55 protein-coding genes (1 of these 55 cut by a window edge) are annotated in these 56,223 nt (G+C 64.0%); 28 read left to right on the top strand and 27 right to left on the bottom strand.

Features of this window, described 5'->3' with window-relative positions; translation table 11 throughout:
* The 7 genes from PLD_RS30945 to PLD_RS15575 form a co-directional block, all read right to left on the bottom strand.
* Positions 1–494, bottom strand: partial view of a PAAR domain-containing protein gene (locus tag PLD_RS30945; RefSeq protein WP_159894199.1) — the 5' portion only. 718 nt of this gene lie to the left of the window's left edge; 494 of the gene's 1,212 nt are visible here — the first part of the coding sequence; it begins with the start codon at positions 492–494; its stop codon lies off the left edge, out of view.
* A 23-nt stretch (positions 495–517) separates the two neighbouring features.
* Positions 518–952, bottom strand: coding sequence for a DcrB-related protein (locus tag PLD_RS15600; RefSeq protein WP_159894197.1), 435 nt, complete (start codon positions 950–952; stop codon positions 518–520).
* Positions 953–1,081: 129 nt separating this feature from the next.
* The gene (locus PLD_RS15595; protein ID WP_159894195.1) at positions 1,082–1,453 is read right to left on the bottom strand and encodes a hypothetical protein; all 372 of its coding nucleotides are present in this window, start codon (positions 1,451–1,453) and stop codon (positions 1,082–1,084) included.
* Complete coding sequence (locus tag PLD_RS15590) at positions 1,441–1,935, bottom strand: hypothetical protein (RefSeq protein ID WP_256674649.1); 495 nt, start codon at positions 1,933–1,935, stop codon at positions 1,441–1,443. The genes PLD_RS15595 and PLD_RS15590 overlap by 13 nt, the downstream gene beginning before the upstream one ends.
* Before the next feature lie 193 nt (positions 1,936–2,128).
* Positions 2,129–2,404: an HU family DNA-binding protein gene (locus PLD_RS15585; protein WP_068577601.1), complete on the bottom strand. Its 276-nt coding sequence runs from the start codon at positions 2,402–2,404 to the stop codon at positions 2,129–2,131.
* Positions 2,405–2,593: 189 nt separating this feature from the next.
* On the bottom strand, positions 2,594–3,742 hold the full coding sequence (locus PLD_RS15580) for an NAD(P)/FAD-dependent oxidoreductase (protein WP_159894193.1): 1,149 nt from the start codon (positions 3,740–3,742) through the stop codon (positions 2,594–2,596).
* A 42-nt stretch (positions 3,743–3,784) separates the two neighbouring features.
* Complete coding sequence (locus PLD_RS15575; protein ID WP_025130776.1) at positions 3,785–3,952, bottom strand: rubredoxin; 168 nt, start codon at positions 3,950–3,952, stop codon at positions 3,785–3,787.
* A 202-nt stretch (positions 3,953–4,154) separates the two neighbouring features.
* Here PLD_RS15575 and PLD_RS15570 point away from each other — a divergent pair, with 202 nt between their 5' ends.
* On the top strand, positions 4,155–4,718 hold the full coding sequence (locus PLD_RS15570) for a chorismate lyase (RefSeq protein ID WP_159894191.1): 564 nt from the start codon (positions 4,155–4,157) through the stop codon (positions 4,716–4,718).
* Positions 4,718–5,608 (top strand): 4-hydroxybenzoate octaprenyltransferase, encoded by an 891-nt coding sequence (gene ubiA, locus PLD_RS15565; protein ID WP_159894189.1) that lies wholly within the window; start codon positions 4,718–4,720, stop codon positions 5,606–5,608. Before PLD_RS15570 ends, ubiA begins: the two co-directional genes overlap by 1 nt.
* Before the next feature lie 219 nt (positions 5,609–5,827).
* On the opposite strand, the gene PLD_RS15560 is transcribed toward ubiA, so the two are convergent.
* Positions 5,828–6,211, bottom strand: a complete 384-nt coding sequence (locus PLD_RS15560; RefSeq protein WP_159894187.1) for a hypothetical protein — start codon at positions 6,209–6,211, stop codon at positions 5,828–5,830.
* A 151-nt stretch (positions 6,212–6,362) separates the two neighbouring features.
* Here PLD_RS15560 and phoB point away from each other — a divergent pair, with 151 nt between their 5' ends.
* From phoB to PLD_RS15545, 3 genes are all read left to right on the top strand, one after another.
* Positions 6,363–7,052, top strand: a complete 690-nt coding sequence (gene phoB / locus PLD_RS15555) for a phosphate regulon transcriptional regulator PhoB (RefSeq protein ID WP_003177195.1) — start codon at positions 6,363–6,365, stop codon at positions 7,050–7,052.
* Between the two features lie 107 nt (positions 7,053–7,159).
* Positions 7,160–8,488 carry a phosphate regulon sensor histidine kinase PhoR gene (phoR, locus tag PLD_RS15550; RefSeq protein WP_159894185.1) on the top strand — a complete coding sequence of 443 codons (1,329 nt, stop codon included), beginning with the start codon at positions 7,160–7,162 and terminating at the stop codon, positions 8,486–8,488.
* A 117-nt stretch (positions 8,489–8,605) separates the two neighbouring features.
* Entirely contained in the window at positions 8,606–9,946 is a 1,341-nt protein-coding gene (locus PLD_RS15545; protein ID WP_159894183.1) for a hemolysin family protein, read from the top strand.
* Between the two features lie 96 nt (positions 9,947–10,042).
* Here the strand turns inward: PLD_RS15545 and PLD_RS15540 are convergent, their stop codons facing one another.
* The 10 genes from PLD_RS15540 to PLD_RS15495 all read right to left on the bottom strand — a co-directional run bounded on the left by PLD_RS15540 (position 10,043) and on the right by PLD_RS15495 (position 21,843).
* Positions 10,043–10,942, bottom strand: a complete 900-nt coding sequence (locus PLD_RS15540; RefSeq protein ID WP_159894181.1) for a peptidoglycan DD-metalloendopeptidase family protein — start codon at positions 10,940–10,942, stop codon at positions 10,043–10,045.
* A gap of 61 nt (positions 10,943–11,003) precedes the next feature.
* Positions 11,004–11,318, bottom strand: a complete 315-nt coding sequence (locus tag PLD_RS15535; protein WP_159894179.1) for a helix-turn-helix domain-containing protein — start codon at positions 11,316–11,318, stop codon at positions 11,004–11,006.
* Complete coding sequence (locus PLD_RS15530) at positions 11,311–11,646, bottom strand: type II toxin-antitoxin system RelE/ParE family toxin (protein ID WP_159894177.1); 336 nt, start codon at positions 11,644–11,646, stop codon at positions 11,311–11,313. The genes PLD_RS15535 and PLD_RS15530 overlap by 8 nt, the downstream gene beginning before the upstream one ends.
* A gap of 433 nt (positions 11,647–12,079) precedes the next feature.
* Positions 12,080–13,030: a response regulator gene (locus PLD_RS15525; protein WP_159894175.1), complete on the bottom strand. Its 951-nt coding sequence runs from the start codon at positions 13,028–13,030 to the stop codon at positions 12,080–12,082.
* A 166-nt stretch (positions 13,031–13,196) separates the two neighbouring features.
* Positions 13,197–13,958, bottom strand: a complete 762-nt coding sequence (gene phoU / locus PLD_RS15520) for a phosphate signaling complex protein PhoU (RefSeq protein ID WP_159894173.1) — start codon at positions 13,956–13,958, stop codon at positions 13,197–13,199.
* Between the two features lie 114 nt (positions 13,959–14,072).
* Entirely contained in the window at positions 14,073–14,906 is an 834-nt protein-coding gene (gene pstB, locus PLD_RS15515; protein WP_159894171.1) for a phosphate ABC transporter ATP-binding protein PstB, read from the bottom strand.
* A gap of 180 nt (positions 14,907–15,086) precedes the next feature.
* Positions 15,087–16,757: a phosphate ABC transporter permease PstA gene (pstA, locus tag PLD_RS15510; protein WP_159894169.1), complete on the bottom strand. Its 1,671-nt coding sequence runs from the start codon at positions 16,755–16,757 to the stop codon at positions 15,087–15,089.
* Between the two features lie 15 nt (positions 16,758–16,772).
* Positions 16,773–19,058 carry an ABC transporter permease subunit gene (locus PLD_RS15505; protein ID WP_159894167.1) on the bottom strand — a complete coding sequence of 762 codons (2,286 nt, stop codon included), beginning with the start codon at positions 19,056–19,058 and terminating at the stop codon, positions 16,773–16,775.
* Between the two features lie 236 nt (positions 19,059–19,294).
* A complete protein-coding gene (locus PLD_RS15500; protein WP_159894165.1) occupies positions 19,295–20,278 on the bottom strand; it encodes a phosphate ABC transporter substrate-binding protein PstS in 984 nt (327 codons plus the stop codon).
* A gap of 266 nt (positions 20,279–20,544) precedes the next feature.
* Positions 20,545–21,843 (bottom strand): MFS transporter, encoded by a 1,299-nt coding sequence (locus PLD_RS15495; RefSeq protein ID WP_159894163.1) that lies wholly within the window; start codon positions 21,841–21,843, stop codon positions 20,545–20,547.
* Between the two features lie 536 nt (positions 21,844–22,379).
* On the opposite strand from PLD_RS15495, the gene PLD_RS15490 reads away from it, so the two are divergent.
* Complete coding sequence (locus PLD_RS15490; RefSeq protein WP_003229628.1) at positions 22,380–22,784, top strand: acyl-CoA thioesterase; 405 nt, start codon at positions 22,380–22,382, stop codon at positions 22,782–22,784.
* 58 nt (positions 22,785–22,842) lie between these two features.
* Positions 22,843–23,742, top strand: a complete 900-nt coding sequence (locus PLD_RS15485; protein ID WP_159894161.1) for a D-hexose-6-phosphate mutarotase — start codon at positions 22,843–22,845, stop codon at positions 23,740–23,742.
* An 85-nt stretch (positions 23,743–23,827) separates the two neighbouring features.
* Here the strand turns inward: PLD_RS15485 and PLD_RS15480 are convergent, their stop codons facing one another.
* The 5 genes from PLD_RS15480 to PLD_RS15460 form a co-directional block, all read right to left on the bottom strand.
* On the bottom strand, positions 23,828–24,364 hold the full coding sequence (locus PLD_RS15480; protein WP_159894159.1) for a DUF3299 domain-containing protein: 537 nt from the start codon (positions 24,362–24,364) through the stop codon (positions 23,828–23,830).
* A gap of 138 nt (positions 24,365–24,502) precedes the next feature.
* Positions 24,503–24,748 (bottom strand): GlsB/YeaQ/YmgE family stress response membrane protein, encoded by a 246-nt coding sequence (locus tag PLD_RS15475; RefSeq protein WP_159894157.1) that lies wholly within the window; start codon positions 24,746–24,748, stop codon positions 24,503–24,505.
* 107 nt (positions 24,749–24,855) lie between these two features.
* Positions 24,856–25,938, bottom strand: a complete 1,083-nt coding sequence (locus PLD_RS15470; RefSeq protein WP_159894155.1) for a 5-(carboxyamino)imidazole ribonucleotide synthase — start codon at positions 25,936–25,938, stop codon at positions 24,856–24,858.
* 11 nt (positions 25,939–25,949) lie between these two features.
* Complete coding sequence (gene purE, locus PLD_RS15465; protein ID WP_016967060.1) at positions 25,950–26,441, bottom strand: 5-(carboxyamino)imidazole ribonucleotide mutase; 492 nt, start codon at positions 26,439–26,441, stop codon at positions 25,950–25,952.
* A gap of 446 nt (positions 26,442–26,887) precedes the next feature.
* Positions 26,888–27,805, bottom strand: a complete 918-nt coding sequence (locus PLD_RS15460; protein ID WP_159894153.1) for a LysR substrate-binding domain-containing protein — start codon at positions 27,803–27,805, stop codon at positions 26,888–26,890.
* Positions 27,806–27,986: 181 nt separating this feature from the next.
* Between PLD_RS15460 and aspA the strand changes: the two genes are divergently transcribed.
* Positions 27,987–29,411 carry an aspartate ammonia-lyase gene (gene aspA, locus PLD_RS15455; protein WP_159894151.1) on the top strand — a complete coding sequence of 475 codons (1,425 nt, stop codon included), beginning with the start codon at positions 27,987–27,989 and terminating at the stop codon, positions 29,409–29,411.
* A 100-nt stretch (positions 29,412–29,511) separates the two neighbouring features.
* Here the strand turns inward: aspA and PLD_RS15450 are convergent, their stop codons facing one another.
* Positions 29,512–29,715: a prevent-host-death protein gene (locus tag PLD_RS15450; RefSeq protein WP_159894149.1), complete on the bottom strand. Its 204-nt coding sequence runs from the start codon at positions 29,713–29,715 to the stop codon at positions 29,512–29,514.
* 632 nt (positions 29,716–30,347) lie between these two features.
* Here PLD_RS15450 and PLD_RS15445 point away from each other — a divergent pair.
* The 12 genes from PLD_RS15445 to PLD_RS15390 all read left to right on the top strand — a co-directional run bounded on the left by PLD_RS15445 (position 30,348) and on the right by PLD_RS15390 (position 42,929).
* Positions 30,348–30,701, top strand: coding sequence for a DUF6124 family protein (locus tag PLD_RS15445; RefSeq protein ID WP_159894147.1), 354 nt, complete (start codon positions 30,348–30,350; stop codon positions 30,699–30,701).
* Between the two features lie 158 nt (positions 30,702–30,859).
* The gene (locus tag PLD_RS15440; RefSeq protein WP_256674647.1) at positions 30,860–31,639 is read left to right on the top strand and encodes a hypothetical protein; all 780 of its coding nucleotides are present in this window, start codon (positions 30,860–30,862) and stop codon (positions 31,637–31,639) included.
* Between the two features lie 98 nt (positions 31,640–31,737).
* Positions 31,738–32,385, top strand: a complete 648-nt coding sequence (locus tag PLD_RS15435) for a hypothetical protein (protein WP_159894145.1) — start codon at positions 31,738–31,740, stop codon at positions 32,383–32,385.
* Between the two features lie 33 nt (positions 32,386–32,418).
* Positions 32,419–33,438, top strand: coding sequence for a beta-ketoacyl-ACP synthase 3 (locus tag PLD_RS15430; protein ID WP_159894143.1), 1,020 nt, complete (start codon positions 32,419–32,421; stop codon positions 33,436–33,438).
* Positions 33,438–34,445 carry an NAD(P)-dependent oxidoreductase gene (locus tag PLD_RS15425; RefSeq protein ID WP_159894141.1) on the top strand — a complete coding sequence of 336 codons (1,008 nt, stop codon included), beginning with the start codon at positions 33,438–33,440 and terminating at the stop codon, positions 34,443–34,445. The genes PLD_RS15430 and PLD_RS15425 overlap by 1 nt, the downstream gene beginning before the upstream one ends.
* Positions 34,442–35,296: an MBL fold metallo-hydrolase gene (locus PLD_RS15420; RefSeq protein WP_159894139.1), complete on the top strand. Its 855-nt coding sequence runs from the start codon at positions 34,442–34,444 to the stop codon at positions 35,294–35,296. Before PLD_RS15425 ends, PLD_RS15420 begins: the two co-directional genes overlap by 4 nt.
* Entirely contained in the window at positions 35,286–36,644 is a 1,359-nt protein-coding gene (locus tag PLD_RS15415; RefSeq protein WP_159894137.1) for a F390 synthetase-related protein, read from the top strand. The genes PLD_RS15420 and PLD_RS15415 overlap by 11 nt, the downstream gene beginning before the upstream one ends.
* Positions 36,632–37,786 carry an ATP-grasp domain-containing protein gene (locus PLD_RS15410; RefSeq protein ID WP_159894135.1) on the top strand — a complete coding sequence of 385 codons (1,155 nt, stop codon included), beginning with the start codon at positions 36,632–36,634 and terminating at the stop codon, positions 37,784–37,786. The genes PLD_RS15415 and PLD_RS15410 overlap by 13 nt, the downstream gene beginning before the upstream one ends.
* The gene (locus tag PLD_RS15405) at positions 37,783–38,922 is read left to right on the top strand and encodes a hypothetical protein (RefSeq protein WP_159894133.1); all 1,140 of its coding nucleotides are present in this window, start codon (positions 37,783–37,785) and stop codon (positions 38,920–38,922) included. The genes PLD_RS15410 and PLD_RS15405 overlap by 4 nt, the downstream gene beginning before the upstream one ends.
* Complete coding sequence (locus tag PLD_RS15400; RefSeq protein WP_159894131.1) at positions 38,919–39,935, top strand: aromatic ring-hydroxylating dioxygenase subunit alpha; 1,017 nt, start codon at positions 38,919–38,921, stop codon at positions 39,933–39,935. Before PLD_RS15405 ends, PLD_RS15400 begins: the two co-directional genes overlap by 4 nt.
* 427 nt (positions 39,936–40,362) lie before the next feature.
* Positions 40,363–41,829, top strand: coding sequence for a sodium:alanine symporter family protein (locus tag PLD_RS15395; RefSeq protein WP_256674646.1), 1,467 nt, complete (start codon positions 40,363–40,365; stop codon positions 41,827–41,829).
* Positions 41,830–41,927: 98 nt separating this feature from the next.
* Positions 41,928–42,929, top strand: coding sequence for an asparaginase (locus tag PLD_RS15390; RefSeq protein ID WP_159894129.1), 1,002 nt, complete (start codon positions 41,928–41,930; stop codon positions 42,927–42,929).
* Positions 42,930–43,001: 72 nt separating this feature from the next.
* Here PLD_RS15390 and PLD_RS15385 read toward each other — a convergent pair whose 3' ends face one another.
* Positions 43,002–43,547 carry a hypothetical protein gene (locus PLD_RS15385; RefSeq protein WP_159894127.1) on the bottom strand — a complete coding sequence of 182 codons (546 nt, stop codon included), beginning with the start codon at positions 43,545–43,547 and terminating at the stop codon, positions 43,002–43,004.
* Between the two features lie 198 nt (positions 43,548–43,745).
* Here PLD_RS15385 and PLD_RS15380 point away from each other — a divergent pair, with 198 nt between their 5' ends.
* The 5 genes from PLD_RS15380 (at position 43,746) to PLD_RS15360 (ending at position 51,232) form a co-directional block, all read left to right on the top strand.
* A complete protein-coding gene (locus tag PLD_RS15380; protein ID WP_159894124.1) occupies positions 43,746–44,738 on the top strand; it encodes an AraC family transcriptional regulator in 993 nt (330 codons plus the stop codon).
* A gap of 243 nt (positions 44,739–44,981) precedes the next feature.
* Positions 44,982–46,901: an ankyrin repeat domain-containing protein gene (locus PLD_RS15375; RefSeq protein ID WP_371929039.1), complete on the top strand. Its 1,920-nt coding sequence runs from the start codon at positions 44,982–44,984 to the stop codon at positions 46,899–46,901.
* A 100-nt stretch (positions 46,902–47,001) separates the two neighbouring features.
* Positions 47,002–48,924 (top strand): ankyrin repeat domain-containing protein, encoded by a 1,923-nt coding sequence (locus tag PLD_RS15370; protein WP_159894122.1) that lies wholly within the window; start codon positions 47,002–47,004, stop codon positions 48,922–48,924.
* Positions 48,925–49,087: 163 nt separating this feature from the next.
* The gene (locus tag PLD_RS15365; protein WP_159894120.1) at positions 49,088–50,119 is read left to right on the top strand and encodes a histone deacetylase family protein; all 1,032 of its coding nucleotides are present in this window, start codon (positions 49,088–49,090) and stop codon (positions 50,117–50,119) included.
* Between the two features lie 12 nt (positions 50,120–50,131).
* Positions 50,132–51,232, top strand: a complete 1,101-nt coding sequence (locus tag PLD_RS15360) for a polyamine ABC transporter substrate-binding protein (RefSeq protein ID WP_159894118.1) — start codon at positions 50,132–50,134, stop codon at positions 51,230–51,232.
* A 127-nt stretch (positions 51,233–51,359) separates the two neighbouring features.
* Here the strand turns inward: PLD_RS15360 and PLD_RS15355 are convergent, their stop codons facing one another.
* The gene (locus tag PLD_RS15355; protein WP_159894116.1) at positions 51,360–52,571 is read right to left on the bottom strand and encodes a YeeE/YedE family protein; all 1,212 of its coding nucleotides are present in this window, start codon (positions 52,569–52,571) and stop codon (positions 51,360–51,362) included.
* Between the two features lie 40 nt (positions 52,572–52,611).
* Complete coding sequence (locus tag PLD_RS15350; protein WP_159894114.1) at positions 52,612–54,162, bottom strand: PLP-dependent aminotransferase family protein; 1,551 nt, start codon at positions 54,160–54,162, stop codon at positions 52,612–52,614.
* 104 nt (positions 54,163–54,266) lie between these two features.
* On the opposite strand from PLD_RS15350, the gene PLD_RS15345 reads away from it, so the two are divergent.
* The 3 genes from PLD_RS15345 to PLD_RS15335 are packed head-to-tail and all read left to right on the top strand — an operon-like array spanning position 54,267 to position 56,074.
* On the top strand, positions 54,267–54,890 hold the full coding sequence (locus PLD_RS15345) for an FMN-binding negative transcriptional regulator (protein WP_159894112.1): 624 nt from the start codon (positions 54,267–54,269) through the stop codon (positions 54,888–54,890).
* 46 nt (positions 54,891–54,936) lie between these two features.
* Positions 54,937–55,383, top strand: a complete 447-nt coding sequence (locus PLD_RS15340) for a GNAT family N-acetyltransferase (protein ID WP_159894110.1) — start codon at positions 54,937–54,939, stop codon at positions 55,381–55,383.
* A 19-nt stretch (positions 55,384–55,402) separates the two neighbouring features.
* A complete protein-coding gene (locus PLD_RS15335) occupies positions 55,403–56,074 on the top strand; it encodes a GNAT family N-acetyltransferase (protein ID WP_159894108.1) in 672 nt (223 codons plus the stop codon).
* Positions 56,075–56,223: the final 149 nt, after the last annotated feature.

The following is a 56,223-nucleotide window of genomic DNA, read 5'->3' as shown; positions in this document are numbered from 1 at the left end:
ACCGTGGGCCCGCCAATGAAGGTGTTTTCGCTGCCGGTCTTGATGTGGGCGCCGCAGACCATCTTGCTTTGCAGGCGCGCCGCGGGCTTGCCATTGATGGTGACCTTGGCGCTGCCCTCGGCGATCAGTACCGGGAACGGCCAGATCGGGTGGTTCATGGGCAGGCCGCTGCATGAGGATGAGTGGTCCTGCCCCGCGCGCATGGCATTGCGCAGGTTGATGTAGACGTTGAAGCTGCCCTCCACCAGCACCCCCGTGCTGGGTTCGGGCAGGTTGAAGATCGTGCTCAGGCCCTTGGCGATCTGGAACATCGACAGGCCACCGGCCGCGACCGAACCGGCGATGATGGCGATCGCCACCCCACCGGTGGCCACGGTCGCCGCCACCACCGCAGCACCAATCAGGGCACCGACAACGGCCCCCGCCACCATCGCCGCCACGCCAAAACCGTGGGCGATCTCATCCCCCAGGCGCGCTGCTGCCAACATATCCATGGTTCGTTACTCGGCCTGGAGGATCAGACCACCGATGGCTGGGGCTTGAGGCTTTGCATGGCCTGTTTCCAGGCGGGTTCGTGGTGCACCAGATCATTGACCGTGGTGGTCAGGGTGGTGATCAGCACCGCCGGCTTACGCTCGATGAACACCTGGCGCAGCATCAGCTCGCGACCTTCGCGTTTCCAGCTGTAGTCCAGCAGGACCGAGGCGTGGCCGTGCATGTCGAAGTCCCAGCGTTTGATCAGGGTGAAGCCCGGCAGTTGCTGCTCGGCACCGCTCAGTTGCCGGGCCACGTAATCGGCGAATGAGGCGTCGCCCTGGCTCGGGTCGCGGCTGATGACGAAGCTGGCTTCCTGGGCGCCGCCCACGGCCGGCAGCTTGAAAATGTTGATGCTCTGGTCCTGCCAGGCGTCGGGGATGTCGAGGTCGGCTTCTTGAATGCGGTAAGAGGACAAGAGGTTTGCGTTCCATGCTGAGGAGGGTCGGACGGCGAAGGATTTTCAAGCAATGACCGGCAACAATCAAGGAACCCGTCGGCAACTCTGAACAATCGTTTTCGCCCCGCTGGGGCATCGGAATCGGGCTCAGCGCGCCTTGAGGCAGGACGCATAGGCCTGGGCAAGACGCCGGTCGAACTGGAGGGCCTGAGGCTCCTCAGGGTCGATGCTGACATTCCACAGGGCCTGCTGCGGCACGTCGTAGCGAACCCAGCCGATGATCCCGCTACCGGTGGTTTGGTAAAACAGCTGCAGGCTCAACTGGTCGCCGTCATCGCGGTCGATCAGCAGCTTGAGGCGCTCCGGGGTGGTGAAGTCGCGGTAGGGAAAATCACTGCTCCTGACCATTGCGGTGAGGTAGCTGTAGCAGCCCTGGCCCGGGTTGGCATCATCGGCCAGGGCCGGCAGGCTGCAAGCGCTGAGCAGCAGGCTCAGGCCCACCCGGTTCAAGTACCGCATGATTGCCCTTTGAGGGTGAGGGTTTCGACCCGGTCGTTCATCTCGATCTTCGCCAGCACCTGGCGGTCGTGGGACTCCTGATATTCGCTGAAATTGTTGCGCTTGAGGATGTTCAGGGTCACGTGGATGTGGGCACCGGCATTCTGGTACTCGCTGCGCTCAGGGCCCTGGGCGCCACCGGTCAGTTCCAGCAGTTGCCCGCCGCTCTTGAGGTACAGATAGCGCTCGTCCACTTCCACCAGCAGCCGCGGAGCCTTGGGCGCCACGCTGTAGTCCTCGCGGGCCAGGGAATAGCCGCAAAGCCAGACGCCGGTGCTGTCGTATTGCTGGCTGTGGAACCAGTTGAGGGCTTCGCGATAGCCGATCTGGTCGAGGCGCGAATCGCCGGCGGCCCAGGCCGATGGCAGGTTCAGAGCGAGGATCGAGCCCAGCACCATGGCGGCTGCGCCGGAGCGCCCCAGGCGGCGAAGGGCGGCTGCCAATGCTGGGGTTCTGTCAGGGGTGCGGGTCATCCTTGGCCTTGGGTCGCGAGGGAATAATCGCGCATCCTAGCCACGCCACTACAGCTGCGCAAGGGGCCCCGCCGACCAGCGGCGGGCAAAAAAATAGGCACCCGATGCGCTCGGCGTGCCTATTTTCCTCTGCGCGCTCCCGCTGTGGGAGCCCGCTCAATGCTTATGGGTTGACGCTGTCTTTCAGCGACTTGCCCGGTTTGAATGCCACGGTATTGCTGGCCTTGATCTTTACCGGCTCGCCGGTTTGCGGGTTCTTGCCGGTGCGGGCGCCACGGTGACGTTGAAGGAAAGTACCAAAACCAACCAGGGTGACGCTGTCTTTACGGTGCAGAGCCCCGGTGATTTCTTCAAGAATGGCGTTGAGCACGCGACTGGCCTGCTCTTTGGTCAGGTCCGCTTTTTCAGCAATGGCTGCGGCGAGTTCTGGTTTACGCATAGTGTGAAGCCTCATTGACGGTTTTTTGTTGTTATGTCCGTGCTGTTCACGGGAACAGCGCCCAAGGCGCCGCAGGCTCTACGCTGCGGCAGACGGGTGTGAGGATGGCACGCGCTTGAGAGTGGCGCCAGTCTTGCCACGACCTTTGTAGGGACAAAAACCCGGTTATTCCGACAGAACGACCGGTATTTAAGCCAGCAAGGGTGGGAGCTCCTTGTTCAGTGCCAGTTTTTCCATGACCGCCGCTCCGGTCAGGGCGTACCCCAGCAACCGGCCGCTGGCATCGCGGCACAGCACCTTGATATCGGCACCCTGCCCTTCGGCGGTCCAGACACCTTCGGCTCCGCGTGGCGGCGGCGACACCACCAAGGGACAGACCGGGGTCTTCACGGTGATTGGCATTGGCCCATATCTGACTGCCGTCGGCTTACCGGCCAGGGTCTGCGCCAGGGCCCGGGCGCAGCTCATCAGCGGCATCACGTACAGCAGGTTGAGGCCGTCGACTTCGGCGCAGTCGCCCAGGGCGTAGATGTTGGCGTGGGACGTTTTCAGCTCGCGGTCCACCACCACGCCGCGATTGACCGACAACCCAGCAGCAGAGGCCAGGTCGACGCGTGGCCGCAGGCCAATGGCCGAGACCACCAGATCACAAGCGATCACCTGACCATCGGACAAATGCGCTTCCAGGCCATCGGCACTGTGCTGCAGGCGGTTGAGCACCGGCCCCAGGTGGAAACGCGCGCCGAGGCTTTCCAACCCGGCCTGAACCGCCGCCGCCGCGGCCGGGTGCAACAGGGTCGGCATCACCTGCTCACACGGCGCCACCAGGTCCACCTCATAGCCACCGAGGATCAGGTCATTGGCGAATTCGCAGCCGATCAGGCCCGCGCCCAGCAACAGCACGCGACGCTTGCCCGCCGCGGCCGCGCGAAAGCGCGCGTAATCTTCCAGGTCGTTGATAGGGAAGATCAACCCGGATGCGTCGCCCTGCACCGGTACACGCACGGTTTCCGCGCCCCAGGCCAGGATCAGGTCGCGATAGGCCACCGCCTCCTCACCGATCCACAGGCGCTTGTGGCCCGGGTCGATGCCGCTGATGCGGGTGTGGGTGCGGACCTCGGCCTTGAGCTGTTCGGCCATGGCGCCGGGCTCGGCCATGCTCAGGCCGTCGGCGTCTTTGTTCTTGGCAAAGCCGGTGGACAGCATCGGCTTGGAGTAGGAACGACCGTCATCGGCGGTGATCAGCAACAGCGGCGTTGCGCCGTCGAGCTTGCGAAATTCCCGGGCCAGGTTGTAACCCGCCAGGCCCGTTCCCACGATCACTACCGGTGCGCTCATTGCCTGCTCCTTGTTATTGGTTGTACTTGCCACAACAGTCGATCAAGCAATCTCGATCATTTCGAAATCCATCTTGCCCACGCCGCAGTCCGGGCATAGCCAGTCTTCGGGCACATCTTCCCAACGGGTACCCGGCAAAATACCGTCGTCCGGCCAGCCTTCCGCTTCGTTATAAATCAGGCCGCAGACCACACATTGCCACTTTTTCATTGGTGCATTTCCTCAGGGATTCAGGCTCGGTCGATGAATCGACTCTAAAGGCCACGCTGATCAGCGTTCGGCACTGGGGTTTTTTACTGATCACTACCGGCAGATGCAAGCAGGTTCGTGCCGCCGGACGTCCTGGGTCAATCAAAATCGCCGGTCGTCATGCTAAGCTCGCCGCCTCATTTGCTGCCAACACTGACCCACTGTGCCGCACTCAATGCCCCCCGCGCCGACCCCGACCTGGCTGGCGCAAAGCCGTCTGTCCCCCTTCCCCGACGCGCCGGTTGCGCACTGGTTGTTCGATGAAGGATCGCTGACCCGGCGTCTGACCCGTCTCTCCCACAACGCCTTCAGCGTCACCCCGCTGGTGGAGGAGTGGCAAACCCTGCGCAGCGACGAATGCGCCGCGCTGGAACTGCCGGAACACAGCCAGGGCTGGGTCCGCGAGGTGTACCTGCGGGGCCACGGCCAGGCCTGGGTCTTCGCCCGCAGCGTCGCCGCTCGCAGCGCCTTGCAGGAAGGCGGCTTGAATATCGACGAATTGGGCAGCCGCTCCCTTGGCGAACTGCTGTTTTGCGATGAGGCCTTCAGCCGGCGGCCGATCGAAGTCTGCCGCTATCCTGATGAATGGTTGCCCACGGCGGTCGCCGGCAGCGGACTCTGGGGCCGTCGTTCACGCTTTGATCGCGGTCCGCTGAGCCTGCTGGTGGCCGAAGTTTTCCTGCCCGGCCTGTGGGCCGCCATCCACGCCGAACCCGAGGCCTGCTGATGTACCTGAGTCTGCTCAAATCCCTGAACCGTCTGCACCCGCGGGCCTGGGACTTCCTGCAACTGACCCGCATGGACAAGCCCATCGGCATCTACCTGCTGTTGTGGCCGACCCTAGTGGCCCTATGGATCGCCGCCGAAGGCCAGCCATCGATCGGCCATGTGCTGATTTTCACCTTCGGTGTGATTCTGACCCGAGCCGGTGGCTGCGCCATCAACGACTTTGCCGATCGCAAGGTCGACGGTCAGGTCAAACGCACCGAGCAACGGCCCCTGGCCACCGGCAAAGTCAGTGCCAAGGAAGCCCTGGCGCTGTTCGCAAGCCTCATGGGGGTGGCCTTCCTGCTGGTGCTGTGCACCAACGCCACCACGGTCTGGCTGTCGTTCGGCGCCCTGGCTCTGGCTGCTTGCTACCCCTTCATGAAGCGCTACACCTATTACCCCCAGGTGGTCCTGGGGGCGGCCTATTCCTGGGGCATTCTGATGACCTTCACCGCGCAAGACGGTGAACTGCCGGCCACGGCATGGCTGCTGTACATCGCCAACCTGCTGTGGACCGTGGGCTACGACACCTACTACGCCATGACCGACCGCGACGACGACCTGAAGATCGGGGTCAAGTCCACGGCGATCCTGTTCGGCGATGCCGACCGGGTGATCATTCTCACCTTGCAGGGCCTGTCCCTGGGCTGCCTCCTGTTGGCCGGGGCACGGTTCAACCTTGGGGGCTGGTTCCACCTCGGGTTGGCAGTGGCGGCGGTGTGTTTCGCCTGGGAGTTCTGGTACACCCGCGATCGTGACCGCCTGAAGTGTTTCAAAGCTTTCCTGCACAACCACTGGGCGGGCATGGCGATCTTTGTGGGGGTGGTGCTCGATTACGCGCTGCGTTAAGGCCAGACCTACGCTCGTTGTAGCCGCTGCCGCAGGCTGCGAACGGCCCGAAGGGGCGCAAGGACTTAAAATCGCCGGAGGTCGGGACTTGAGATCGCCGGAGGTGTGGCCGGGAGAAGGTCTGGGCCTTTTCGCAGCTTCGCCATGGCTCAGCAGCGGCTACAAAGATCGGTATAGCCGCTGCCGCAGGCTGCGAACGGCCCGAAGGGCGGCGGGAGGTCAGTCGGGCTTGGCCACCTTCCAGGCGCCATCCATCTTGCCCTCGCCGGTCATGTCACCGGCTTTCTTGTCCATCACGAAGGTGTACAGCGGCTTGCCGTCGTAGGCCCATTGCATCGTGCCGTCATCACGCTTGATCACCATCCACTTGCCCATCGCCTTATCGCTGCCCTCGGCCATCAGCGGCGGCCAGTTGGCGGCGCATTTGTCGTTGCACATGGACTTGCCGTCAGCGTCCTTGGCAAAGGTGTAGAGGGTCATGCCCTGGTGATTCACCAGCACGCCGTCCTTGCTCATCGCCGGGTCGGCGGCCAAGGCGAATGTCGGCAGGACCAGCACAGCGCCCACCAGCAGGACTTTCATTGATTGCTTGAACAGAGTCATGGAAACCTTCTTTTGTGGTTGTCAGGAATCGGACCCAAAGCGTAGTCGACGAAGCTGCACCCCGCTCCGAGAGCTGAAATACTGTCACACGACTGCAATAATTCCGTTATCTAATGCGGCGCAAGACAGTTAAATGACAAGGGGTTCCAGCATGGTTGGCAGAAGCATTCTGATCGTTGACGACGAAGCGCCGATTCGCGAAATGATCGCCGTTGCGTTGGAAATGGCCGGCTATGACTGCATGGAGGCAGAGAACTCTCAGCAGGCCCATGCCATCATCGTCGACCGCAAACCGGACCTGATCCTGCTGGACTGGATGCTGCCCGGCACCTCAGGCATCGAGTTGGCGCGACGCCTCAAGCGCGACGAACTGACCGGGGATATCCCGATCATCATGCTCACCGCCAAGGGCGAAGAGGACAACAAGATCCAGGGCCTGGAAGTCGGCGCCGACGACTACATCACCAAGCCGTTTTCACCGCGCGAACTGGTGGCCCGCCTCAAGGCCGTGCTGCGCCGTGCCGGCCCCACCGACGGCGAAGCACCGATCGAAGTCGGCGGCCTGCTGCTGGACCCCATCAGCCACCGGGTAACCATCGACGGCAAGCCGGCGGAAATGGGCCCCACCGAATACCGCCTGTTGCAGTTCTTCATGACCCACCAGGAACGCGCCTACACTCGCGGCCAACTGCTGGATCAGGTCTGGGGCGGCAACGTGTACGTCGAGGAACGCACCGTGGACGTGCACATCCGCCGACTGCGCAAAGCCCTGGGTGACGCTTACGAGAATCTGGTACAAACCGTGCGCGGCACCGGCTATCGTTTTTCCACCAAGGCCTAGAAAGCAGCGATAAGCTTCGAGCGGCAAGCGACAAGGACAAACCGCCGCAGACTTGTAGCTGGATACTTGCAGCTTGGAGCTGCCCTCCTCCCATGGATGTGTTTTAAGTGAACCAGAACTGGCATGGCACCCTGATTCGCCACCTGTTGCTGTTGATCACCGGCTGCCTGCTGGTGGGCCTGATCAGCGGCTACTACGGCTGGAGCCTGGCCGCCGGCCTGGGCCTCTATCTGGCCTGGACCCTCAAGCAGCTGCTGCGCCTGCACGAATGGCTGCGCCTGCATCAACCCGACGAAGCACCGCCCGATGGCTATGGCCTGTGGGGCGAAGTGTTCGACAGCATCTATCACCTGCAACGCCGCGACCAGCGGGTGCGCGGGCGCCTGCAAGCGGTGATCGACCGAGTCCAGGAGTCCACCGCGGCCCTGAAAGACGCGGTGATCATGCTCGACAGCGACGGCAACCTGGAGTGGTGGAACCGCGCCGCGGAAACCCTGCTGGGCCTCAAGACCCCCCAAGACAGCGGCCAACCGGTGACCAACCTGGTGCGCCACCCGCGCTTCAAGGAATACTTCGAACAAGACAACTACGCCGAACCGCTGGAGATCCCCTCCCCGGCCAACGACCGGGTGCGTATCCAGCTGTACATCACCCGCTACGGCAACAACGAACACCTGATGCTGGTGCGCGATGTCACCCGCATCCACCAGCTGGAACAGATGCGCAAGGACTTCATCGCCAACGTGTCCCACGAGTTGCGCACCCCACTGACGGTGATCTGCGGCTATCTTGAAACCCTGCTGGACAACGTCGAGGAAGTGAACCCGCGCTGGAGCCGCGCCCTGCAGCAGATGCAACAGCAAGGCGGGCGCATGCAGACCCTGCTCAACGACCTGTTGCTGCTGGCCAAGCTGGAAGCCACCGACTACCCGTCGGACAACCATCCGGTGCCCATCGATGGGCTGCTGCAATCGATCAAGAGCGATGCCCAAGCGCTGTCCGGGGAGCGTAACCAGCACATCACCCTGGAAGCCGACGCCTCGGTGCAGCTCAAGGGCAGCGAGGCGGAACTGCGTAGCGCCTTCTCCAACCTGGTGTTCAACGCGGTGAAGTACACCCCGGCCGAAGGCAATATCCGCATTCGCTGGTGGGGCGATGAACAGGGCGCGCACCTGAGCGTGCAGGACTCCGGGATCGGCATCGATAACAAACACCTGCCGCGCCTCACCGAGCGTTTCTACCGGGTGGACTCCAGCCGCAACTCCAACACCGGCGGCACCGGCCTGGGCCTGGCCATCGTCAAGCACGTGCTGCTGCGCCACCGAGCGCGCCTGGAAATCAGCAGCGTGCTGGGCCACGGCAGCACCTTTACCTGCCATTTCGCCCCGGCTCAGGTCAAAAAATTCAGCGCGGACTGCCTGACCGAACAGCGCTGAGCGCGGCCTGCCCCTAGGCAATCGCCCTGTCAGCCGCTACATTGCGTAGCCTGTGCCTGCTACGCGGGCGCAGCATTTCCCTCTTTTTCGAATACACGGAACCCGCAAAACTCCATCATGGACCCTTCCCCTGGTTTTACCCTCGCGTCTTTGTTCGCCGATTTCGGCATGATTCTTTTTGCTTTGATCCTGGTCCTGCTCAACGGCTTTTTCGTTGCTGCCGAGTTCGCCATGGTCAAACTACGCTCGACCCGGGTCGAGTCCATCGCCCACAAGAACGGCTGGCGTGGACAGATCCTGCGCACCGTACACAGTCAACTGGACGCCTACCTCTCGGCCTGCCAATTGGGCATCACCCTGGCCTCCCTGGGCCTGGGCTGGGTCGGTGAACCGGCCTTCGCCCACCTGCTGGAGCCGCTGCTGGGCGCCCTGGGCGTGAGCTCCCCGGAGGTGATCCGTGGCGTGTCGTTCTTCACCGCGTTCTTCATCATTTCCTACCTGCACATCGTGGTCGGCGAGCTGGCGCCCAAGTCCTGGGCAATCCGCAAACCCGAGCTGCTGTCGCTGTGGACGGCGGTGCCGCTGTACCTGTTCTATTGGCTGATGTACCCGGCCATCTACCTGCTCAACGCCAGCGCCAACACCATCTTGCGCATTGCCGGCCAAGGCGAGCCCGGCCCGCACCACGAACATCACTACAGCCGCGAAGAGCTCAAGCTGATCTTGCATTCCAGCCGTGGCCAGGACCCCAGCGACCAGGGCATGCGTGTATTGGCCTCGGCCGTTGAAATGGGCGAACTGGAAGTGGTGGACTGGGCCAACTCCCGGGAAGACCTGGTGAGCGTCGAATTCAACGCGCCGCTCAAGGAAATCCTCGCCCTGTTCCGCCGCCACAAGTTCAGCCGCTACCCGGTCTACGACAGCGAGCGCAACGAGTTTGTCGGCCTGCTGCACATCAAGGACCTGCTGCTGGAACTGGCGGCCCTGGACCACATTCCAGAATCGTTCAACCTGGCCGAGCTGACCCGCCCGCTGGAGCGTGTGTCTCGGCACATGCCGCTGTCGCAATTGCTGGAGCAGTTCCGCAAGGGCGGCTCGCACTTCGCCCTGGTGGAAGAAGCCGACGGCAAGGTCATCGGTTACCTGACCATGGAAGACGTGCTGGAAGTGCTGGTGGGCGATATCCAGGACGAACACCGCAAGACCGAGCGCGGTATCCTCGCCTACCAGCCGGGCAAACTGCTGGTGCGTGGTGACACCCCGCTGTTCAAGGTGGAACGCCTGCTGGGCATCGACCTGGACCATATCGAAGCCGAAACCCTCGCCGGCCTGGTGTACGAAACCCTGAAACGGGTGCCGGAAGAGGAAGAAGTGCTGGAAGTCGAAGGCCTGCGCATCATCATCAAGAAGATGAAAGGGCCGAAGATCATCCTGGCCAAGGTGCTAATGCTCGACTGACCGCGGCCCCAGCACCGCCACCTCGAGCGACCAACCTTGCGGTAGCCGCCCCTTGCAACGCAAGGCTACCGCAAGCAGCCTCGGCCCTGGGAGTTGCTAGGGTTTGCCGAGGGCGAAATTGGGCAATGGCCCCAGCGGCCGATCGAACTGATAGGGAATCGACACCAACCCCAGCCCGGTGTTGCGCTGCACCACAAAATGCAGGTGCGGCCCGCTGCTGTTGCCGGTATTGCCCGACAACCCCAGCGGGCTGCCCGGCACCACCCGCTGACCTTCGCGCACACTCACCGAACCTTGCTTGAGGTGCAGGTACACCCCCATGGTGCCGTCGTTGTGCAGCACCCGGACAAAGTTGCCCGCCGGGTTACTACCGCGCCCGTCCTGGGCATTCTCGGTCTTCACCACCACTCCGCCACGCGCCGCGATGATCGGCGTGCCCACCGGCATGGCGATGTCCATGGCGTAGCGATTCTTGGCACCGAAATGGCTGTATCGGCCATTGGCGCCCTGGCTCAGGCGAAACGACCCGCCGCGCCACGGCCACCGGTAACGATAGGTGTGAACGGCCCCCGCCGGGTCCCCCAGGGAGTAACGGAACCTGGGGACATAGCTCAAGGGTTGGTCGACCCGAATGGCCCTGAGCAGCGCCAAGCGCTGCCTGCTGCGGGCCGGCAGCACCTGACGGATCGGCCGAGCGGGCGCCCCGCTGACGTTGTGCACGCCGGTAAAAGCCAACTCGATCTCCACCGGAGCATAGAGATCGTTGCGCACATACACCGCCTCCACCCCCTGGTGCTGGTGGATATCCAGGCGCACCTGACGCTCCAGGTGCTCGACCATGCGCTCGCGAAACACGAACGCCTGGGCCCCCGGCGCCGGCCGGTCGCTGTAGGACACCACGCCATTGGCGTCGATGGACTTGTAAACAGTCATCGCCGCCAGCGACGTTGCGAAAAAAGACCATCCACACAACAACAGCAGCAGGCGCACAAACATGGGGCAGCTTCTTGGCAGGGTGAGACATCACGCTAGCAGCCAGACATGCAACTTGTGTGAATCAGACTGGGGCCAAGGGGTCGATACCACGGGCATCGAAGTGGAGATCCACCCCCAGATGAGCAGCCTCGGACAGGTTGACCAAGGCATCGAGGGAAAACTTGTTGATCTTGCCGCTGAGCACGTCGTTGAGCCGCGGCTGGGAGATATTGAGGCGCCTGGCGGCCTCCTTCTGCGATACCCCCCAGGCGTGTACGGTCTTGCCCAGCTCCAGCATCAGCTTGGCCCGCAGGCGCATGTTGGCGGCGTCCTGGGGAGTGGCCTCAAGGGCGTCCCAGACACTGGCAAAGCGTTGAGTAAGCGGTGAATCAGTCATGGCGTAACCCCGTGTCCTGAAATCTGGCGCGAGCCAGTTCGATATCCCGCGCTTCGGTCTTGCGGGTGGTCTTGCGCACCGCGTACAGCACATAAATGGCTGCGGGCCGCCTGACCACATAGAACACCCGAAACGCCCCTGAATCCTCATGGACCCTGATCTCGAAAACGCCCGGACCGATGGTGTTCACCGACCTGCAGTCGTAGGGCTGTTCACCCTGCTGCAGCAGATCCAACTGGAAACCGGCGGCCCGACGAGCATCTTCAGGAAACACCCTGAGATCCCGCAGCGCGCTCCCGACAAACACCACATCCTTGTGCCTGGGCATCGAACTTCTCCTGTGACTGACCAGGAGCAAGGCTAATCAAGACGGCCGAGGCTGGCCGCACCGGGTTGTTTCAAGGCATGGCCGCAAGGGGTGAATCAGGTAGAGCGCTCCATGCAACTTATATCCAAACAGATATAAATCAAGCGCAAGACCATTAATCAGACGTACGGAGCAACGTCTCGGGAGGAGCGGCCTAGGCCCTGTGCCCTGCGGGTTACGGCCGATGTGGCGTGCCGTTGGCGGATTCGATGGATAGCGCAACAGCCTACCTGGGCGGCAGGCAAACAACCGGTGTGGAAAGTGTTTTCAGCAGATGTCCGCGGCGGCCCGCATCAGCGTCGGCACTGGCTTGCCGGCAAACAGCAACGTACACCTTGCGGCGCCCTATCGGGCGCCTTCGCTGGCCAGCCAGCAGCTACGCGGCGGATGAAGATCAGGCGCCGGGAACGAAGTGCTTCTGAGCGGTGCCGCGGGCGATCAGGCGGGAGATGTAGTCGAGCTTCTGAGCGTCCTGGTCGACAAAGCGGAAGGTCAGTTGCAGCCAGTCACTATCAGGCTTGGGCTCCACCGCCACCACCGCATGCAGGTAGCCGTTGAGCCGTGCCACTTCGGCGTTATCGCCCTGCTCCAGATCCAGCACTGCGCTTTCCAGCACCTGAGGCAAGCTGTCGGTGCGCTTAACCACCAACAGCGCTTCCTTGATGCTCAGGGCTTTGATCACGCACGGCTGGTTGCCGCTGGACAAGCGCAGTTGCCCCTGGCCACGACCAGCGCTGGAGGCGGCAGCAGGTGCCGGCGCCTTGACCGGTGGGCTGTTGATCAAGCCACGAGCCGGCGCTGCGGCACTCGGCGCGGACGCTGGAGCCGTGGGCCTGGCAAACGGGTTGACCGGCGCCGAAGCCCCCACCACCGCCGGCTTGCCGCCGGTCAGGGCGCTCAGGGAGTCGTTGCCGAACGCTGAGTTCATCTTGGTCGGCGCACTGTTCATCAAGGTGTCGAGCTTGCCGACCTTGTTCAGGGCCTGCTTGACCTTGGTCAGCAGCTGTTCGTTGGTGAAGGGCTTGCTGACATAACCGGAAACCCCGGCCTGGATCGCCTGCACCACGTTTTCCTTGTCGCCGCGGCTGGTGACCATGACGAACGGCATGGTTTTCATCGCCTCTTGGCCACGGCACCAGGTGAGCAATTCAAGCCCGGACATTTCTGGCATTTCCCAATCACACAGGACCAGGTCGAAGGTTTCGCGGGCGAGCATCGCCTGAGCCTTCTTGCCGTTGACCGCGTCTTCGATCTTGATACCAGGGAAGTAGTTGCGCAGGCACTTCTTCACCAAGTCACGAATGAACGAAGCGTCATCCACCACCAACACACTTACCTTACTCATCGACCACCCCTTTAAAAATCCCGGCAAGCATAACGCTGGCTGATGGCACTTTGCCAAAACTCTTCAGTCACGCCGGGACTTTTCGTTCGCGGGTGCTGCTTTTCGAATTAGAGGGCCACAAACAAAAACGCCCGGCCAAGCGGCCGGGCGCTCTTCTCGGGCACTCTTATTTATCGTCAGCCTGACCCGGAACATTAGCGGATTCGCTACTGGTACCTTCAACTTCTTCCTTCATGCGCTTGAGTCCGAGATGGCGCACATCGGTGCCACGCACCAGATAAATCACCAGTTCGGAAATGTTGCGCGCGTGATCGCCGATCCGTTCCAGCGAGCGCAGCACCCAGATAATGCTCAGAACCCGCGAGATAGAGCGCGGGTCTTCCATCATGTAGGTGGCCAGCTCACGCAGCGCGGTCTTGTACTCGCGGTCGATGGTCTTGTCGTACTGGGCCACGGAAAGTGCCAGGTCGGCATCGAAGCGGGCAAAAGCGTCCAGCGCATCGCGAACCATGTTGCGTACCTGGTCGCCAATGTGACGCACTTCCACGTAGCCACGCGGTGCCTCGCCCTCTTCGCACAACTGGATCGCCCGACGAGCGATCTTGGTGGATTCGTCACCAATGCGCTCCAGGTCGATCACCGACTTGGAGATGCTGATGATCAACCGCAGGTCCGACGCCGCCGGCTGGCGACGGGCCAGAATGCGCAGGCACTCCTCGTCGATGTTGCGTTCCATCTGGTTGATCTGGTCGTCGATCTCACGCACCTGCTGGGCCAGGCCGGAGTCGGCCTCGATCAGCGCGGTAACCGCGTCATTGACTTGCTTCTCCACCAACCCGCCCATGGCCAGCAGGTGGCTGCGCACCTCTTCGAGCTCGGCATTGAACTGCTGGGAGATGTGGTGAGTAAGGCCTTCCTTCGAAATCATCGTGTTCGCTCCGCGAAAGTTGCAAGCTTCAAGCCGCAAGCTTCAAGCAGTTAAATATTGATCCGGATACCGCCGCTGTCTTGCCGCTTGAAGCCTGCGGCTGCAGTTGCCTCTCTAGCCGTAACGCCCGGTGATGTAGTCTTCGGTCTGCTTTTTCGCCGGATTGGTGAACAGGGTATCGGTATCGCCAAATTCCACCAGCTTGCCCATGTACATGAACGCGGTGTAATCAGAGACCCGCGCCGCCTGCTGCATGTTGTGGGTCACGATGACGATGGTGAACTTGGACTTGAGCTCGTAGATCAGCTCTTCGACTTTCAGCGTCGAGATCGGGTCCAGGGCCGAGCAGGGTTCGTCCAGCAGCAGCACTTCCGGCTCAACGGCGATGGTCCGGGCAATCACCAGGCGTTGCTGCTGACCGCCGGACAGGCCCAGGGCCGAGTCGTGCAGACGGTCTTTGACCTCGTCCCACAGCGCCGCGCCCTTGAGCGCCCACTCCACGGCTTCGTCGAGAATGCGCTTTTTGTTGATGCCCTGGATGCGCAAGCCGTAGACCACGTTTTCGTAGATGGTCTTGGGGAACGGGTTGGGCTTCTGGAACACCATGCCGACCCGGCGACGCAGCTCGGCCACGTCCTCGCCCTTGCGGTAGATGTTGTTGCCATAAAGGTTGATGGCGCCTTCCACACGGCAGCCGTCCACCAGGTCGTTCATGCGGTTGAAGGTCCGCAGCAGGGTCGACTTGCCGCAACCGGACGGGCCGATGAAGGCCGTCACGCGCTGCTTGGGAATGTTCATGCTGACGTCGAACAGTGCCTGCTTCTCGCCGTAGAACAGGCTCAGGCCGGGCACTTCGATGGCCACGGTTTCCTGTTCCAGGCTCAGGCTCTGCTTGTCGCGGCCCAGGGCGGACATGTTGATGCCATGGGAATGGGTTTCGTGCTGCATGGTCTCACTCCGTTCGTAGCCGCAAGTTGCAAGCTACAAGCTTCAAGTTGTGCGCAAGCGGCTTGTCGCGGCTTGCAGCTTTGGGCTCGCTACGCTCGTAGCGGCAAGTTGCACGCTACGAGCTTCAAGTTACACGCAGGCGGCTTGCCGCTAGAGGCTTGCCGCCTGCCACTGTTCTTCTTAGCTATCCAGCGCCTTGTACTTCTCGCGCAGGTGGTTGCGAATCCACACCGCCGACAGGTTGAGCGTGGCAATCACCAGCACCAGCAGCAGCGCAGTGGCGTACACCAGCGGCCGCGCCGCCTCGACGTTGGGACTCTGGAAGCCGACGTCATAGATGTGGAAGCCCAGGTGCATGATCTTCTGATCCAGGTGCAGGTACGGGTAGTTGCCGTCCACCGGCAGCGACGGCGCCAGTTTCACCACACCCACCAGCATCAGCGGCGCCACTTCACCGGCGGCACGGGCCACGGCGAGGATCATGCCAGTCATCATCGCCGGGCTGGCCATGGGCAGAACGATCTTCCACAGGGTTTCGGCCTTGGTCGCGCCGAGGGCCAGGGAGCCTTCGCGCACGGTCCGGGGGATCCGCGCCAGGCCTTCTTCGGTGGCCACGATCACCACTGGCACCGCCAGCAGCGCCAGGGTCAGCGAGGCCCAGAGCAGGCCCGGGGTACCGAAGGTCGGTGCCGGCAGGGCTTCGGGGAAGAACAGTCGGTCCAGGGAGCCGCCCAGTACATAGACGAAGAAGCCCAGGCCGAACACGCCGTAGACGATGGCCGGAACCCCCGCCAGGTTGTTCACGGCGATGCGGATCACCCGGGTCAGGGCATTCTGCTTGGCGTATTCACGCAGGTAGACCGCCGCTAGCACGCCGAACGGGGTGACGATCATGGCCATGATCAGGGTCATCATCACGGTGCCGAAGATCGCCGGGAAGATCCCGCCTTCAGTGTTGGCTTCACGGGGGTCGTCGCTGAGGAACTCCCAGACCTTGTTGAAGTAGAAGCCGATCTTGGCAAAAGTGCCCATGGCGTTCGGCTGATAGGCGTGGACCACCTTGCCCAGGCCGATTTCGAGCTCTTTACCGTTGGCATCGCGAGCGGTCAGGCTGTCGCGATTGAACTGCGCGTGCAAATCGCTCAGACGGGCTTCGATGTCCTGGTAGCGGGCATTGAGCTCGGCGCGCTCGGCGTCCATGTCGGCTTGGGCGGCGGGGCTCAACTTGCCCTCCAGCTCCAGCTTGCGACCGTGCAGGCGGATGCGCTCAAGGCCGGCGTTGATTGCACCGATGTCGGACTTTTCCAGGGACTTGAGCTGGGCAGCCAGCTTGTTCACTCGCTCGATCCGCGCTTGCAGCTCAGGCCAGGCGGCTTCGCCTTCGGCGATTACCTTGCCGTTTTCTTTGACGTTGACCAGATAACCGTAGAAGTTGCCCCACTCACGGCGCTCGATGGCCATCAGCTCCTTGGGGTAGCTCTGGTTGGTCAGCCACTCGCCGACGATCCAGGTGAAGTCGTTGCCGTTCAGGTCACGGTTGCCGACCTTGATCAGCTCCCGAGTCATGAACTCCGGCCCCTGGTCAGGCACCGGCAGGCCGGCACTCTTCAACCGTGCACGGGGCACCTCTTCCTTTTGCACCACTTCACCGACAACCAGGTGGTTGGCCTGACCCGGGACATCGTAATTGGCGTGCACCAGGTCCGCCGGCCAGAAGTGACCGAGGCCACGCACGGCGATCACCGCCAGCAGGCCGATGGTCATGATGACCGCGATGGACACCGCGCCACCGCTGATCCAGACGCCGGGGGCGCCGCTCTTGAACCAGTCTTTTAGGGAGTTCTGTTTCACAGACTTCTACCTTTCTTAAAGCGACGAGTATTTCTTGCGCAGACGCTGACGGATCAGCTCGGCGAGGGTGTTCATGACGAAGGTGAACAACAGCAGCACCAATGCCGAGAGGAACAACACGCGGTAGTGGCTGCCGCCGACTTCCGATTCGGGCATTTCCACCGCGACGTTGGCCGCCAGGGTGCGCAGGCCTTCGAACAGGTTCAGCTCCATGACCGGGGTGTTACCGGTGGCCATCAGCACGATCATGGTCTCGCCCACGGCGCGGCCCATGCCGATCATCAGTGCCGAGAAAATCCCCGGGCTGGCGGTGAGGATCACCACCCGCGTCATGGTCTGCCACGGCGTGGCGCCCAAGGCCAGCGAGCCCAGGGTCAGGCCACGGGGCACGCTGAACACGGCGTCTTCGGCGATCGAGTAGATGTTCGGGATCACCGCGAACCCCATGGCCAGGCCAACCACCAGAGCGTTGCGCTGGTCGTAGGTGATCCCCAGGTCGTGGGAGATCCACATGCGCATGTCACCGCCGAAGAACCAGTTCTCCATGAACGGGCTCATGTACAGCGAGAGGAAGCCGACGAAGATGATCACCGGGATCAGCAGCGCACTTTCCCAGCCATCCGGCACTTTCAGGCGGATCGACTCAGGCAGGCGGCTGAAGGTGAAACCGGCCACCAGAATACCGATCGGCAGCAGCATCAACAGGCTGAAGATGCCCGGTAGATGGCCTTCGACATAGGGCGCCAGGAACAGACCGGCGAAGAAACCGAGGATCACCGTCGGCATCGCCTCCATCAGCTCGATCACCGGCTTGACCTTGCGGCGCATGCCCGGAGCCATGAAGTAGGCGGTGTAGATCGCCGCGGCCACGGCCAATGGCGCCGCCAGCAGCATGGCGTAGAACGCCGCCTTCAGGGTGCCAAAGGTCAGCGGTGCCAGGCTCAGCTTGGGTTCGAAGTCGGTGTTGGCCGCGGTGGATTGCCAGACGTATTTAGGCGCGTCGTAGTTTTCGTACCAGACCTTGCTCCACAGCGCGCTCCAGGACACTTCCGGGTGCGGGTTGTCCAGCAGCAACGGTTGCAGCTTGCCGTTGGCTTCGACGATCACCCGGTTGGCCCGTGGCGACAGACCGAACACACCCGGGCCATCCACCACCTGGTCCACCAGCAAGGTGCGGTGAGCGGTGCTGTGGAACACCCCGAGTTTGCCGGCTGCATCCAGGGCGACAAAGCCCTTGCGACGCTCTTCGGCAGTGATCTCGATGATCGGCGCGGTGCCCATCTGGAAGGTACGGATCTGCTTCAGGCGCTGCTCGCCGTCCGGGTCACGGGCCATGAACCACTGGGCCAGGCCACCCTTGGAGGTACCGATGATCAGCGAGATCCCCCCCACCAACTGAGTGCTGGCGGTGACTTCGCTGTCGGCGTCTTCCAGCAGTTTGTAGCGACCGTTGAGGCTCTTGTCGCGCAGGCTGAACACGTCGGCCTGGGCCCGGCCATTGATCACGTACAGCCATTGCTGGCGTGGATCGATGTACATCGCCTTGACCGGTTCAGTCATCTGCGGCAGCTCGACGCGGCTCTGCTCGCTGGTGACTTCACCGGTCATCATGTTTTCTTCGCGGGTCAGCTTCAGCACCTGCAGTTGCGCACCGGTGGAAGCGGCGATGATCAGCGATGAATCCGTGGCGTTGAGGTTGACGTGCTCCAACGCACCGCCCTGCTCATTCAGGGTGATCGGGGCTTCGCCGTAGGGGTACTCGATGGCCGGCGAGATGGTCTTCTTACCATCCGGGTAGCTGACTTTATAGGTATGACGGAACACCAGGGCCTGGCCGTTGGACAGCCCCACCACCACCAGCGGGTTGCCAGGCTGGTCCTTGCCGATGGAAACAACGCTGGCGCCCGCCGGGATCGGCAGGTCGACCTTGCGCAGTTCGGCGCCGCTGTGAATATCGAAGAACAACGCCTGCCCCTGGTCGGATACCCGCATGGCCACCTGATTCTGCTCTTCGAGGGAGAACATCAGCGGCTTGCCGGCGTCCTGCATCCAAGCGGGCGTCAGAGGGTCCTTGGCGGTCAGGTCGGCGCCCTGGAACAGCGGCGCAACGACGTAGGCGAGAAAGAAAAAGATCAGGGTGATAGCACCCAGCACCGCCAGCCCACCCACCAGGACGTACCAGCGGGTCAGGTGATCTTTCAGCGCTCGGATGCGGCGCTTGCGTTGCAGCTCAGGCGTATTGAAGTCAATGCGCTTGGGGGGAGATGTCGTAGTCATGGGGGAGTTGGCCAGATCATTCATGCGCACACCCTAGCGATCCTGTATGACAGAAAGATGACAATGCAGTGACGCAGCAAATCCGCCGCGTGACAGCGTCGGCAGCGGACAGAAAATGAGGTTGCAGGAGCCGGCTGGCCGACGAACCGGCCTTGAGCCTGAGTCGCCCTTGCGGGCGCTTGCGCTGGCCAGCGGAACGCCGGCCGGCCAGCTCCTACGAAAACGAGAAGGTCCGGGGAGCCCGGACCTTCTAAGGCGGCTTATGCGCCTTCTTTCAGGCCCAGGTCAGCCAGGGCCTTGGCGGCCACCTTGGCTGGCAGCGGGATGTAGCCGTCCTTGACCACCACTTCCTGACCCTGCTTGGACAGGACCAGTTTCACGAACTCGGCTTCCAGCGGGGCCAGAGGCTTGTTCGGGGCTTTGTTGACATAAACGTAGAGGAAGCGCGACAGCGGATACTTGCCGTTCAGGGCGTTCTCTTCACTGTCTTCGATGAACTCGCCGCCACCTTTCTTGGCCAGGGCCACGGTCTTCACGCTTGCGGTTTTGTAACCGATGCCCGAGTAACCGATGCCGTTCAGCGAAGAACTGATGGACTGCACCACCGACGCCGAACCGGGTTGTTCGTTGACGTTAGGCTTGTAGTCACCTTTGCACAGGGCTTCTTCCTTGAAGTAGCCGTAGGTGCCGGACACCGAGTTACGACCGAACAGCTGCACTGGCTTGTTGGCCAGGTCGCCCTTCACGCCCAGATCGCCCCAGGTTTTCACCTCGGCTTTGGCGCCACACAGACGGGTGGAGGAGAAGATCGCATCGACCTGTTCCATGGTCAGGTGCTGGATCGGGTTGTCCTTGTGCACGAACACCGCCAGGGCGTCCACGGCCACCGGGATCGCGGTTGGCTTGTAGCCGTACTTCTGTTCGAAGGCCGCCAGCTCAGTGTCCTTCATCTTGCGGCTCATAGGGCCCAGGTTGGAGGTGCCTTCAGTCAACGCCGGTGGCGCGGTGGCGGAACCAGCGGCCTGAATCTGGATGTTGACGTTCGGGTATTCCTTTTTGTAGTTCTCGGCCCACAAAGTCATCAGGTTCGCCAAAGTATCGGAACCGACGCTGGACAGATTGCCCGACACACCAGTGGTCTTGGTGTAGCTCGGGATAGCAGGGTCAACAGCGGCAACCGCGTGGGCAGTCGCAACGCCAGCAGCGACAAAAGTCATTGCCGCCATCAAACGCTTCAGTTTCATGCCTTACTCCTAGCAGATAGGGTGTGTTAAGTCGGGGCCAAGTATCTGTAGGCCGTGTGAACACTCTATGTCCGGAATATGACAATTAGATGAAAGGCCAGCACTCCTGAACGGAGCTGGCCTTTCTTTCATGGGGGAATGAAAGCTTCTTGTAGCCGCTGCCGAAGGCTGCGATCGACCCGCAGGGTCGCGATGCCCTTCAGCGCTCAGCAGGTGCGGCTGCGGCTGCGGCTGCGGCTGCGGCTGCGGCTACAGGATGGCGCAGGTCAGCGGCCCTTGGCCCACAGGTACAGGCCCACCAGCAGGCCGATGCCGCAAATAATCGCGACATAATAAGCCGGCCCCATCGGGCTCTCTTTGAGCAGCCAGGTCACCACCATCGGCGTCAGGCCACCGAAGATCGCGTACGCCAGGTTGTAGGAAAACGACAGACCGCTGAAACGCACCGCCGCCGGGAACGCCTTGACCATCACATAAGGCACCGCGCCAATGGTGCCGACGAACAGGCCGGTCAGGGCATACATCGGGAACAACCATTGTGGGTTATCCAGCAGGCCGTGATAGAAGGTCCAGGACGTGGCCAGCAGCAAGACGCTGCCGATGACAAAGACCTTGCCGGCGCCGAAGCGGTCCGCCAGGACCCCAGAGATCACGCAACCCAGGCTCAGGAACACGATCGCCAGGCTGTTGGCTTCAAGAGCGGTGATGGCCGGGAATTTGTAGACAGTCTGCAACACGGTGGGGGTCATCAGGATCACCACGATGATCCCGGCGGACAGCAGCCAGGTCAGCAGCATGGAAATGATGATCGCACCTCGGTGATCGCGCAGCACGGTACGCAGCGGCAACTCTTCGGCCAGGGCCTTGCGCAGCTGCAACTCGGCGAACACCGGGGTCTCGTGCAGCAGGCGGCGCAGGTACACCGAGAACAGGCCGAACACCCCACCCAGCAGGAACGGGATACGCCAGGCGTAGTCCGCCACTTCCACCGGGGTGTAGATGCTGTTGATGGCGGTGGCCACCAGCGAGCCCAGGAGGATCCCGGCGGTCAGCCCCGAAGTCAGGGTGCCGCACGCGTAGCCGATATGCCGCTGGGGCACATGTTCGGAAACGAAGACCCAGGCGCCGGGCACTTCACCACCGATGGCCGCGCCCTGGATCACCCGCATCAGCAACAGCAGAATCGGCGCCCACAGGCCGATCTGCTCATAGGTGGGCAGCAAGCCCATGATCAAGGTCGGCACCGCCATCATGAAGATGCTCAAGGTGAACATCTTCTTGCGCCCCAGCAGGTCGCCAAAGTGCGCCATCACAATCCCGCCCAGGGGTCGGGCCAGGTAACCGGCAGCGAAGATGCCGAAGGTCTGCATCAGGCGCAGCCACTCGGGCATGTCCGCCGGGAAGAACAATTTACCGACCACCGTGGCGAAAAATACAAAGATGATGAAGTCGTAGAACTCCAGCGCACCGCCCAGGGCGGACAGGGACAAGGTCTTGTAGTCACTACGGGTCAGCGGACGGGCAGGTTGCGCAGATTGCGCGGCGCTCGCGGGCACAGTGGTCATGGCAAGGGCTTCTCTTATTAGTCGGTTCTGGAAGCCGCAACAGCGCTGGTTGGGGCCTGGCAGGTTCGGCACGATAGCAAATTGTTCGATTGCGTACACAGCGACGCACAAATGACTCACAAATTTGCGAACTGAGTGGGTCGTCGTGGAGTCTATCGACCGATATACTCGCAAACCTCGGAGCGCAAAGCCGCTCCTGGCAAGGGTTGCTGTGCGAAAACCCGTTGTCCTCATGCGCAGTGAGAACGTAGCGAGCGAAAGCAAGATAAGGCAAAAACCGGTACGAATGCGGAGTCTACGTGTTGTAAATGAGCAATCCGTGCCTGTTTCTAACGCAGTATTGCCTGCGTAGCGCCGGAGGTGCCCAGCGTGCAGTCGTTCTCACCGTGCATGAGCAGCCGATTTCGCAGAGTTTCCCTATAGCACGCCTTAGAAAGAACGTGACGAACGCAGTGTGTTCGGGCTGAATCGTTTTTCCTGAAGACGGCTATTCACCTGAAGTACCCACGAAGCGTCACGGGTCAGAGGCCCCTCGCATGATAGAGCTCGAACAAGAAGATCCAATCCCGCAAGGCGACCTGGCCCTGCAAATCACCGCCTTGCCCCGTGAAACCAACGGTTTTGGCGATATTTTCGGCGGCTGGCTGGTGGCGCAGATGGACCTGGCGGGCACCGCCATGGCCAGCCGCGTCGCCGGTGGCCGGGTGGCCACGGTGGCCATCGACCGCATGGCGTTCCTGGTGCCGGTGGCCGTGGGCGCGCAGCTGTCCTTCTACACCCAGACCCTGGAGATCGGCCGCAGCTCGATCCAGATGATGGTCGAGGTGTGGAGCGACGATCCGCTGTCCAGCGAATGGCGCAAGGTCACCGAAGCGGTGTTCGTGTTCGTCGCCATCGACGGCAGCGGCCGCACCCGCTCGGTTCCGCCCCGAGCGCGTTAAACCTGGAGGCGGTCATGCATGCCATGACCGCCCAAGCCTTGCGAACGAGAACCGCAGCATGCCTACGCCCCACGTCGAAACAGTGAAACTGGATGAACTGAACTGCTGGCGTATTCGCCACGGTGAAGCCGAACTGCTGGTGGCCCAACAAGGCGCGCACATCCTCAGTTATCAGGTGGCCGGGCAGCCGCCGCTGATCTGGCTCAACGATGAGGCCGCGTTCAAAAGCGGCAAGAGCATCCGCGCCGGGGTGCCGGTGTGCTGGCCCTGGTTCGGCAACCTTGCACGCAACCCGCTAAGCGTGCAGGCCATGCGCCAAAGCAGTGAGCCAGCGCCTGCCCATGGCCTGGTGCGGGCCAGCGAGTGGGAACTGCAAGGCATCGAAAGCGACGGCGACAGCTTGCTCATACGCCTGCGCCTGCCCTGCCCCACTGGCGGCTTTACCGACTGGCCCCATCAGGTGGAACCAAGCCTGAGCATCCGCCTCGACGAGCAACTGCACATCAGCCTCACCAGCCACAACCTGGGCACTGAAAGCGTGAGCATCAGCCAGGCCCTGCACAGCTATTTCGCGGTCAGCGATGTGCGCCAGGTGCAGGTCGAAGGCCTGGACGGACTGAACTACATCGAAACCCTGGAAGACTGGACCACCCAGGTACAGAACGGTGCCCTGCACTTTAGCGGCGAGACCGACCGCATCTACCTGAACGTTCCGGCGCAACTGGAGATCGTCGACCCCGAGTGGCAACGACGAATTCAGCTGCGCAGCGAAGGCTCGCGGACTGCGGTGATCTGGAACCCCTGGATCGACCGCGCCGCGCAATTTGGCGACATGGCCGACGACGGCTGGCAGCGCATGCTGTGCATCGAAACCGCCAACGTAATGGACGACATCGTCACCCTGGCCCCCGGCGCCCGCCATACCCTGAGCGTGAGCATCAGCGGCGCCCCGCTCTGACCCCAACTAGCTCCTACCGTTCAGAAATGCCTTCAGCGGTCCAGTTCAACAGAGCCGTTTGGAAGGTACATTCAGCGCTGCGGCTTCAGAGATCCGATTCCTGCACCACCCGCACCTTCGCCGCATCCAGGGCGTAGGCCGCGTCGGCCAGGTCATTGCTGACCTTCTCGACCTTCAAGGTGCCGGTCACCCACAGCGGTGTGTAGATGTCGTCCAGCTTCACCCCCTTGGGAAAGCGCACCAGCACCAGCTGGTTGGGCGGCGGTGGCGGCACGTGGATGCAGGCCCCGGGGTACGGCACCAGGAAGAACAGCGTGCTGCGCCCCTTGGCATCCGCTTCCAGGGGCACGGGATAACCACCGATGCGAATGGTCTTGTCGTTCATCGCCGGCACGGTCTTGGTGGAATACATCACCGCCGGCAAGCCCTTGCTCTGCTTCAGGCCACCCTTGTCGGTGAAGGTGCCGCTGGCTTCGGGGGAGTTGTGGTCGATTTCCGGCATCTGCTCCAGGGCCTTCTGGTCCGACTTGGGCATCAGTTCCAGCCAGTCGGTTTCCGGCAGTTCGCCAGCCTGGGCCAGGCCGCAGCCCAGCAGAATAAAGGTCAATAGAAGACGGCGCATGAGAGGGTGGCTCGGTCAAAAAGGAAGGACGGAAAAACCCGGGCATTCTAGTGCCCAAACCGTCGGCTGCGTTGAAGTTTCAGATGAACAAATGAGCTCCCCTCCGCCCGAGCGGCAGAGGGAGCTTGCAGAAGGCAATCAGCTTTTCTTGATAAAGCCGTAGATCACCAGCAGGACGATCGCGCCCACCAGTGCACCGATGAAACCGGCGCCCTGGCCCGCATGGTAGATACCCAGCGCCTGACCGCCATAAGTGGCCGCCACCGAACCGCCGATACCCAGCAGGATGGTCATGATCCAGCCCATGCTGTCGTCTCCCGGTTTGAGAAAACGCGCCAGCAGACCAACGATCAAGCCGATGAAAATGGTTCCAATAATGCCCATGGCTGTGCCTCTGTAAGGGGGGATCACACCAAAGCCAAGTCAGCACTTTGGCATCCAGCTATCAGAGAACGGCGGGAAACGAAGGTTCCCGCCAGCCGGTGGATTTGTTACTCGGCGATCAGCGCTTGCACCTTGAGGATCTGTGCTTGCAGGGTCGCCTGATCGGCGCAGCGCAGGTTGGCGTGGCCGACTTTGCGCCCGACCTTGAAGGCCTTGCCGTAGTGATGCAGGTGGCAGTCGTCGATGGCGATGACCTGGTCCACCGGTGGTACTTCGCCGATGAAATTGAGCATGGCGCTCTCACCGACCTTGGCCGTGGAACCCAGGGGCAGACCGGCCACCGCCCGCAGGTGGTTTTCGAACTGGCTGCACTCGGCGCCTTCGGTGGTCCAGTGCCCGGAGTTGTGCACCCGTGGGGCAATCTCGTTGGCCTTGAGGCCACCGTCGACTTCGAAGAATTCAAAAGCCATGACGCCGACGTAATCCAGTTGTTTGAGCACGCGGCTGGAGTAGTCCTCGGCCAGGGCCTGCAGCGGGTGATCGCTGCTGGCCACGGACAGGCGCAGGATGCCGCTGTCGTGGGTGTTGTGCACCAGCGGGTAGAAACGAGTTTCCCCGTCACGGGCACGCACGGCGATCAGCGAGACTTCGCCGGTGAACGGCACGAAGCCTTCCAGCAGGCAAGGCACGCTGCCCAGTTCGGCGAAGGTGCCTGCGACGTCGGCGGCGCTGCGCAGGACCTTCTGGCCCTTGCCGTCGTAACCCAGGGTGCGGGTCTTGAGCACCGCCGGCAGACCGATGCGTGCCACCGCAGCGTCGAGATCGGCCTGGGACTGGATGTCGGCAAACTCGGGGGTAGGAATCCCCAGATCCTTGAACATGCTCTTCTCGAACCAGCGATCGCGGGCGATGCGCAAAGCTTCGGCGCTCGGGTAGACCGGCACGAACTGCGAGAGGAAGGCCACGGTTTCCGCCGGCACGCTCTCGAACTCGAACGTCACCAAATCCACTTCATCGGCCAGTTGGCGCAGATGATCCTGGTCGCCGTAGTCGGCCCGCAGGTGTTCGCCCAGGGCAGCGGCACAGGCGTCCGGCGCCGGGTCGAGGAACGCGAAGTTCATTCCCAGCGGAGTCCCCGCCAGGGCCAACATGCGGCCCAACTGGCCGCCACCGATTACACCGATCTTCATCGTCAACAACCTCAGGCGACGCGCGGGTCTGGATTGTCCAGCACGCTGTCTGTCTGTTCAGCACGGAATTTTTTCAGCACCGCATGGAACTGCGGGTGCTTGGCGCCCAGGATGCTCGCCGAGAGCAGGGCTGCGTTGATCGCCCCCGCCTTGCCGATGGCCAGGGTGGCGACCGGGATGCCCGCGGGCATCTGCACGATGGACAGCAGCGAATCCACGCCCGAGAGCATCGACGACTGCACCGGCACGCCCAGCACCGGCAGGTGGGTCTTGGCCGCGCACATGCCCGGCAAGTGCGCCGCGCCACCGGCACCGGCGATGATCACCTCGATGCCACGCGCCTCAGCCTCTTCGGCGTACTGGAACAGCAGGTCCGGGGTGCGGTGTGCGGACACCACCTTCACCTCGTAAGGGATGCCGAGCTTTTCCAGCATATCGGCGGTGTGGCTAAGGGTGGACCAATCGGACTTGGAGCCCATGATCACGCCAACCAGTGCACTCATCGTCGTGCCTCTTCTCTCTGGGCGCCCGCGGGCGCGTCAAAAACAACAAGCCACGCGAAAATGCGTGGCTTGACTGTACGAATGATGGCCGGACGAACCGGCCGAAGGCCGCGCAGTATACCGAAAAAGGTGCGTTAAACGCACTTTCGCCGACCATCTGTCGAACAAAGTATTGGCGACGCAAAACCCCGGTTTTATTGACTCTGAAGTCAGTCACCCCGGACTGCCCCCCCTCACGGCCTGACCAGCTCCCGGTAGCCGCTGCCGCAGGCTGCGAACGACGGCGCAGCCGGCGCCACAGCTATATCCCCAATCCTTCAGAGCCAGGTTTGGCGGCCCCTGCGGTGCTGATCGTCCGAACGCGGCCCGAACCTGCGGCAGCGGCTACAGGATCAGGCGTTGCCGGCGCTGCACATCCCTCGCGATCTGCAGCAACGACGACAGGGTCATGTGCTGCTGGCACTTTGCGCTGCGCCACCTTCCAGCTTGCGCCACAGCAGGCGCACGTTGGCCTTGCGCACCAGAGCGCAGCGGTACAGGCGGATCTCCAGCGGTACATGCCATTGCGCGCCGCCGCACACCACCAGTTCACCCCGGGCCAGTTCGGCGCGCACGCTCAACTGCGGCACCCAGGCAATGCCCAGCCCCTCCAGGGCCATGCTCTTGAGGCTGTCGGCCATGGCGGTTTCATAAACCGTGGTGAAACGCAGGTTGCGCTGGCGCAGCAGCAGATTGACCGAACGCCCGAGAAAGGCCCCGGCGCTGTAGGCCAGCAGCGGCACACTGGATTCCCCCTCCAGGTCGAACAGCGGCTTGCCCTGGGGGTTGGCGGCGCACACCGGCAGCATCTCGGTGTGCCCCAGGTGCAGCGAGGGGAAGATTTCCGAGTCCATCTGCAAGGCCGCGTCCGGGTCATAGAACGCCAGCATCAGGTCGCAACCGCCTTCGCGCAGAGCGTGCACCGCGTCACCGACGTTAGTGGCCACCAGCCGCGTGGCGATGTTCAGCCCTTCATTGCGCAGTTGCGCGATCCAGCGCGGGAAGAAGCCCAGCGCCAGGGAGTGGGCCGCCGCCACCTGCATCACTTCACCCTGACCGCCTTCCAGATGGTGCAGGTGACGCACCACCTCGCCGAGCTGTTCGACCACGGTGCGTGCGGTGACCAGAAACAGCTGCCCCGCCGCCGTCAATTCCACCGGCGTGCGCGAACGGTTGACCAGGGTCAGGCCCAGGGCTGCTTCCAGGCTGCGAATGCGTCGACTGAACGCCGGCTGGGTCACGAAACGTCGCTCGGCAGCCTGGGAAAAGCTGCGGGTGGCGGCCAGGGCGCTGAAGTCCTCGAGCCATTTACTTTCCAGATTCATCAGGTCCTCCCGGACACGCACCATTTTAGGTCACACGCTCACCGGCACTCCGGCGTCACACCGCTATTATGCCGAATGTGCATAGGCCAGTGTTTAATAGCATTGGCCCAAAAACTCCCTTCGGCCTAGGATTCGCAGCGTTCCCGGCACAGACCGGGTCCCTACTGAGATGATTTCCGTCATGTCCTCCGCTGCATCTTTCCGCACAGAAAAAGACCTGCTTGGCGTACTCGAAGTACCGGCTCAAGCGTATTACGGCATCCAGACCCTGCGAGCGGTGAACAACTTCCGTCTCTCGGGCGTTCCGATTTCGCACTACCCAAAACTGGTCGTGGCCCTGGCAATGGTCAAGCAGGCAGCTGCTGATGCCAACCGCGAGCTGGGTCATCTGAGCGAAGCCAAGCACGCCGCCATCAGCGAGGCCTGTGCCCGCCTGATCCGCGGCGACTTCCACGAAGAGTTCGTGGTGGACATGATTCAAGGCGGCGCTGGCACTTCCACCAACATGAATGCCAACGAAGTCATCGCCAACATCGCGCTGGAGGCCATGGGTCACAGCAAGGGCGAATACCAGTACCTGCACCCGAACAACGACGTGAACATGGCGCAGTCCACCAACGACGCCTACCCGACCGCGATCCGCCTGGGTTTGCTGCTGGGTCACGACGCCCTGCTGGCCAGCCTCGACAGCCTGATCCAGTCGTTCGCCGCCAAGGGCGACGAATTCAGCCACGTCCTGAAAATGGGCCGTACCCAGCTACAAGACGCCGTGCCGATGACCCTCGGTCAGGAATTCAAGGCCTTCGCCACCACCCTCAGCGAAGACCTGGCTCGCCTGAAGACCCTGGCGCCGGAAGTGCTGACCGAAGTCAACCTGGGCGGCACCGCCATCGGCACCGGCATCAACGCCGACCCGCGCTACCAGGCCCTGGCCGTACAACGCCTGGCCACCATCAGCGGCCAGCCGCTGGTACCGGCCGCCGACCTGATCGAAGCCACCTCCGACATGGGCGCCTTCGTGCTGTTCTCCGGCATGCTCAAGCGCACCGCGGTCAAGCTGTCGAAGATCTGCAACGACCTGCGCCTGCTGTCCAGCGGCCCACGCACCGGCATCAACGAAATCAACCTGCCAGCGCGTCAGCCCGGTAGCTCGATCATGCCTGGCAAGGTCAACCCGGTGATCCCGGAAGCGGTCAACCAAGTGGCGTTCCAGATCATCGGCAACGACTTGGCCCTGACCATCGCGGCCGAAGGCGGCCAGCTGCAACTGAACGTGATGGAGCCGTTGATCGCCTTCAAGATCTTCGACTCGATCCGCCTGCTGCAACGCGCCATGGACATGCTGCGCGAGCACTGCATCACCGGCATCACCGCCAACGAAACCCGTTGCCGCGAACTGGTGGAGCACTCCATCGGCCTGGTCACCGCGCTGAACCCGTACATCGGCTATGAAAACGCCACCCGTATCGCCCGCATCGCCCTGGAAAGTGGTCGTGGCGTACTGGAACTGGTGCGCGAAGAAGGCCTGCTGGACGACGCCATGCTCGACGACATCCTGCGTCCGGAAAACATGATTGCCCCGCGTCTGGTTCCGCTGAAAGCTTAACCGCCGCGACCCCGAAACATGCAACACCGCTCACCAGGTTGAGGGACTAGACACCTCTCACCTTTTGAGGGCTTGGAGATACGTCTCCAGGCCCTTTTTTTTATTTGTGAGCAACCCTCCCGCTCAACCGGGCCTTCAGCTCATCAGTCGAACAATGCTTGCCTCGGGCATACTCGCGCGAACTGACTGCCAGCAATTTCACCAACGCAACTGCCTCGTCGCGACGCTTACGCTCAACGTAAGACTCGACAACATAAACAGGCACATCGTTTTGCGTGACGACCATTGGCTCCTCTAGAGGCAAGTCGGATGCGTATTGTTTTAAAAAGCCAACCGTTTCAACGCGCTTGAGTGATGCCTCCTAGCATTTGCGACGTGCTCGAAGCCCTGCTCAGGAATGTCCTGTGCAACTTCGCCGCTCAGGACTCCTGAAGCTGAATCTTGCCGGCTTCCACCACGCACTATATGCAGCCCAAATACAGACCGAGCATCAAAGCCTGATTTCATTAAACATCAAATCATTTCTCTGCTTCTTTGATCGACCGTTGTGCCACTCTTTGCCTGGAAAAGCCGAGATTTGTCAGGCGAAGCCGCGCCATAGCGAAGCAGAGTCTCTTTGTTTTGTAGGGCAAATCCGAGAGAATCCCCCACGCCTTTGAGCGCCTTGTACCCCTTCGAACGATCAGGCAGTCTCCCGGGGCCGCTGCCAAATCAGCGGCCCGGATGTGGAAGTCTGGGATAAAGGACGTGCAGTCGTCTCATTCGAACACCCTTGCCGATGCGGCTTGGGTGAACTCGATCTATGGCGGCTGTGCGTAGGGCACCCTCGGGTGCGCCGGTTCCTTTAGCCCGGTCTTCCACACCTGCGCACGGCTGCCACCCTCTCATGTGGAAGTGAGATCCGGCGGTTTCTCAAACGCTAAAGGAACCAGTCTCATGAAAAAGCTCGTCCCCGATCCACCTCTCCAAACCGATCATCCACGCCGCGACCCAGAGCTGGACCGCGCCAACGCCAACCTACTGGCCGCCTTGCACGGCACCCGCCATCGCCCCTTCGGCCTGCGCGACGCCCAGGGCCACCCGCTGTTCGCCGTGCAACCCCAGGTGAATGCCGAAGACGCCCTGATGCACGTTTCCTTGCTGCTCAAATGCGCCGAAGAGGTGTCCGATGAAATCACCGAACGAGCCAGCGGCATCGAGCGCGGGCTGATCTGGTCCATGGTGCATTCCGTGGAAATGGCCCGCGCCGTGGTGGACGCCCTGCTCGACGGCGCCCGCCCCGGCCCCTGACGCACCCTGTAGCCGCTGCCGAGCCCGCGAGGCTGCGAAAAGGTCCGCAGGACCTTGCTTGGCGATCGCCCGCCGAACCGCCCTCTGCCTTGGGAACCCCCGCGTCCCTTCGGGACGTTCGCAGCCTGTGGCAGCGGCTACAGGTTTTGCCCGGCGCGGTGGATAATCAGCCTCCCGCCGCCACCGGCCATGACGACCAAGGCACCCTGTCGATGGACCCGACGCACACCCAGGCCCTGCAACAGCTACGCAAGTTGATCCCCATCGGCCTGCGCCACGCCCAGGCCCTGCTCGCCCGTTGCGCCGATAATCCGCAGCAAGCCGCCGAACGCTACAAAGCCGAGCTGTTGCAGGATCTGGTAGACAAATCCGGCCTGCCCCCCGAGCAAGCCCGGGAACACCTGCACAACGCCGGTTACGATCTGAACCGCGCCCTGCACGCTATAGAAGCAGCGCGCTTCACCCTGACCCAGCGCATCCTGCGCAAGCATCACCGGGACAAGGGCCAGGCCCTGGACCTGATCGCCCAGGCCATCGAAACCGCCGAGCAGCTGCCGCGCCAGTACTGGCTGGACTTCGAAGCGCTGGAGCGGCTGGCCCCGGCACCGCGCTGCTTGATGATCCTGCACGAATGGCTGGCCTTCGAAGGCTGGGAGGGTTTCGACAGTGCCCTGCACTTTCACCTGCCCCAGGCCATCGCTCAGTTCAGGCTCCTGCACCTGGACGCCCTGACGCACACCCTGGAACAGGCCGACCAGCGCCAGCAGCAACTGCGGGCCGCCCATGCTGGCAGCGAAAGCCCCATTGAGCTGGCCCTGCGCATCAATCAGGACCCGTTCTTCAACCGCTGCCAGGACCACTTCAACCAACAGCGGCCGCAGCTGGACGAGCGCCTGTACCAGTGGGTGGAGCAGCATCTGGAGCAGTTTCCAGCCTGAGCCGCCGCTCGGCGTTAGCGCACACGCCGTTGCTCACCACACCCCAGAAGCCGGTAGACTGCCGCCCTCACCGAACACGGACCTCGGATTCAGCCCTCATGGAATTGCACTACCGCATCACCCCCGCCCACACCGAAGCCTGGATTGCCGAACCGCTGAAGCAGGAATTGCTCAAGGATGATCAGCAGCATGTCCGGGCCATGAACACATTTGCCCGGTGGCAAAGCCGCTTGATCGGTCCCGTGATGTTCACCCTGTGCCTGATCGGCGGCTGCCTGTCGATCTACTTCCCCGAGCGGACCTTCACCCCGGAGAAGGTCATTGCCATGGTGGCGTTCGCCTTGATCTTCATCCCCCTGTGGTGGCGCTTTTCCGGGCGCTGGATCAAGCACCTGCAAGCCCGGATTGCCGCCACCCCGATCAAACCCCAAGCGCCGTTGCGCGGGTTGAGTCAGCGCCTGATCGAAACCCGCTTGCGGGCCGTCGAAGGCACCTATTGCCTGAACTTCGACGACCAGGGCTTCACCCTGCTCAACACCCGCGGAGGTCAGAGCAGCCTGGCCTGGAAGCGGATCGCAAGCGTGCAGGAAATTCCCGACTTCTACCTGGTGGCGGACGCCGATATGGAGCGTCAAGGCGTGGCCTGCTTCATCGCCAAACACACTGACCTGATGCCCACCGAGGCCTACCAGCAGGGGCTGCAAGCCTTCCTGAGCCAATGCCCGGTCGCGCCGTCCGCCACCTGACCAAGCCCCGACGCCCACACACACGGAATTTGCATGCACACATCAGCGTCCTCCCCCCGCCCGGCCCGCGCCCTGGCCATCCTCGGCACCGGCCACGCCCTGCCGCAGCGGGTGGTCACCAGTGCCGAGCTGGACCGCCAGCTCGGCCTGGAAATCGGCAGCGTGGCGCGCATCAGCGGGGTGCAGCAGCGCCACGTCGCCGATCCTGCGGACACGGCCGCCAGCCTTGGCGCCAGAGCGGCGCGCCAGGCCCTGCACGCGGCGGGCCTGGCGCTTGGCCAACTGGACCTGATCGTCTGCGCCAGCGGCACCATGGATCAGGGCATGCCCTGCAATGCGGCGCTGCTGCAACGGGAGCTAGGCCTGGGGCAGTCGGGCACTCCGGCCATGGACATCAACGCCAGTTGCCTGGGTTTTATCGCCGCCCTGGACACCCTGTCCTGGCCGATCCAGGCCGGGCAGTACCGGCGCGTACTGCTGGTGTGCGCCGACATCGCCTCCTGCGGCCTGGACTGGCAGCAAGTGGAGGTCTGCGGGATCTTCGGCGATGGCGCGGCGGCGGTGGTCCTGGGGGCGGGCGACGGCGGCCAGAAAATCCTCGCCTCGCGCCTGAAGACCTACGCCGAAGGCGCGGCGCTGTGCCAGATCCCCGCCGGCGGTTCGCGCTTTCACCCGCGGCGCATCGAGGTGCCGTTCGAGCCCCTGACCAGCTTCGCCATGCAGGGCAAAGGCGTGTTCCGCCTGGCGGCCAAGCACCTGCCCGAACTGCTGGACGATTTGCTGCAGCAAGCCGCGCTGCCCCTCACGCAGATCGACTGGATCATCCCCCACCAAGCCAGCCAACAGGCCATGCAGCATGCGGCCAAGCGCCTGAGCCTGGGGCCGGACAAGGTCATCGATATCTTTGCCCGGCACGGCAATCAGGTGGCGGCGTCCCTGCCCACCGCCCTGGACATCGCGGTGCGCGACGGGCGCATTCAACGCGGGCAACGGCTGTTGCTGATCGGCACCGGCGCCGGCCTGTCCCTGGGCGGCATGGTCCTGGAGTTCTGATGAAGATCCTGGTCACCGGTGGAACCGGTTTTATCGGTCGGCATCTGGTCTGGAAGCTGGCCGCCGAAGGCTGCGAAGTGCAGTTCAGCGGACGCAACCCCGAGGCGGCGGCCGAGGTGATTGCCCACAGCCCGGCGCCGGTGCGCTGGCTGCCCCTGGAGCACGGCACCCCGTTGGCCAAGCGCCTGCTGGCCGATGTCAGCCGCGAACATGACGCCATTGTCCATTGCGCCGCCTTGTCGTCACCCTGGGGTTCGCCCCAGGCGTTTGCCCGGGCCAACCTCGATTCCACCGCCGAGGTGATCCACGCCTGCGGCAAGAACCGCATCCCGCGCTTGGTGCACATTTCCACCCCGAGCCTGTATTTCGACTTCAGCGACCGCCTGGGCATCCGCGAAGACCAGCCACTGCCGCCACCGGTGAATGACTACGCCCGCAGCAAGGCCCAGGCCGAAACCCTGCTGACAGACGCCAAGCTGCCCGAATGCGTGATCCTGCGCCCTCGGGCGGTGTTCGGCCCCTGGGACGCAACCCTGATGCCGCGCCTGCTGCGGGTGATGCAACGCGGGGCGATTCCGCTGATGCGCGGCGGCCAGGCGCAGTTGGACCTGACCTGCGTCGACAACCTGGTGCACGCGGTGTGGCTGGCGCTGACCCGGCCCCTGCCGCGCCCACTGTGCATCTACAACCTGAGCAACGGCACGCCGCTGGCCTTCAAGGACCTGCTGCAACAAATGGCCGAGCACTTCCGCCTGCCGCTGCGCACCCGCCGCCTGCCCTGGCCCCTGGTGCATGGCGTGGCGCGCCTGCTGGAGCTCAAGGCGCGCCTGGGCAACGGCGCCGAGCCCTTGATCACCCGCTACGGCGCCGGCGTCCTGGCCTTCAGTCAGACCCTGGACATCAGCGCCATCCAGCGCGACCTGGGCTATCGCCCGGTGATCAGCCAGGACCAGGGCATTGCCCAGCACGCCCAATGGTGGCTGGCCCAACAGAGACAAAAGCCATGAGCCGCCGCGTGAGCTTGAAGGTACTGCGGGCCGGCTGGTGCCAGCACCTGGAATGCATGGCCGACCGTGGCGGGCGCCTGGCGCCGGTGCAGTTTCCGGCCCTGTGCGGGCTGATCCAGCACCCGGAGCACGGCTGGATCCTCTACGACACCGGCTACGCCGAGCACTTCTTCCAGGCCACCCGCGCCCTGCCCGAGCGCCTGTACCGCAGCGCGGTGCCGGTGCAACTGCCCGTGGTGGAACAGTTGGGCGCGCAGTTGCATGAACGGGGTATCGGCCCGGGGGATATCCGCCATGTGATCATTTCCCACTTCCACGCCGACCATATCGCCGGGTTGCGGGATTTTGCCAATGCGCGCTTTATCGCTCTGGGCGCCGATTACCGGCATCTAGAAGGCCTGCGCGGCCAGCGTTGGCGCGCCACCCTCGGCGGCCATTTACCGGGCTTGCTGCCGGACGACTTCAGCGCCCGCCTGCGCCTGGCCGAGGCCAGCCCGAGCAGTGCACTGCCGGGCTGGATGGCGCCCTTCGAACAGGGCCTGGACCTGTTCGGCGATGGCAGCCTGATCGGCGTGCCGCTGCCGGGACACAGTGAAGGCCAACTCGGGCTGTTCATCCCCGACGCCCAGGGCCGGCCGGTGTTCCTGGTGGCCGACGCCTGCTGGTCGGTGCCGGCCTGTCGCGCCGAGCGCCTGCCGGCCGCCCCAGCGCTGTGGTTTGCCAGCGCCGACCGCCAGCAGTACGTGCGCACCTATCGCGGCCTGGGCCAGTTGATCCGTCGCGAGCCGGCGGTGGCGGTGCTGCCGTCCCATTGCACCCAGGCCTGGGAGGCGTTTGCCGATGAACAGTGAACGCCTGCTGGGCACCCTGCGCAGCATCGGCGCCTTCGTGTTCAGCCGCTATGTCCTGCGCTTTTATCGCCGCGGGCGGCTGGAAGCCTGGCAGGCCCGGCGCCTGAAGCACTTCATGGCCAAGGTCATGCCCCGTGGCCAGCGCTTTGCGGGGCTGGGCAACAGCGGCCTGCACAGCTTGCCGCTGATGGACAAAGCCGCCCTGATGAGCGACTTCGCCGGCTTCAACACCCGCGCCCTGAGCCTGGAGCAGGTGTTGCCGGTAGCCTTGCAAGCCGAGCGTTCCCGGGACTTCAGCCCGACCCTGGGGGACATCACCGTGGGCCTGTCCAGCGGCACCTCGGGGGCTCAGGGGGTGTTCCTGGTCAGCAGCGTGGAACGCCAACGCTGGGCCGGCATCCTGCTGGCGCGCACCCTGCCCCGGGCGCTGTTGCCACGGCTGCTGTGCCCTTGGCTGGCGCCGCTGCGCATCGCCTTTTTCCTGCGGGCCAACAGCCGCCTGTACACCACCCTGGCCAGCCGTCGCATCGACTTCGCCTTTCATGACCTGACCCTGGGGCTGGGCGCGTCCCTGGAGCGCCTCAACCAGCAGCAACCGGACGTGCTGGTGGCGCCGGCCACGGTGCTGCGCGGGCTGGCCCAGGCCGCTCTGGCCGGGCAGCTGACGATCCGCCCACAACACATCCTGTCGGTGGCCGAAGTGCTGGAAAGCACCGACGCCGAGCTGGTACAGCAGGCCTTCGGGCGCCAGCCGCAGCAGATCTATCAGGCCAGCGAAGGCTTTCTCGGCTACACCTGCGAGGCCGGCACCCTGCACCTTAATGAAAGCCACCTGCACATCGAGCCGCAGTGGCTGGACCCGCAACGCACGCGCTTTCAGCCAATCATCACCGACTTTTCTCGGCGTACGCAGTTGATCGTGCGTTATCGCCTCAACGACATCCTGCGGGTGGCCGAGGCGCCCTGCCCCTGTGGTCGCGCGGAGCGGGCCATTGCCGCCGTGGAAGGCCGTGCCGACGAGATTCTCTGGCTGCCCCGGCTCAACGGCCAGACCCTGGCACCGCTCTACCCCGACTTATTGCGCCGAGCCCTGCTGATGCTGGGGGCGGAACTGGAGGAATACCAGATCCAGCAGCGCGGGCTGCTCTGGCAGGTCAACCTGCGTGCCTCGGGCGACTACCACGGGCTGTGCCAGCGCTTGCGCGAAGCCCTGGCTGCACTCTGCGCGCAACAAGGGCTGCAGGCGCCGCAGCTGAGCTTCGGCCACTGGCAGGCACCGCCGCCACAGACCAAAAGACGCCGCCTGCTGATGCTGCAACTGCCCGAGGGCCTGCCATGCGTGTATTGATTCTCGGCGCCCGGGCCCCGGCCTGCCTGGAGTGGGCCCGGGCCTTTAGCCAAGCCGGCTGGACAGTGACCGTGGCCGATTCCCTGGCCCACCCCCTGAGCCGTTTCAGCCGCGCCGCCGAGCACTTCGTGCGCCTGCCGGAGCCGCGCCACGACCCGGATGCGTGGATCGAAGCCCTGGCCGGGGTCATCCGCCAACAGGCCATCGACCTGCTGCTGCCGACCTGCGAAGAGGTGTTCTACCTGGCCCACGGCCTGGAGCGCCTGCGGCCTTTGTGCCGGGTGTTCACCAGCGATTTCGAGTTGCTGCACCGCCTGCATCACAAGGGCGATTTTGCTGCCCTGACCCAGGGCTGGGCCGTGGCCGCGCCGCCAACCCAAGTGCTGCATGACCCGGCCGCGCTGCAAGCGCTGGCCGCCGAGCACGACGCCCTGGTGTTCAAGCCGGCCTATTCGCGCTTCGCCTCCCAGACCTTGATCCGCCCGAGCCCGGCGCAACTGGCCAAGGTCCGGCCCAGCGCCGAGGCCCCCTGGGTGGCCCAGCGCTTTGTCCCCGGCCAGGAATACTGCAGCTTCAGCGTGCTGGTGGACGGCCAGTTGCGCGCCCACAGCAGCTATCAGCCCCGCTACCGGGTCGGGCGCGGTTCGGGGATCTACTTCCACAGCTGCGCCCCGGCGCCGATCCGCGCGTTCCTGGAGCAGTTCGGCCGGGCCACCGGCTACACCGGGCAAGTGGGCTTTGACTTCATCGAGGACCAACAGGGCCGCTTCCACGTGCTGGAGTGCAACCCCAGGGCCACCAGCGGCGTGCACCTGTTCGACGACCAGCGGGGGCAACTGGTGACGGCGCTGGGCAACGAGGCCGACGCAGCGCTGGAGGCGACCCTGGAACCGCGGATGATCGCCCTGGCCATGCTGCTTCTGGCCGCGCCGCCACGGCTCTTGAGTCGGACGTTCTGGCACGACTACCGGCAGGCCCGGGACGTGATCGTGCAAGACGGCGATCGCGGCCCACTGACCGCCCAGCTGCTGAGCCTCGGCGAGATCATCGGCCGCGCCCTGACCCGCCGCTGCGGGCTGCTGGCCGCCTCCACCGCCGACATCGAGTGGAACGGCCAGCCCCTGGGAGCACCGCGCCGATGAAGTTGCTGCTGCCCGAGCAACTGGCCCTAGAGCCGCCGAGCGCCGACGACAGCCACGCCCGGCAGTACGTGCGCACCTGCGCCGGCGGCGCGCTGATCGGCAACGTCAGCACCGCCCTGGCCCTGCTGGACACCGGCCGCCAGCAGTTCCCGGTGAGCATCAACCACGGCCACGACCCGGTGGATAACTGTTACGTGGTGTCGCCGCAAACCGCCTACAGCGGCTACGCCCGGGAAGAACTGCAGCGCCTGAAGCGGCCCTGGCTGACCTGGCCCTTGAAGCGGCTGACCCAGGGCGTGGACCGGCTGCTGAGCGCGGCCAAGGTCGACCGCCTGGTGCAGGTCAATAACTGGCTGCTGTCCACCAACCTGTACCCGGCCGACTGGGACGGCGCGGACTTGCCGGCGATCACCGAGCTGCTGCGTCAGGAGTTTCCCGACCACGGCTTTGGCTTTCGCTCGCTCAACGACTTCAGCAACCGCGAACTGCGCAAGCGCCTGCAAGCCCTGGGCTACCTGGCGATTCCCAGCCGCCAGGTGTACCTGTTCGACGGCCGCCAGGGTGAAGATTCAGCCTTCTTGCGCCACCACAACACCCGCCTGGACGCCACCCTCCTGCGCCGCAGCCCGTATACGGTGGTGCCCGGCAGCGAGCTGAACGAGGCTGACTTCCAGCGCATCGAGCAGTTGTACAACCTGCTGTACCTGGACAAATACAGCCGCTTGAACCCGCACTACAGCGCCCAATGGCTGCAACGCGGGCAGGCCGAGGGCTGGCTGGACGTGCGCGCCCTGCGCAACGCCGAGGGGCGCATCGACGGCGCCCTGGGCTGGTTCGCCAACAGCGCCCTGATCAGCACGCCCATCGTTGGCTACGACACCGCCCTGCCCCAGCGCGCCGGGCTGTACCGGCAACTGACCCGGCTATGCCTGCAAGAAGCGGTGAACCGCCGTCAGGTGCTCAACTTCAGCTCCGGCGCCGCCGCCTTCAAGCGCCTGCGCGGTGGCCAGCCGGAAATCGAGTACAGCCTGATCCACGTCGCCCACCTGCCCTGGCCGCGGCGCCTGGTGTGGCACCTGATGGGTCAGCTGTTGCAACGGATCGGCGTGCCGCTGATGAGGAAGCTCAAACTGTGAACAGTCACTCGGGCTGGTGGCCCGTCGCCCTGAGCCGGCAGCTGCACAAGCGACCCCTGGCCTGCACCCTGCACGGCGTGCCGCTGGTGCTGTTTCGCGATGCCGACGGCGCCGCCGCGGTGCTGCCGGATCGTTGCCCCCATCGCTTTGCGCCACTGAGCGCCGGACGAGTACGCGAAGGGCAGCTCCAGTGCCCCTACCACGGCTGGCGCTTCGACCCCCAGGGCCGCTGCACCCACCTGCCCGGCCAAGAACGGCAGCGTTGCAGCCAGCCACTGCTGCAACCGCTGCACAGCTGCGAAGCCCAGGGGCTGGTGTGGGCCAGCCTCGCCAGCGAGCGGCCGCATGCGCCGCCGGTGGCCGCCGCCGAGCAGGCTCAGGCCCTGGACGTGTTCTGGATCAGCGACCGGGTGCAGTGCAGCTTGCAGGACGCCGCCGAGAACTTCCTCGACGGTTTCCATACCCACTTCGTGCACGCCGGCTGGATTCGCCACGACCGCCAGCGCCAGCGCATCAGCGCCTGGGTGCATGCGCTGGACGATGGGGTCGAGGCGCAGTACAGCGAAGAAGGCACCCAATCCGGGTTGATTTCGCGGCTGTTCGAAGGCGAACGCGGCCTCAGCATGGGCCGTTTTCGCCTGCCGGGGCTGGCGGAAATCGAATACCGCGACCGCCAGGGCCGACTCAACCTGCTGGTCAGTGCCTGGCTGACCCCGGCCGCCGAGGGCCAACTGCACCTGTTCGCGCGTATCGCCACGGCCCGTGGCCGCCTGCCGGGCTGGCTCAAACGCGCGGTGCTGCACCCCTTGTTCAAGGTGATCCTCAAGCAGGACCGGCAGATCCTGGAAAAAGTCAGCGCCAACCAGCCGCGCTTTGCCCAAGTGCCGCTGCGCTGGCAGCAACCCACGCCTCTGGACAGCTCGCTGGATCTGCTGGGGCCGTGGATTCGCCAGTTGCTGGAGCAGGGTGAGTTAAAGGACTTCCAAGAGCGCCGAGAGGATTTCTGGCTGTAGCCCCGTAAGCCGGCTTGCCGGCGAACAGGACCTCAAGACGGGCACCGCTCAAACGGCCCCCTTCGCTGGCAAGTCAGCTCCCACGGCTGGCAGAGGATTGCACGGGCCCTTGAAGCCCCTGCTGACGGGGTTTGCCGGGCTCAACAAGAACCGATTCAGCCCCCGCGCCGCATTGCCGTTCCTCGGCTCGACACGCAACATGCAGACGGCGAGCCCGCGCACCGGTATAGTGCGCCCCCTCTTCACGTGGGCAGCCGTCGGTAACGAGGCTCAAACCCACGGGAAACCCGAACTAATAACAACCCGCGAATAGAGAACCGGGACGAACACTCGCCCCACCGCCCTGCCGTGCGTGCAATCAGCGGTGTAACAGAATGTTTCTGTCTGTTCTGATTTTGCCTACACAAAAAATAGCGAGGAATAATCCATGCTCGAAGTCATCAACGACTTCCTCTCAGGGAAAGTGCTGATCGCGCTCATCGTCGGGCTCGGCGGCTACTTCACGATCCGCTCGCGTTTCGTTCAATTGCGCCACTTCTTCCATATGTTCGCGGTGTTTCGCGACAGCCTGAAAAGCAGCGCCGGCCAGCTCAGTTCGTTCCAGGCGCTGATGCTCAGCCTCGCCGGCCGGGTCGGCGCGGGCAACATCGCAGGCGTCGGTATCGCCGTGACCCTGGGTGGCCCGGGCGCCGTGTTCTGGATGTGGGTGACCGCCCTGGTGGGCATGTCCAGCAGCTTCTTCGAGTGCTCCCTTGGCCAGCTCTACAAGCGCTGCGACTCCAAGGGCCAGTACCGCGGCGGCCCGTCCTATTACATCCAGCACGGCCTGCAGAAACGCTGGCTGGGCATGATCATGGCCTTTCTGCTGCTGGTGACCTTCGGTTTCGCCTTCAACGGCCTGCAAGCCCACGCCGTGACCCACTCGCTGAACAATGCCTTCGGCTTCGACACCACCTACACCGGTCTGGCCCTGGCCGTGCTGCTGGGCCTGGTGTTCATCGGTGGGATCAAACGCATCGCGGCGATCGCCGACCTGCTGGTGCCGGTCAAAACCCTGATCTACATCGCCGTCACGCTGTACGTGATCGTGCTGCAGTTCGACCAGGTGCCGGCCATGCTGGCGACCATCGTCAAGAGCGCCTTCGGTCTTGACCAGGCCTTTGGCGGCTTGATCGGCAGCGCGATCGTCATGGGTATCAAGCGTGGCGTGTTCGCCAACGAAGCCGGCCTTGGCAGTGCACCGAACGTGGCCGCCGTGGCCCAGGTCGAGCACCCGGTGGCACAAGGCGTGGTTCAAGCGTTCAGCGTGTTCCTCGACACCTTCGTGATCTGCACCTGCACCGCGCTGCTGATCCTGCTGTCGGGTTTCTACACCCCGGGCTTCGAAGGTGACGGCATCGCCCTGACCCAGAACTCCCTGGCGGCGGTCGTCGGTGAATGGGGGCGGATGTTCATCTCGGTCGCCCTGGCCCTGTTTGTGTTCACCTCGATCCTCTACAACTACTACCTGGGCGAGAGCAACCTGCGCTTTTTACTGGGTGAAAGACGCGATGCGCTGATCGCCTACCGCGCCCTGGTGCTGGTGTTGATCTTCTGGGGCGCCATCGAGAACCTCAGTACCGTGTTCGCCTTCGCCGACATCACCATGACCATGCTGGCGTTCGTCAACCTGATCGCCCTGTTCCTGCTGTTCAAGGTCGGCATGCGTATTCTCAAGGACTACGACGACCAGCGCGCCGCCGGCATCAAGACCCCGGTGTTCGACTCCAGCAAGTTCGCCGACCTGGACCTGGACGCCAAAGCCTGGCCTGCCAACCCGCAGATCCCGGCGCCTACCCCCACCCAGACCGAGGCGCAAGGCATTGCCGCCCAGGCCAGCCCAGCGCAACGCTGAGTGCTGAAAATCGGGCGACGCCCTGTCGCCCGACGTGACACCGCGCGTGGCCGCAGGCAAGCTTGCGGCCCACGCTGCCATTGCTCAGGAGACGCTCAATGAACCCTGCAATTTTCCCCGCCGCGCAACAGGTCATGGTGCTCTACACCGGTGGCACCATCGGCATGCAGGCCAGCGCCGACGGCCTGGCCCCGGCGTCCGGTTTCGAGGCGCGGATGCGCGCTCACCTCGACAGCCAGCCCGGGCTGGCGGTGCCGACGTGGCGCTTTCGCGAGATGGCGCCACTGATCGACAGCGCCAACATGACCCCCGACTACTGGCAGCGCCTGTGTGCAGCGGTGGTCGAGGCCGTGGACCAGGGTTGCGACGGCGTGCTGATCCTTCACGGCACCGACACCCTGGCCTACAGCGCCGCCGCCATGAGCTTCCAGCTGCTGGGCCTGCCGGCGCCCGTGGTTTTCACCGGCTCGATGCTGCCGGCCGGCGTACCCGACAGCGACGCCTGGGAAAACCTCAGCGGCGCCCTGTTGGCCCTGGGCCAGGGCCTGGCCCCGGGGGTGCACCTGTACTTCCACGGCGAGCTGTTGGCGCCGACCCGCTGCGCGAAAATCCGCAGTTTCGGCCGCCACCCGTTTGCCGCCCTGCAACGCAATGGCGGCGGCGCAAAGGCCGAAGCGATTCCGTCGGCGCTGAACTACCGCCAGGCCAAGCAACTGGCCAAGGTCGGCGTGCTGCCGCTGTTCCCCGGCATCGGCGCCGAGCTGCTGGACGGCGTGCTCGACAGCGGCATCCAGGCCCTGGTGCTGGAATGCTTCGGCAGCGGCACCGGGCCCAGCGACAACCCGGCGTTCCTCGCCAGTCTCAAGCGTGCCCATGAACGCGGGATCGTGGTGGTAGCCGTGACTCAGTGCCATGAAGGCGGGGTGGAGCTGGACATCTACGAAGCCGGCAGCCGCCTGCGCGGCGTGGGTGTGCTGTCCGCTGGCGGCATGACTCGCGAAGCAGCGTTCGGCAAGCTCAATGCGCTGCTCGGTGCCGGGCTGGAAAGCGCCGAAGTGCGGCGCCTGGTCGAACTCGATCTGTGTGGCGAGCTGAGCTGAAACTCACGCTAGGGAGCCGGCAGCTACTGCGGTAGCCGCCGGCTCGACGGCGAGCAGAGGGTGGCGGTCAGGTTACTTTTTGACCGAGTAATCCTGGCCCCAGACCCGCACCGAACTCGAGCTCTCGATCGGTCCTTCAAACACGAATTTCTGCCGCACTGCCGCCTTGGCCGGGATGGTGACTTCGTCCGGGTTGTCGAGGCTGACCGTCAGGTTGTTGGCGTAACCGTCCTGGTCGATCGCCAGCAGGGCGCCGGTCTGCTTGAGGTTGATCAGTCGCAACTGGCTGTCGCTGCTGTTCTTGAAGCCCAGGGTGACGTTGAAGCTGTCGCCGACGGCTTCGGTCTTCAACACCTGAACGTCGACGCGGCCTTTCATTTGCTCACGGGAGGAAATGATCGAGGCACCGTCGACGCCTTGCGCCGATTGGCGACCATCGAGCACACCTTCGCTGACGCCGCCCAAGAGGTTCTTGCCTGCCGAAATGGCGGACGAGACGGCTGACTTGGCAGAGTCCTTGAGGGTGCTTTCGCTGCCTGGTTCAGCCTCGGCCAGGCACAGCGAACTCAGGAGCAAGCCGGACACCAAAAGCAGGGAACGCGCAGGAGTGAGGGTCATACATAATCCTTTATCGGGGGAGCTACACCGCCACCTCAGGCGGTGAATGGCAGGCAGGTTGCACCAATCAAAGCGCCAAGTCACTAGCTACACAACACTCGGAATGCCCCATGCAGCGGGCCGGCAAAGCGCAGGTCTGAGCGCGGGCGGCATGCAAATTGCTCCTGTCCCCGGTCTTTCCCAGGCTGGAATCTGCGCATGCTGCACTCGCACCTCACCACCCTCAACGCCGTTTCCCTGGTGCTCAACACCTTCAAGGAACAGGGCCAGGACAGTGAAGCGCTGTTGGCCGGCAGCGGCATCAACCCCGCCGACTTGAGCCGCGCCGACACCCGCATCACCACCAACCAGGAGATGCTGGTGTGCGCCAACGCCGTGGCCCTGCAACAGGACATCGGCCTGGAACTGGGCCGGCGCATGCACGTGTCCTCCTACGGCATGCTCGGTTATGCGCTGCTCACCAGTGCCACCTTAGGTGACGCTTTGCGCCTAGCCATGCGCTATCCGGCGCTGTTGGGAACACTTTTCGAACTCAGCCTGGAAGCCGACGGCTCGCGCATCTGGTTCACCGCCGCCGGCTACCGCGAAAGCCCGGCCCTGGCGGCGTTCAACACCGAGTTCTGCCTGGTGTCGCTGAAGGTCATCTGCGACGACTTGCTGGGCCACCCCCTGCCGCTGCTGGGGGCGCGCTTCGATTACCCGGCACCGGACTATCAACCACGCTACCGCGAAGCCTTCGAATGCCCGCTGCAGTTCAACGCCCGCAGCAACGCCTTCGCCTTCGACCAGCAATGGCTCGAACAACCCCTGCCCCTGGCGGACGCCATCACCCACCAGGCCATGGCCGAGCGTTGCCGCAAACAAAACATCGAGTTCACCGGACGCCAGGCCTGGCTCGGGCGCATCCGCCAGTTGCTGGCGGCACAACTGGATGCCGCACCAGGGCTTGAAGGGCTGGCGCAACAGATGAACTGCTCGGCCAGGACGTTGCGCCGCCATCTGCGCGACCTGGGTTGCAGCTATCAGGAGCTGCTGGACGAGTTGCGCTTCGAGCAGGCCAAACAAATGCTCTGCGAAGACCAGATGCCCATCTACCGGATTGCCGAGGCCCTGGGCTTCAGCGAAACCGCAAGCTTTCGCCACGCCTTTATCCGCTGGAGCGGTGTGGCGCCGAGCCAGTTCCGCCCCTGAGACAACCCCCGGCATAAACAGGCTGTGTGAAAACCTCGCGTGTGAAGGCAAGACAAGGCGAAAACAAGCGAGCAACGGCCGGGGTCGCGTTCGACTTTAGGGACCTGAATAAGCATTCCGATCGGACTCGCGCACGAGCCTGTTTTTACCGCGGCATTGCCAAACGCAGTCGTTTTCACACAACCTGCAAAGCTGCCGATTGCATTACATTACCGACCTTTCTACCGGCAAGGGACTGCAAGCTTGAACCTAATCACAGGCGCCATCGCCCGGCGCATCGGCATTCGCGGGCTGTGTCTGGCACTGCTGCTGGCGGGCAGCCCCGTTGCCCAGGCCTTTGACCTGTCGAAGATCCGCTGGTGGGAGATGCAGAGCGACATCCTCCTGGACGACCCGGAAACCGCCACCCTGCAACTCGAGCCCTTTCCCCTGCCCGGGCTGGCCCAGCCCCCGGCCCGAGTGATCCTCAGCCAATACCACGGCCTGTTCTACCTCAACGGCTATGCGGATGGGCAGTACCGGCAGCGGGTCTACAAGTCGCCACCCATGGCACTGTTCAACGCCCAGGCACTACAGGCCTGCGCGCCCGAACAACGACCCGTTGGGGTCACGGACAACTGGCCGCCGAGCAAGCTGCTGGAAACCGCCCTGAGCCTGACCAAGCTGAGTTTCGACTGCCAGAGCCCAGGCTGGGAGTTGAGCAATCGCTACCTGCTGGTGGACAGCCGCGATCCCCAGCGGCCGTTGCTGGCCATCGGTCAGCGCCAGGGCGAGTCACGGATCGACTTCACCCCGCAGCAACCGATCAGCCCCGAACTGCAGCAGCAATGGCTGCAAGCCCTGCACAAATACCCGAAGCTGCTGGAACCCTTTGACCCCAGCAGCGGCCAGCTGCGCGTCAAGCCCTATGCGCCGCCGCCCGGCGCGGAGCAGGTCTGGACCGAATTTCGCCAGCTGCACGCGCAATTGCGCGATGCCAAGGACAAGGCCCCGGGCATCGCCCGGGTGGAAGAGTTCTTCAGCCGTCATGACTTTCGCGCCATCGCCCCCGAGCGCAGTACCTACCCGGGCCTGCTCAACGACATCGCCTATTGGGCCACCGAGGCCGGCCAGTTGCAGAGCGCCCGCCCCTGGCTGGCCTACGTGCTGCGGCGCGACCCCGGGCGCATGCCGACCTACCTCAATCTGGCGGACCTGGACTGGCGCCTGTATCAGCAGCAGCCCGCGGACACCCGGCACCGCGGCCGAGCCATGGAAAACTATCGGCGGTACTGCGGGCTGCGCCTGCAACGCCAGCTCGGGGTCCCCGCCAGGGTCACCCAGCGCCTGGGCCTCAAAGCCCCCAGCGAACCGGCCTGCCAAAGCGCCTGGCCGCTGGTGACGGCGGTGGACCAAGGTGACGCGGGCGAAGTCCGGCGTCTGCTGCAGAGCGGCCTGAGCGGCGACGTCATCGCCGCCGATGGGCGCCCGGCGCTGTTGCACGCGCTGGATAAACCCGACCTGGACATCGCCCGGCTGTTGCTGGCCCATGGCGCCCGCCCCCAGGGTCAGTACAACGGCCGCACCCTGGGGGTCCTGGCCATGCGCCGCGACCTCAAGGACAACCCCGACCTGAACCGGGCCAAGCGCCTCAACTTCCTGCTGCAGGCCGGCGCCGCCATTGATGAACAGGATGCCCAGGGCGGCACCGCCCTCCAGGAAATGGCCAAGGAGCGCGACGACATCGAGCGCTTCAACTGGCTGTTGCAGCATCCACAAGACCTCGACAAGCGCAGCGGGCCGGATGGCGTGACCGCGCTGTTCCTGGCGCTCAAGGGCGGCAACTACGCCGCGGCCCGGCAACTGGTGGAGGCCGGGGCCAACCTCAACCTGAGCTACGGCCGCAGTTTTTGCGCCAAACAGCCGATTCGTGAAAGCCTGCTGATGATCGTGGCCGAGCAGGGCTCGCCCGAGGTCATCAATCCCTGGGTCAGCCAGCAAGAGAGCCTGGACATGTTCACCCTGCTGCTAAAACGTGGCGCCGACCCCAACGTGGGCCGCTACTGCAACAACAACGGCTACACCTGGCTGCTGGAGATCATGGCCCGGCGCAAGCGCGACGACCTGCTCCAAGTGCTGCACGGCTTTGCGCCGCCACCGCCGACGACGGCGTTTCGCCTTTGAGGCGTGGCGCCGAGCCCGCAGCGCCCCTGAAACAAAGCCCGGCACAACGACGCTGATTGCATTACATTGCCGAGCTTTCTACCGGCAAGGGACTGCACACGTGAACCTATTCACCGCCATCACCCGCCACATCGGCATTCGCGGGCTTGGCCTGGCGCTGGCACTGCTGGCTGGCGCACCCGCCGCCCAGGCCTTCGACCTGGACCTGGGCGCGATCAAATGGTCGGGAATGTCCCGCTACATCGTCCTCGACTACCCGGAAACCGCCACCCTGCAGATCAAGCCGTTCCCCCTGCCAGGCTTGACGCAAGTGCCGGCGCGGATTGTCCTGAGCCAGTACCGCGGGCTGTTCTACCTCAACGGCTATCAGGACCTGAAGTACCAGCAGCGGGTCTACAAGTCGCCCCCCCTGGCTCTGTTTAGCCCCGAAGCGCTGCGAGCCTGCGTGGCCCCGGACAATCCGGTGCGGGTCACCGACAACTGGCCCACAAGCAATACCCTGGACACTGGCATCAGCCTGACGCCCCTGGACTTCGACTGCTCGGTGCCCGCCGATTGGCAACTCAGCCGACGCTACCTGCTGATCGACCAGCGCGATCCTCAGCACCCGCTGCTGGCGATCAGTCATCGCCGGGACCTGACCCAGCTGGAGTTCACCCCGCTGCAACCCATCAGCGAGGAAACCGGGCAGCAATGGTTGCAGGCCCTGCAGACATTCCCAGCGTGGTTCCGGCCCTTCACCCGAGGCAGCGGGCCGATCACCCTCAACCCCTATGTGCCCACTCAGGCCCCGGACCCGGACAGTGTCTGGAAGCAGTTTCGCGCGCTGCACGAGCAACTGCGCAGCGCCAAGGACAAGAAACCGGGGATCCGCCAGGTAGAGGACTTCTTCGCCGTCCATGACTTTCGCAGCATCGCCACTGACCGCCGGGCGTACGCCGGCCTGCTCAACGACATCGCCTACTGGACCAGCGAAGCCGGGCAGCTGAGAACCGCCCGCCCCTGGCTCAAGGAAGTGTTGCGCCGCAACCCCGGGCGCATGCCGACCTACCTCAACCTGGCGGACCTGGACTGGGCGCTCTACCAACAGCGCCCCCTGGACAACATCCACCAGGGCCGGGCCCTCGAGGGTTACCGGGTGTATTGCGGCCTGCGCCTGCAACGCCAGATGAGCATCGCGCCCCGGGTCCTGCAGCGCCTGGGCCTGAACGCTGCCAACCCCCAGGCCTGCCAGGCCTTCTGGCCGCTGGTGGCCGCGGTGGATGCCGGCGACCTGGCCGAAGTGCAGCGCCTGCTGGCCAGTGGCATCAGCGGCGAGGTCATGGCCGACGATGGCCGCAGCGCCCTATTGCACGCCCTGGACGCACCGCACCTGGACATCGCCCGGCTGCTGCTGGAGCACGGCGCCCACACCCGCGGCCTGTACAACTGGACCACCCTGGCGACCCTGGCCATGCGCCGCGATCTGGGCGACAGCCCCGACCTGAGCCAGGGCGGGCGCCTGAAATTCCTCATCGACGCCGGCGTTGCCATCGACGAGCCCGACAGCCAGGGCGTGACACCGCTGATGCAGATGGCCGAGAACAAGCGCAGCCTGCAAGGCTTCACCTGGCTGCTGCAATTCCCGCAAAACCTCGACCGGCGCCGAACCGACGATGGTGAAACCGCGCTGTACCGGGCGTTTTCGGGCAACAACTACGTGGCCGTGCGACAACTGATAGCCGCTGGCGCCAACCTCAACCTGAGCTACGGCCGCAGCACCTGTTACAACCAGCCCGTTGGCGAGAGCCTGCTGACCCTGGTGGCCGACAAGACCTCCGCCGACAACAAGGCGCCCTACGTCAGCCAGCAGGACACCCTGGAGCTGTTCACCCTGCTGCTGGAAAAGGGCGCCGATCCGAATGTCGGCCAGCGCTGCGAGAAAAAGGGCTACACCCTGTTGCTGGAAGCCATCGCCCGGAAAAAACGCGAAGACATGCTCAAGGTGCTGCAGCGCTTCGTTCCCGCCCCGCCCGCCGGCTGAACCCCGTAGCGCCCCGCAATGGGGCGCCACGCCTCTTTAAGGGGCGAATTTCGGTCAAACACTTTGGCCAGATAAATCCCCTTTTGGCCGCTCCTGCCGTTCTCCGAAACCCCGCGCCCCGCAAGACTGTGATCCACCGAATCAGCCTACGGAGAACAAGAAAATGCTGACGATCTACTCGGACGATCACCACCTGCACCACGGCCGTTGTGAACTCATCGACGGGCAATTGATGCCCTGCTTTGAAATGCCTTCCCGGGCCGATCACGTGCTGGATCGGGTGAAGTACCGCAACCTTGGCCCGGTAGAGGCCCCCAGGGACTTCGGCCTGGGGCCCATCGAACGCATCCACAGCCGCGCCTACCTGGACTTCTTCAAGGGCGCCTGGGAGCGCTGGGCGGCACAGGGGATCGACGGCGACCTGCTGCCCTACACCTGGCCGGCGCGCACCCTGCGCAGCGTGATTCCCACCAGCCTCCATGGCCAGCTCGGCTACTACAGCTTCGATGGCGGCGCGCCGATCACCGCCGGCACCTGGCAAGCCGCCTACAGCGCGGCGCAAGTGGCGTTGACCGCCCAGGCGCATATCCAGAATGGCGCCCACAGTGCCTTCGCCCTGTGCCGTCCACCGGGACACCACGCCGCCAGCGACCTGATGGGCGGCTACTGCTACTTGAACAACGCCGCCATCGCCGCCCAGGCCTTTCTCGACCAGGGCCACAAGAACGTCGCCATCCTCGACGTCGACTATCACCACGGCAACGGCACCCAATCGATTTTCTATGAGCGCCGCGACGTGCTCTTCACCTCGATCCACGGCCACCCGGAAGCCGAGTTTCCGTTCTTCCTGGGGTATGCCGACGAATGCGGTGAAGGCGCCGGGGAAGGCTTCAACTTCAACTACCCACTGGCCGCCGGCAGCGGCTGGGACGTGTGGAGCGCTGCGCTGGACGATGCCTGCAACCAGATCCTCTGCTACAGCCCCGACATCATCGTGGTGTCCCTGGGCGTCGACACCTTCAAGGACGATCCGATCTCCCAGTTCAAACTCGACAGCCCGGACTACCTGGCCATGGGCGAGCGTATCGCAGCCCTCGGCAAGCCGACGCTGTTTGTCATGGAAGGCGGTTACGCGGTAGAAGAAATCGGCATCAACGCCGTGAACGTTCTCGAAGGTTTTCAAAGCGCCCAGTGAGGGACTCGCCTGATGAAAAGACTCCAACGTGTTATCGCTCCGGCGCTGTGCGCCACCTTGCTGGGCAGCGCCGCCCATGCCGAGGAACGCACCCTGCGGGTGTACAACTGGTTCGACTACATCACCCCCAAGGCCCTGGAAGACTTCAAGGCCCAGAACCGCGAAGTGAAGCTGGTCTACGACATCTTCGACACCAACGAAGCCCTGGAAGCCAAGCTGCTCACCGGTAACTCCGGGTATGACGTGGTGGTGCCGTCCAACGTGTTCCTGGCCAAGCAGATCGAGGCCGGGGTGTTCCAGCCCCTGGACCGCAGCAAGCTGCCCAACTGGAACCACCTGGACCCCAAGCTGATGAAGCTGATCGAGGCCAACGACCCGGGCAACAAATTCGCCGTGCCCTACATGTACGGCACCATCCTGATCGGCTTCAACCCGGACAAGGTCAAGGCCGCCCTCGGCGACAAGGCCCCGGTGGACAGCTGGGACCTGATCTTCAAGGAAGAGAACATCAGCAAGCTCAAGCAGTGCGGCGTGGCCCTGCTGGACTCGCCGTCGGAAATCCTGCCCCTGGCCCTGCAGCACCAGGGCCTGGACCCCAACAGCAAGAAGCCGGCGGATTACGAGAAAGCTGAAGCGCTGCTGATGAAGATCCGGCCGTACATCACCTACTTCCATTCATCCAAGTACATGGCCGACATCGCCAACGGCGACATCTGCGTGGCCGTGGGTTACTCGGGAAGCTTCTCCCAGGCCGCCAACCGCGCCAAGGAAGCCAAGAACGGCGTGAGCGTGGACATGCGCTTGCCCAAGGAAGGCGCGCCGATCTGGTTCGACATGCTGGCAATCCCCAAGGGCGCGAAGAACCCGCAAGATGCCTACACCTTCATCAACTACTTGTTGCAGCCCCAGGTGATTGCCCCAATCAGCGACTTTGTCGGCTACCCCAACCCGAACAAGGACGCCACCGAGCGGGTGGACCCGGCGATCCGCAATAACCCCAACCTCTACCCCACCCAGGCGGCCATGGGCACCCTGTATACGCTGCAACCCCTGCCACGGGCCGCCGAACGCGCCAGGACCCGGGCCTGGACCAAGATCAAGTCCGGCACCTGATGCCCCCACCGGGAACCGCCCCAACGGCTCCCGGACCCGCTTGCGGCACGTGAGCCCGCGCCCTTGGCCACAAGACACTCAGTGCAACAGCCGCCAACGGACCATTGACCGCTCAGTCGATACCCGGTCAGCAACCGCTGAGGCCTTGGGGGGTGCGTTCTTCGGCAAAGAACCAGGGCCGCAGGCGCACCCCCACGCCATTGCCGATGAACGCCGCCACCAGCCAAAGCCACCCGTGCAGGCTGCCAGAGGCGATGCCGCTGAAGTAGGCGCCGATGTTGCAGCCATAGGCCAGGCGCGAGCCATAACCCAGCATCAGGCCACCGATCACCGCCGCCACCAGCGAGCGCGGGGGAATCTTCAGGCTCGGTGCGAAACGCCCCGCCAGTCCCGCCGCCAGCAACGCCCCCAAGACGATGCCGATATCCATGACGCTGGTGATGTCCTGCCACACCGGCGCTGCCAGGGCCTTGGCATTGGACGCGCTCTGCCAGAACAGCCAACTGCTCACGTCCACCCCCAACCCACTGGCGACTTTCGCGCCCCACAAGGCAAACGCCGAGGTGACGCCCCACGGCCGACCGGCCAGGGCCAGCGTGGCGAAGTTCAGCAGAGCCAGGGCCAACGCGCCCCAGATCAACGGCCAAGGACCGCGCAGCATGCGTCGCCAGCCCTGATGCGAGTGGCTCACGGGCGCTTCGAGCGCGCCGTAACGCCGCTTTTCCAGGGTCAAGGTGAGCAAGGCGATCAGCGCGAACAGGCACAAACTCAACCCCAGGGCCGGGCCCACGCCGAAGCTCTGGACGATGGAAATCGGTGGCAGCGACGGCAGGGCGAACCACCAGTCGACATGATGAGTGGCAATCAGCGAACCGCAGATAAAGAACGTCAGGGTCACCAGCATCCGCGCATTGCCGCCGCCCACCGTGAACAAAGTCCCCGAGGCGCAGCCACCACCCAGTTGCATGCCGATACCGAAGATGAAGGCGCCGAAGATCACCGAAACACCCGCCGGCGCCACCAGCCCCACCACAGGCTGACCAAACAGGCTGCCAGCGCCCAGCGCCGGGAAGAACAACAGCACCGCCAAGGCCAGCATGACCATCTGCGCCCGCAGGCCGGCGCCACGCCGATCACGAATAAACACCCGCCAGGCCGAGGTGAAACCAAACGCCGCGTGATAGAGAGTCAGCCCCAGGGCGGCGCCCAACAGCAACAGCAGCACCTGCCGCGCGCCCATCTGGGTCTGCAGGAACAAGGCGCCGGCCACCAATAGCAGGAAAGCCAGCACAGGCGCACCGAACGAACGTTGCGGCGCGGCGCGAAGGGTCTGGGTCATGACAATACTCGGACAGGGAAATGGCCGCGAGTATACCCGGTCAAACCTGCCAGGCCTGACGCAGACGGCTCAGAGCAGACTCGATAGCCGCCTCGGGCACGGCGGCAAAGCCCAACACCAGCCCGGCTCGCCGATCCTCGGGCACGCTGGTTTGCGGCAGCCAGTAGCCGCTCAATCCCGTGATTTCAACATCGACAGCGGCCGCCTGGGCCAGCAACGCCTGTTCCCGGGCCAGGCTGTCCACCGCCACGCTCAGATGCAGCCCCGCCGCCACCCCAGGCAGCGGCCCGACCCCGTCGATTGCCGGCGGCCAGCCGGCCAACAACCTATTGCGTCGACTCAGGGCTGCCCGCCGCATGCGCCGGATGTGCCGCTGGAAGTGCCCAGCGGCCATGAACTCGGCCATCACCGCCTGAGTACTGACCTCGGAATGACGCACGTCCACCGCCCGGCGCTGGGCAAAGGCCTGCACCAGATGTGGCGGCAGCACCAGATAGCCCAGACGCAACGCCGGAAACGCCACCTTGCCGAAGGTGCCGACATAGATCACCCGCCCCTGCTGATCCAGGGCCGCCAGGGGCGCCAGCGGGGCGCCGCTATAGCGGTACTCGCCGTCGTAGTCGTCCTCGACGATCCAGCCCTGGCTGCGCTCAGCCCAGGCCAGCAGCTCCAGGCGTCGGGCCAGACTCATGGTGACCCCGGTGGGGTACTGGTGCGACGGCGTGACATAGGCCAAACGGCAATGCTCCAGTTGCTCCAACTGACGACAGTCGAGACCCTCCTGGTCCACCGCCACGCCGTGCAATCGCGCACCGGCCACGGCGAAGGCATGACCGGCCGCGCGATAACCGGGGTTTTCCACCGCTACGGTGTCGCCGGGCTCCACCAGCAACTGTGCACAAAGGCTGATGCCCTGTTGCGCGCCACTGGTGATCACAATTTGTTCAGCGCTGCAGGCCAGCCCCCGGGCACTGCGCAGGTAAGCGGCAATCATGCTGCGCAAGCGCGGATCGCCGGCAGAGTCGCCATAGCACAGCTGACGCAAGTCCGGCCTGCGCCAGAAGGCCGCATTCAGCTTGGCCCAGACCTCAAACGGAAACAGATCGAACGCCGGTACGCCCACTCGGAACGCCCGCGGTGGACCGCTGGGCGGGGTGCTCAAATGATGCTTTTGCAAGCGCTGCACGGCGCTGCTGTGGATAACTTTACTGGATGCAATCCCAGGTATAGCGGACGAATTTGTGGATAAACCTGTGGGTAAGGCTGTTGAAAACCCTGTGGATACTTTTGTGGATAGTTTTTTGGACGGGCGTCGGGTTTCGGGTAACTGAGCCACATAGGTGCCATCGCCGACCCGGCCTTCGATAAACCCCTCGGCGTACAACTGGTCGTAGGCGCGAACCACGCTGTTGCGGGAAATTCCCAGGGCGGCGGCCAGATCACGACTGGCCGGCAGGCGCGTACCACTGGCCAGGCGCCCATCCAGCACCCGCAGCCGCAAGGCCTGATACAACTGGCGACTGAGCCCCTGGCGGCGGTCCAGCTCGATGCCCGCGGGGTTGAAAGACAGCGGAGGCAAAGCACTGTTCATCGCGGTGTACCCCGTGAATTGGCCCCATGAAATAGGTCGATAATGGCTCTTACAACAGACCATTAGCCTGCCTAGGATGACGCCTCTCGCCAAGGATTTTTTCCATGTACCAACCTCGCGCTTTCATCGATGAAGACCTCCCTCGCCTGCATGGGGTGATCCAGGACTGCCGCCTGGCGACCCTGGTGACCTGGGGCGCCCTGGGCTTGCAGGCCAGTCACCTGCCGCTGCTGCTGGACCCCGGGCAAGGTGCCAATGGCACGCTCTATGGGCACCTGGCCAAGGCCAATCCGCAGTGCGCGGAGCTGGCCTGCGGCGCCGAGGCGTTGGTGATTTTCACCGGCGAGGATGCCTACGTCAGTCCATCGTTCTACCCGAGCAAAAATGCGCACGGCAAAGTGGTGCCCACCTGGAACTATGTGGCAGTGCACGCCTATGGCCAGCCCGATGTATTCACCGACCCGCAGCGCCTGTTGAACGTGGTCGAAGGCCTGACCCAGCGTCACGAAGCCGGACGCCCCCAGCCGTGGAACGTGACTGACGCCCCGGCCGACTACCTCGACGGCATGCTACGGGCGATTGTCGGCTTTGCCCTGCCGATCCACCGCCTGGAAGGCAAGCGCAAACTCAGTCAGAACCGCAACGCCGAGGATATCGCCGGGGTGCGTGAGGGGCTGGCGGCCAGCGCCGACCTGCGCGACCAGCAATTGTCCCGGCTGATGGGTTAGGTTTTCCTACAGAACGTTATTCGTACAGAACAATAAAGGAACCTTCATGAGCCAGATCCAGATCCGCCCCGTTACCGCCGCCGACCACGGCGCCTGGCTGCCCCTGTGGCAGGCCTACCTGCGCTTCTACGAAACCGAACTGGCGGACGCCGTGACCCAGAGCACCTGGCAGCGTTTTCTCGACCCCAGCGAACCGACCCACGCCGCCCTGGCCTGGGACGGCAAGCGCGCCGTGGGCCTGGTGCATTTCATCTACCACCGCTCCAACTGGAGCATCGAGAATGCCTGCTACCTGCAAGACCTGCTGGTGACTCCGGACCTGCGCGGTACCGGTGTCGGCCGTCAGCTGATCGAGTTCGTCTACGCCCGGGCGAAACAGGACGGCTGCGCCAAGGTGCACTGGCTGACCCACGAAACCAATGCCACGGCCATCCAGTTGTATGAACGCATTGCCGAGCGTCCGGGCTTTATCCAGTTCCGCAAACCCCTCTGAACCCTCAAGGAGCCACTGCATGTCGATTTCTCTCGCCGATTGGAAAGGCGTTCCCGCCCCTTCGGCCACCCTGCTTGAAGGGCGCTTCATCCGCTTGGAAAGGCTCGACCCGGCGCGCCATGGCGATGAGCTGTTCCAGGTGCTGCAAGGCCCCGGTGCCGACCCCGTGCTGTGGAACTACCTGCCTTACGGCCCCTTCCCCGAGCGCCCGGCGTTCGATGCCTGGCTCGGCAATCACGCCCTTGCCAGTGATCCGTATTTCTTCACCGTGATCGACCGCGCCAGTGGCCAGGCCCAGGGCCTCATCAGCCTGATGTCCATCGTCCCGGCCCAGGGCCGCATCGAGATCGGCCACGTCACCTTCGGCGCGCCGATGCAGCGCTCGCCCAAAAGCACCGAGGCGGTGTACCTGCTGGCCAGGGAAGCCTTCACCCTGGGCTACCGGCGACTGGAATGGAAGTGCAACAACGCCAATGCCCGCTCGCGCTATGCCGCCGAGCGTTTGGGCTTCAGCTTCGAGGGGGTGTTTCGCCAGCACATGGTGGCCAAGGGACAGAACCGCGATACCGCGTGGTTCTCGATCCTGGACGGGGAATGGCCGGTGATTGCCAAGGGGTTCGAACAATGGCTCAGCGATGAGAACCAGAGCGGCGCGGGGCAGCTCAAGTCGCTGGCGGAGTGTCGCGGGTAACCGTGGTTTTCGCCGGCAAGCCGGCGCCTACAAGGGGGCGGTGAACCCGGCCTGGTAGAAGACCTGTAGCCGCTGCCGCAGGCTGCGATCGAGCCAGGCGGCACTCCGACGCAGTGGGCGCCGCCGTTGAAGGCCGCGGAAGGTCCTGC

This window comes from Pseudomonas sp. LD120 (assembly GCF_009861525.1).
Taxonomy (GTDB): Bacteria; Pseudomonadota; Gammaproteobacteria; order Pseudomonadales; family Pseudomonadaceae; genus Aquipseudomonas.
This window is presented reverse-complemented; position numbering and strand designations above follow the sequence as displayed.

What these genes read in the sequence shown, in the direction of transcription:
- PLD_RS15595 (WP_159894195.1), bottom strand. Translation starts at nt 1,453, where the DNA reads ATGCGGTACTTGAACCGGGTGGGCCTGAGCCTGCTGCTCAGCGCTTGC.
- PLD_RS15585 (WP_068577601.1), bottom strand. Translation starts at nt 2,404, where the DNA reads ATGCGTAAACCAGAACTCGCCGCAGCCATTGCTGAAAAAGCGGACCTG.
- PLD_RS15580 (WP_159894193.1), bottom strand. Translation starts at nt 3,742, where the DNA reads ATGAGCGCACCGGTAGTGATCGTGGGAACGGGCCTGGCGGGTTACAAC.
- PLD_RS15575 (WP_025130776.1), bottom strand. Translation starts at nt 3,952, where the DNA reads ATGAAAAAGTGGCAATGTGTGGTCTGCGGCCTGATTTATAACGAAGCG.
- ubiA (WP_159894189.1), top strand. Translation starts at nt 4,718, where the DNA reads ATGTACCTGAGTCTGCTCAAATCCCTGAACCGTCTGCACCCGCGGGCC.
- PLD_RS15560 (WP_159894187.1), bottom strand. Translation starts at nt 6,211, where the DNA reads ATGACTCTGTTCAAGCAATCAATGAAAGTCCTGCTGGTGGGCGCTGTG.
- phoB (WP_003177195.1), top strand. Translation starts at nt 6,363, where the DNA reads ATGGTTGGCAGAAGCATTCTGATCGTTGACGACGAAGCGCCGATTCGC.
- PLD_RS15545 (WP_159894183.1), top strand. Translation starts at nt 8,606, where the DNA reads ATGGACCCTTCCCCTGGTTTTACCCTCGCGTCTTTGTTCGCCGATTTC.
- PLD_RS15540 (WP_159894181.1), bottom strand. Translation starts at nt 10,942, where the DNA reads ATGTTTGTGCGCCTGCTGCTGTTGTTGTGTGGATGGTCTTTTTTCGCA.
- PLD_RS15535 (WP_159894179.1), bottom strand. Translation starts at nt 11,318, where the DNA reads ATGACTGATTCACCGCTTACTCAACGCTTTGCCAGTGTCTGGGACGCC.
- PLD_RS15530 (WP_159894177.1), bottom strand. Translation starts at nt 11,646, where the DNA reads ATGCCCAGGCACAAGGATGTGGTGTTTGTCGGGAGCGCGCTGCGGGAT.
- PLD_RS15525 (WP_159894175.1), bottom strand. Translation starts at nt 13,030, where the DNA reads ATGAGTAAGGTAAGTGTGTTGGTGGTGGATGACGCTTCGTTCATTCGT.
- phoU (WP_159894173.1), bottom strand. Translation starts at nt 13,958, where the DNA reads ATGATTTCGAAGGAAGGCCTTACTCACCACATCTCCCAGCAGTTCAAT.
- pstB (WP_159894171.1), bottom strand. Translation starts at nt 14,906, where the DNA reads ATGCAGCACGAAACCCATTCCCATGGCATCAACATGTCCGCCCTGGGC.
- PLD_RS15505 (WP_159894167.1), bottom strand. Translation starts at nt 19,058, where the DNA reads ATGAATGATCTGGCCAACTCCCCCATGACTACGACATCTCCCCCCAAG.
- PLD_RS15500 (WP_159894165.1), bottom strand. Translation starts at nt 20,278, where the DNA reads ATGAAACTGAAGCGTTTGATGGCGGCAATGACTTTTGTCGCTGCTGGC.
- PLD_RS15495 (WP_159894163.1), bottom strand. Translation starts at nt 21,843, where the DNA reads ATGACCACTGTGCCCGCGAGCGCCGCGCAATCTGCGCAACCTGCCCGT.
- PLD_RS15490 (WP_003229628.1), top strand. Translation starts at nt 22,380, where the DNA reads ATGATAGAGCTCGAACAAGAAGATCCAATCCCGCAAGGCGACCTGGCC.
- PLD_RS15485 (WP_159894161.1), top strand. Translation starts at nt 22,843, where the DNA reads ATGCCTACGCCCCACGTCGAAACAGTGAAACTGGATGAACTGAACTGC.
- PLD_RS15480 (WP_159894159.1), bottom strand. Translation starts at nt 24,364, where the DNA reads ATGCGCCGTCTTCTATTGACCTTTATTCTGCTGGGCTGCGGCCTGGCC.
- PLD_RS15475 (WP_159894157.1), bottom strand. Translation starts at nt 24,748, where the DNA reads ATGGGCATTATTGGAACCATTTTCATCGGCTTGATCGTTGGTCTGCTG.
- PLD_RS15470 (WP_159894155.1), bottom strand. Translation starts at nt 25,938, where the DNA reads ATGAAGATCGGTGTAATCGGTGGCGGCCAGTTGGGCCGCATGTTGGCC.
- purE (WP_016967060.1), bottom strand. Translation starts at nt 26,441, where the DNA reads ATGAGTGCACTGGTTGGCGTGATCATGGGCTCCAAGTCCGATTGGTCC.
- PLD_RS15460 (WP_159894153.1), bottom strand. Translation starts at nt 27,805, where the DNA reads ATGAATCTGGAAAGTAAATGGCTCGAGGACTTCAGCGCCCTGGCCGCC.
- aspA (WP_159894151.1), top strand. Translation starts at nt 27,987, where the DNA reads ATGTCCTCCGCTGCATCTTTCCGCACAGAAAAAGACCTGCTTGGCGTA.
- PLD_RS15445 (WP_159894147.1), top strand. Translation starts at nt 30,348, where the DNA reads ATGAAAAAGCTCGTCCCCGATCCACCTCTCCAAACCGATCATCCACGC.
- PLD_RS15435 (WP_159894145.1), top strand. Translation starts at nt 31,738, where the DNA reads ATGGAATTGCACTACCGCATCACCCCCGCCCACACCGAAGCCTGGATT.
- PLD_RS15430 (WP_159894143.1), top strand. Translation starts at nt 32,419, where the DNA reads ATGCACACATCAGCGTCCTCCCCCCGCCCGGCCCGCGCCCTGGCCATC.
- PLD_RS15425 (WP_159894141.1), top strand. Translation starts at nt 33,438, where the DNA reads ATGAAGATCCTGGTCACCGGTGGAACCGGTTTTATCGGTCGGCATCTG.
- PLD_RS15420 (WP_159894139.1), top strand. Translation starts at nt 34,442, where the DNA reads ATGAGCCGCCGCGTGAGCTTGAAGGTACTGCGGGCCGGCTGGTGCCAG.
- PLD_RS15415 (WP_159894137.1), top strand. Translation starts at nt 35,286, where the DNA reads ATGAACAGTGAACGCCTGCTGGGCACCCTGCGCAGCATCGGCGCCTTC.
- PLD_RS15410 (WP_159894135.1), top strand. Translation starts at nt 36,632, where the DNA reads ATGCGTGTATTGATTCTCGGCGCCCGGGCCCCGGCCTGCCTGGAGTGG.
- PLD_RS15405 (WP_159894133.1), top strand. Translation starts at nt 37,783, where the DNA reads ATGAAGTTGCTGCTGCCCGAGCAACTGGCCCTAGAGCCGCCGAGCGCC.
- PLD_RS15395 (WP_256674646.1), top strand. Translation starts at nt 40,363, where the DNA reads ATGCTCGAAGTCATCAACGACTTCCTCTCAGGGAAAGTGCTGATCGCG.
- PLD_RS15390 (WP_159894129.1), top strand. Translation starts at nt 41,928, where the DNA reads ATGAACCCTGCAATTTTCCCCGCCGCGCAACAGGTCATGGTGCTCTAC.
- PLD_RS15385 (WP_159894127.1), bottom strand. Translation starts at nt 43,547, where the DNA reads ATGACCCTCACTCCTGCGCGTTCCCTGCTTTTGGTGTCCGGCTTGCTC.
- PLD_RS15380 (WP_159894124.1), top strand. Translation starts at nt 43,746, where the DNA reads ATGCTGCACTCGCACCTCACCACCCTCAACGCCGTTTCCCTGGTGCTC.
- PLD_RS15365 (WP_159894120.1), top strand. Translation starts at nt 49,088, where the DNA reads ATGCTGACGATCTACTCGGACGATCACCACCTGCACCACGGCCGTTGT.
- PLD_RS15360 (WP_159894118.1), top strand. Translation starts at nt 50,132, where the DNA reads ATGAAAAGACTCCAACGTGTTATCGCTCCGGCGCTGTGCGCCACCTTG.
- PLD_RS15355 (WP_159894116.1), bottom strand. Translation starts at nt 52,571, where the DNA reads ATGACCCAGACCCTTCGCGCCGCGCCGCAACGTTCGTTCGGTGCGCCT.
- PLD_RS15350 (WP_159894114.1), bottom strand. Translation starts at nt 54,162, where the DNA reads ATGAACAGTGCTTTGCCTCCGCTGTCTTTCAACCCCGCGGGCATCGAG.
- PLD_RS15345 (WP_159894112.1), top strand. Translation starts at nt 54,267, where the DNA reads ATGTACCAACCTCGCGCTTTCATCGATGAAGACCTCCCTCGCCTGCAT.
- PLD_RS15340 (WP_159894110.1), top strand. Translation starts at nt 54,937, where the DNA reads ATGAGCCAGATCCAGATCCGCCCCGTTACCGCCGCCGACCACGGCGCC.
- PLD_RS15335 (WP_159894108.1), top strand. Translation starts at nt 55,403, where the DNA reads ATGTCGATTTCTCTCGCCGATTGGAAAGGCGTTCCCGCCCCTTCGGCC.